Here is a 56,998-nt window from a genome sequence, read left to right on the forward strand (position 1 = left end):
CGACGTCGACGGCGACGGGCGGGAGGAGCTGTATGTCGTGAACTCCGACCGCGTGAGCGGCCCCAAGGACATGGCCGACCGGCTGTTCGCCTGCTTCGGCGACCGCTGGCTCGACCTGCTGGCCCAGTCGGAGAACATCGGGATCGCCAACCGGATGGCGGCGCGCTCGGTGGCGGCGCTCGACCGCTGGGGGCATGGCCGCTACGGATTCGTGGTGGCGACCGACGGCGCGCCGCTGCGCCTCTACGAGCTGAGCCGGCGCGGCCGGCTGGAGGATGCGGCGGAGGAGGCCGGGCTCGACGTCATCGCCGCCGCGCGCGGCCTGACCGCGCTGCCGATCGTGTCGGACCGCATGGATCTGGTGGCGATCAACGACTGCGGTCCCAACCAGCTTTTCCGCAACCTCGGCGACGGCAATTTCGAGGAAATCGCCGAGGAGCGCGGCATTGTCGATTCGCGGCCCTCGGGCCGGGCGGTGGCGGCCTTCGACCATGACGGCGATGGGCTGTTCGACCTGCTGGTCGGCACCTGGGACGGGGCGCAGCGGCTGTTCCAGCAGCGCTCCGGCGGCGGCTTCGTCGAGTCGGCCACCGCCGACCTGTCGATGCCCGGCCGGGTCTTTACCGTGGTCGTCGCCGATTTCGACAATGACGGCTACGAGGAATTGTTCTTCCACACCCAGGGCGAGCCCAACCGCCTGTTCGGCTGGCGCCACGACCAGTGGCAGGAGATCGATCTGGGCGACGCCGCCGAGCCGAAGGGCTCGGGCACCGGCGCGGTGGCGATGGACATCGACGGCGACGGCCGGCTGGAGCTGGTGCTGGCCCATGGCGACGGCGCGGCGCAGCCGCTGTCGGTCTACCGCACGGCGGCCAACCACAATGGCTGGCTGCGCGTCCTGCCGCTCACCCCCTTCGGCGCCCCGGCGCGCGGCGCGGTGGTGAGCTGCGTCGCCGGCGGGCGGCGGCAGCGCCGGGCGGTCTGCGCCGGCTCCGGCTATCTCTGCCAGGGCGAGCCGGTGGCGCATTTCGGGCTGGGCGCCGTGCAGACGGTTGATCAGGTCGAGGTGCGCTGGCCCGACGGCACCGTGGTGGTGGTGGAGTCGCCGCCGGCCGGCCGCCTGCTGACGGTTCCCTATCCGCCGGAATAAGCGTGGCGGTCCGAATGACGGACCGGACATCAGTCCGTTGCGGGGACATTTCAGCGCCGCAACACATTTTCCTTTTCTGAGTCTGCGGCTCTCTTTAGGTTGATGTTTCTTGCGCCGCCGGCTAAGCGGGGGGCGCGGGCGGGGGATGAGGGCGCGGCGCCTTCGGCTCCCGCCGTCCGACATCAGCAGACGGCCCCCGTCGGACCAGCGCCGACCGGCGCCCGCCGGGACCAGCAGGCAGCATGTCACGACGCGATGTTTCCCTGACAGGGGTGGAGCGGTTCTTCGAGCCGGACGAGGTCATCGTCTCCAAGACCGACCTGAAGGGGCGGATCACCTACGCCAACCGGGTCTTCCAGCGCGTCGCCGGCTACAGCGAGGTGGATCTGATGGGGGCGCCCCATTCGATCGTCCGCCATCCCGACATGCCGCGTTGCGTTTTCAAGCTGCTGTGGGACACGCTGGCCGCCCGCCAGGAAATCTTCGCCTATGTGGTGAACCGGGCGCGCAACGGTGACCATTATTGGGTCTTCGCCCATGTCACACCGAGCTACGACGCGAACGGCCGGGTGATCGGCTATCATTCGTCGCGTCGGGTGCCGGAACGGTCGGCGGTGGACAAGGTCGTGCCGCTCTACCGCCAACTCCTGGACATCGAGAACAGCCACGCCGACCGCAAGCAGGGCATGGAGGCGGGGTTCGCGACGGTCGTCGGCCTGCTGACCGCGAAGGGGATCGGGTATGACGAATTCGTCTTCTCTCTCTAGGGCGACGCTGCTGGCCGCCGCCGCCGCCGCGGCGACGCTCGCCCTGCTGGGAGCCGAGGCGGCCGGGCTTGCCGGCACCGTGCTGCGTCTGGGGCTCGGTGTCGCGACTCTCGCGGCGCTCGCCGGGGCGGGCGTCTGTCTGCGCCGGGCCACGGCGGCGGTCGAACAGCTCGCGGCGGTCAACCGCGCCGTCGCGCGCGGCGATTTCGAGGCCCGCGTCATCGGCATCCGCGAGGGCGGGGTGCTGGGCGAGGCGATGCACGCGGTCAACGACGCCATCGACCGCACCGACGCCTTCGTCCGAGAGGCCACCGCCTCGATGCACGTCGTCTCGGAGCACAAATATTTCCGTCGCATCATCCTGCGCGGCATGCAGGGTGGATTCCTGCACGCCAGCCGCACCATCAACGCGGCGACCGACAGCATCTCCCAGAAGGTCACCGGCTTCGCCGACGTGACCGTCCGCTTCGAAGGCCAGATCCGGCAGGTCTGCACCGAGGTCGCCGGCACCGCGCATCAGCTTGAGGTGTCCGCCCGCGCCATGGAGACCGACGCCGACCGTGCCACCGGCAAGGCGTCGTCGGTGGCGGCGTCGGCGGCGCAGACCGGCTCCAACGTCGGCAGCGTCGCGGCGGCGACCGAGGAGCTGTCGACCTCCATCGCCGAGATCGCCCGCCAGATCCGCCAGGTCGCCACGGTGGCCGAGGCGGCGGCCGGCGAGGCCGAGCGCTCCAACGCCCTGGTCGCCGAGCTGTCGGGCGCCGCCCGCACGGTGGGCGACGTCGTCACCCTGATCAACGACATCGCCAGCCAGACCAACCTGCTGGCGTTGAACGCGACCATCGAGGCGGCCCGTGCCGGGGAGGCTGGCAAGGGCTTCGCCGTGGTGGCGCAGGAGGTCAAGCGGCTGGCCGACCAGACGGCGAAGGCGACCGGCGACATCGCTGGCCAGATCGCCGGCATTCAATCCTCCACCGACGAGGCGGTCGGCGCCATCGTCGGCATCGGCCGCACCATCCAGGCGATCAACCAGATCGCCGGCGGCATCAGCAGCGGCATCGCCCAGCAGGGCGCCACCGTCCACGAGATCGTCGCCAACATGGAGCAGGCGGCGGCCGGTACCCGCGCCGTTTCCGACGACATCCGCGACGTGACCGACGCCGCCACCCGCACCAGTGGTGCCGCCCACGAGGTGTTCGCCGCTTCCGAGCGGATGGCCGCCGAGGCCGACCGGATGACCCGCGAGGTCCAGCAGTTTCTGGACGAGATGCACCGCGTGGCCTGATCCAGGGCAACTGCCCGGCGAATGGGCACGCGCGCGTTGCGTGTTTTTACGATCCCGTTATGATTGTGGCTTTGTTTCGTGGACTGACGTATTTTTCTTGCGATTTTGCCGGGCAATTGTGTTGCATGCCAGCAATGTGAACAGCCGTTCGCTGGCCATTGTCCGCCGGGATATCAGTTGCACTTTGTTTCAGCACGTTAACCGGCGGCGATCCAACAAGAACAATGCGTCACCAGGGTCTTCCGCGCCGGGACGCGGCGGAAGCCGTTGTGTTGAGGGCGGGTTGCCGACGGTCCGGCACGGTTGGCACGTCTTTTGATTGGCAGGGATGAAGAGACGGTCATGACGGGGGACACGAAGATGAGCATGGCGGGCACCGACCTGTTCGAGTTGTCGCGCGGCGTGCTGGATGTGGCGTCGAAGAAGGTGTCCCTGATCGAGGACATCACGCGCCGCACCAAGATGCTGGCGATGAACGCGCTGATCGAGGCGGCCCGCGCGGGCGACGCCGGGCGCGGCTTCGCCGTGGTGGCCAACGAGGTTTCGGAGATCTCGACCCAGGTCAACAGCATCACCAGGGAACTGCGCTCGGAGATCGTCGCCCGCGTCGATCACCTGACCACCACCGGCAGCGCCATGGTGCAGGAGATGCACGGCAAGCGGCTGGCCGACTTGTCCTTGAACATGATCGAGATCATCGACCGCAACCTGTACGAACGCTCCTGCGACGTGCGCTGGTGGGCGACCGACAGCGCCGTGGTTGATTGCGCGGCATCCCCGTCCGAGCAGGCGCGCCGCCACGCCGCGCACCGGCTGGGCGTCATCTTGGAATCCTACACCGTCTACCTCGACCTGTGGATCGCCGACCGCAACGGCACCGTCATCGCCAATGGCCGCCCCGACCGCTACCGCAACGCCGTCGGCGCCAACGTGTCGGACGAGCTTTGGTTCCGGCAGGCGCTGGCGACGCGCGACGGCGGCGAGTTCACGGTGGGCGACGTCGCCCGCAACCGGACGCTGGACGACCGGGTGGTGGCGACCTACGCGACGGCGATCCGCCGCGGCGGCGAGGCCAGCGGCGAGCCGGTCGGCGTGCTCGGCATCTTCTTCGACTGGGAGCCGCAGGCGGCGGCGGTGGTGCAGGGGGTGCGGCTGGAGGAGAACGAGCGGGAGCGCTCGCGCTGCCTGCTGCTCGACGCCCGCCACCGGGTGATCGCCTCGTCGGACGGGCGCGGCATCCTGGCGGAGACGGTCCCGCTGAAGCGCGGTGCCGGCACCATGGGCCATTACATCGACGCCCAGGGCAAGCTGGTCGGCTACGCCCTGACGCCGGGCTACGAGACCTACAAGGGTCTCGGCTGGTACGGGGTCATCGTCCAGGATCGCTGAACGCCGCGCGCGAAGCGGAGTCGATCGCCGAACGGGGCCGGGATACACTCCCGGCCCTTGCCATGTCCGGCCTTTGCTTCCGGCTTCCGCTTTCCAGGGTCGCTCCACCATGCCCGCTCCCCGCCTGACCGTCCGCCGCGAGAACTTTCCGATTCGCGGCTCCTTCCGCATCTCGCGCGGTGCCAAGACCGAGGCCGCCGTCGTCGTCGCCGAGGTCGGCGACGGCAATCACCGCGGTTGGGGAGAATGCGTGCCCTACGCCCGCTATGGCGAGAGCGTCGAGGGCGTCGTCGCCGCGCTGGAGGCGATGGCCGGAGCGGTCGCCGGCGGTCTCGACCGGGCCGGGCTGGCGGCGGCGATGCCAGCCGGCGCGGCGCGCAACGCGCTCGATTGCGCCCTGTGGGATCTGGAGGCGAAGCGGTCCGGTATTCCGGTGTGGCGCGCGGCCGGTCTGGCCTCGCCTCCCGGTCCGTTGACCACTTGCTACACGCTGAGCGTCGACGAGCCGGCGGCGATGGGCGATGCCGCGCGCGAACGGGCGGCGCGCCACCCCCTGCTGAAGATGAAGCTGACCGGGGAGGGCGACCTCGACCGCGTTCGCGCCGTGCGGGCGGCGGCTCCGGCGGCGCGGCTGGTGGTGGACGCCAACGAGGGCTGGACGCTGGAACAGCTCGACCGCTTCGCTCCGGTTCTCGCCGGGCTCGGTGTCGAGATGATCGAGCAGCCGCTTCCCGCCGGGCAGGACGAGGCGTTGCGCGGCGTGCGCAGCCCGGTGCCGCTCGGCGCCGACGAATCCTGTCATGGGCCCGAGTCGCTGGAGCGGCTGCGCGGGCTCTACGCGGTGGTGAACGTCAAGCTGGACAAGACCGGCGGTCTGACCGGCGCGCTGGCGATGAAGCGCGCCGCCGAGGCGATGGGCTTCGAGGTGATGGTCGGCTGCATGGTCGCCACGTCGCTCGCCATGGCGCCGGCGATGCTGGTGGGGCAGGGCGCGCGCTACGTCGACCTGGACGGGCCGCTGTTGCTGGCGCGCGACCGTGAACCGGGGCTGGTCTATGACGGGGCGACCGTCCGGCCGCCCCGGCCGGAGCTGTGGGGATGAGGGGAGCGGCTACGCCTTGGCCGGATAGCCGTCGCCATGCACGTAGGGCGGCGGTTCCGTCCCGACCTCGGGATCGACATAGGGCGCGTCGGCGATGCCGTCGACCTTGGCGGCCATGATGAAGTCGTTCTCGTGCAGCCCCCGGATCTTGTGGGTCCAGAAGGTGACCGAACAATGGCCCCAGCCGTAATGAATCTCCGCGTGGTGGCCTTCGGCCTCGCACAGATTGCCGACCCGCACCGCGAAGGCCTGGGCCTGGGCGAAGTCGGGAAATCGGAAATCGCGCTCGATCCGCTCCGGATTCTCCTTCAGCGACCAGCCGGGGACCTGCACCAGCTGCTCCTCGGCCATCGCCCGGTCCATCGGCGGGACGCCGCCCCGGCAGGGCACGCAATGCCGGCCGGCGAGATCCTGTGATGCCATCCGCTGTTCTCCCATGTTGGTCGACTCGATCGGACTGCGCTAGAACGTCCGGAGCAGAACTCTGGGGTTGCGGCGCCGGTTCGGCAAGTCCGCCGCCCGCTTTCCCCATCCTACCCGCACCGGACGCCCCGATGACCGACACCCCGCCCGCCCCCTCTCCCGACGCTATGCCCTTTGCCGACTACACCTTTCCGACCAAGCCGGTGGACGGCCCCCGCATGGCGATCGTCGGCGAGGCCCCCGGTGCGGAGGAGGCGCGTCTCGGCCGGCCCTTCGTCGGGCGCAGCGGCAAGCTGCTCGACGAATCGCTGGCGGCGGTCGGGATCGAGCGGGCGGAATGCCTGGTCGCCAATGTCTTCCGCTACCAGCCGCCGGGCAACAAGGTCGGTCATTTCTTCGCTTCGCGCGCCCGCGCCAAGAAGGAGGGGCGGGCGATCGATGAACGCTGGGGCGCCTTCGGCACCTCCGACCGGCTGCTGGCCGACTACACCGGCGAGATCGAGCATCTGCGCGCGACGCTCGCCGCCTACGCGCCGACCGTCATCGTCGCGCTCGGCCGCACGCCGACCTGGGCGCTGACCGGCGAGAACGGCATCCTCTCCCTGCGCGGCACGCTGCTGCCCTGCCGGCTGGTCGAGGGGGTGGAGGTGGTGCCGACCTTCCACCCCAGCTACCTGTTGCGCGGCCAGCTCGTGGATCTGCCGACCTTCCAGGCCGACCTGCGTCTTGCCGCCTCGCGCCTGGGCGCCCGATGAGCGGAGCCGGTTCGGCACCGGCGCGGCTGGCGCCGCTTGATTCGATGGCGCGGCTGGCGCCGCTCGACGCGTTGCGCGGGCTGGCGATCGCCATGGTCGTCCTGTCGCACGTCGCCGGGCCGCATCTGGTGTCCATCGGGATCGACCTCGGCAACAACGGGCTGGGGACGGCGGGCGTGCTGCTGTTCTTCCTGCTCAGCGGCTATCTGATCCAGGGCAACCTGGAACGCCAGCCGCTGCCGGTCTTCCTGTCGCGCCGGCTGTTCAAGATCCTGCCCGCCTATTGGCTGAACATCGCGGCGATCCTGGCGCTCGACACGCTGGGCGTCGGGGTCGGGGCGGGAGAGGCTGGCTTTCCCGCGATCTCCTACGCCGCCAGCGCCTTGATGGTCACCGACCTGCTGGGGGTGGAGGCGGTCAGCGGGGTGTTCTGGACCCTGCTGATCGAGGTGCGTTTCTATGTCTTCATCGCGCTCTACCACCGGCTGCTCGGCGGGCGCGGTCTGCCGTTGGTGGTGTTCGGGCTGATCGCCTTGAACGGGCTGTCCTGGGGATTGCGCGGCCATGGCAGCGCGCTGATCGTGTTCTTCCCCGCCTTCTACGTCGGCGTCGCCATCCACCGGGCCGAGCGGTCGGGATGGGCGGGGCGGCCGATGGCGTTGGCGGCCGGCGTGATCGCCGCCCTGGCCGCCAGCCTGACGCTGTTCGCCGATCCGCATTTCGCCGGATCCGGGCTGCTGCTGATCCTCGACGTCGCTCTGTTCGTCGGCGCTTTGCGGCTGGGGCTGCGGGGACGGGTCCTGGAGTTCCTCGGGCGGACCTCCTACAGCACCTACCTGTTCCATCCGCTGGTCGGGGTGGCGTTCGACCACCTGTTCGGGCGCAGCGAGGGTTTCGTCGCCGACTTGCCCTGGATGGCGGTGGCGCTGCTGCTGTCCATCGCTCTGGGAGCTCTGCTGCACCGGTTCGTGGAGGAACCGATGGTGCGGCTGGGGAAGGGTTTGGAAGGGTGGGGTGCCGCGTTGCGGCGACCGCCATCTCCGCCCGTCCCTGGTGAGAGCGCCGGCTGACGGAAGGCTGGCGTCAGGCTGGAAAAAAATCTGCGGCCACGCGAACCGTCATACCCGTGTCAAGCACGGGCATGACGTTGACGAGGCGGGGGAAGCGTCCGTCGGCGTGAGACCGACGGACACATCGTTATCCCTCGATCTTCGAGAAGTCGGCAACCGCGTTCAGCGTCGTGCGGATCTGCGTCAGCAGGCGCAGGCGGTTGGCGCGCAGGTCCTTGTCCTCGGCGTTCACCGTCACCTTGTCGAAGAAGGCGTCCACCGGACCGCGCAAGGCGGCGAGCGCCGCCATGGTGCCGGTGAAGTCCTCGGCGTCGAGCAGCGGCTTGGCGGTCGCCGACGCCTCGTTGAGCGCGGCGGCGAGCGCCTGCTCCTCGGGCTGGGCGAGGCGGGCGGCCTCGACCGGCTGGTCGAAGCTGGCGCCGTCCTTCTTCTCCTCGATGCGGACGATGTTGGAGGCGCGCTTGTAGGCGGCCAGCAGGTTCGCCCCTTCCTCGGAACCGACGAAGGCCTGCAACGCCTTGACCCGCGCCAGCAGCCGCACGAGGTCGTCGCCGCCGCCGAGCGCGAACACCGAATCGACCAGATCGTGCCGCACGCCCTGCTCGCGCAGCACCACCTTCAGGCGGTCGGCGATGAAGGCGGTGAGGTCAGCCGACACCGTGTCGGCCGGGGCGAAGCCGCCGACCGTGTAGGCGCCGTGCGCGGCGGCGAAGACCGCCGACAGCGGCAGCCGCAAGCCATTCTCCAGCACCAGACGGATCACGCCCAGCGCGGCGCGGCGCAGTGCGTAGGGATCCTTGGAGCCCGTCGGCTTCTCGTCGATGGCGAAGAAGCCGACCAGCGTGTCGATCTTGTCGGCCAGCGCCACCGCGACCGAGACCGGCGCGTTCGGGCAGGAATCGGACGGCCCCAGCGGCTTGTAATGCGCGGCGATGGCGTCGGCCACCTCGGCGCTCTCGCCCTGGCCCAGCGCGTAGTAGCGGCCCATGATCCCCTGAACCTCGGGGAACTCGCCGACCACCTCCGACACCAGATCGGCCTTCGACAGCAGCGCCGCGCGGCCGGCGGCGTCGGCGTCGGCGTCGGTCCGCCGCGCGATCCCGGCGGACAGCGCCTGCACGCGCGCCACCTTCTCGGCGACGGTGCCGAGCCTGGCGTGGAAGGTGATCTTCTCCAGCGCCGGGAGGCGGGCCTCCAGCTTGGTCTTGCGGTCCTGGTCCCAGAAGAACTTGGCGTCGGACAGGCGGGCGCGCAGCACGCGCTCGTTGCCGGCGACCACCGCCTTGCCGCCGTCCACCGTCTCGGTGTTGGCGACGACGATGAAGCGCGGGGCCATCTTCCCCGCCGCGTCCAGCGCCGCGAAGTATTTCTGGTGGGTGCGCATCGAGGTGATCAGCACCTCCGACGGCACGTCCATGAAGCTCTCGTCGATCGCGCCCATCAGCACGACCGGCCATTCGACCAGACCGGCGACCTCCTCCAGCAGCGCGTCGTCGGGGGAGAGCGTCAGCCCTTGCCTGCCGGCGACGGCCTCGGCGTCAGCCTTGATCTTGGCCTTGCGTTCCTCGCGGTCGAGCACGACCTTGGCGGCGCGCAGCTTCTCCTTGTAGTCGGCGAAGCTCTCGACCGTGAAGGAGTCCGGCGCCAGGAAGCGGTGGCCGCGCGTGCTGTTGCCGAAGGCGATCCGGCCCAGGCTGCCGCCCAGATCGAAGCCGCCGTCGAGCACCCGGCCGCCGAACAGGGCGATGATCGAGTGCAGCGGGCGCACCCAGCGCACCGTGCCGGTGCCCCAGCGCATCGATTTCGGCCAAGGCAACTCGGCCATCACGGCCGGGATGATCTCGGCCAGCACCTCGGCGGTGGCGCGGCCCTTCTTCTCGGCGACGGCGAAGTAGAAGACGCCTTTTCCGGTGTCGCGCTGCTCGCACTGGTCGAGGCTGGTCAGGCCGGCGGACTTCAGGAAGCCGGCGACCGCCTGTTCGGGCGAGCCGACGCGCGGGCCTTTCTTCTCCTCGCGCACGTCGGCGGTGCGCTCCGGCAGCCCGTCGACCACCAGCGCCAGCCGGCGCGGGGTGGAGTGGGCGGCAGCGGTCTTGAAGCTCAGGCCGTTGGCGGCCAGCTTCTCGGTGACCAGCCGCTTCAGGTCGTCGGCGGCCCGCGCCTGCATGCGGGCGGGGATCTCTTCCGAGAAGAACTCAACGAGAAATTCGGTCATGGCTTCACTTGGCCCCCGTCCAGGCTTCGCAGCAGGCCTTGGCCAGCGCGCGGACGCGGCCGATGTAGGCGGCGCGCTCGACGACGCTGATCACGCCGCGCGCGTCCAGCAGGTTGAACAGATGGGACGCCTTGATGCACTGGTCGTAGGCGGGCAGGGCGAGCCCCTGGCCGACCAGCGCCTGGCACTCGGCCTCGGCGTCCTTGAAATGCTGGAGCAGCATGTCGGTGTTGGCGAACTCGAAATTGTGCTTCGAGTATTCGACCTCGGCGCGCTTGAAGACGTCGCCGTACTTCACGCCCTGGCCGTTGAAGTCGAGGTCGTAGACGTTCTCGACCCCCTGGACATACATGGCCAGACGCTCCAGCCCGTAGGTCAGCTCGACCGCGACGGGGTCGCACTCGATGCCGCCGACCTGCTGGAAATAGGTGTACTGCGTGACCTCCATGCCGTCGCACCAGACCTCCCAGCCCAGCCCCCAGGCGCCCAGCGTCGGGCTCTCCCAGTCGTCTTCGACGAAGCGGATGTCGTGCAGCGACGGGTCGATGCCGATCGCCCGCAGGCTGTCCAGGTACAGCTCCTGCGGGTTGGCCGGCGAGGGCTTCATGATGACCTGGTACTGGTAGTAGTGCTGGAGCCGGTTCGGGTTCTCGCCGTAGCGGCCGTCCTTGGGGCGGCGCGAGGGCTGGACGTAGGCTGCCTTCCAGGGATCGGGGCCGAGCGCGCGCAGCGTCGTCGCCGGGTGGAAGGTGCCGGCCCCCACCTCCATGTCGTAGGGCTGCAGGATGACGCAGCCCTGCTCCGACCAGAACTGGTGGAGCTTGAGGATCAGGGCCTGGAACGACAGGCCGCGGCTGTCGGCGGAGTTCCCGCTCTGGGAGGCCATGGACGGTCCACAATAAAGGATGTTGAAACGCGCCGCACGATAGGCGGGCGTGCCTGCGGAATCAAGCCGTCAGCGTCCGTAGGGGCAGGCCGGACGGCCACAGGACACGGCCGAGCGCGGGGCGACGTAGGCCCCGCATTCCGGACATTTCTCCATGTCCTCGGCGTCGCTGGTGTGCGGGTCGGCCTGCGGCGCGGCGCGGGAGGCCGAGGCGCGCCGTGTTGCCGCATCCGAATCGCGGCGCTTGGCGGCGACGCGGTCGCGGCCGATGGCGTTGACGCGGCTTACCCAGCGCCAGCCGAACCAGACGGCGCCGACGATCAGTGCCAGAAGGAGAAGCTTGGAAAAGGAGAGCATTGTGCCGGCCGCTGGTGGAAACCGGCGCCGTGCTCCCGACGGAAGGCTCCTTGTCGGGAAACCATCGGAGAACGGCGCCGGTGTTCAGGCATTCAGCCCGCGCCCGGCCCGATGTCAAGGCCGGAGTGCCGGCCGGGCGGCTTACTTCGCCGCGACGGCGGGCTGCCAGCTGTAGGTCGGCGTCGCGCCGAAGCTGCGGGCGGGGTCGGCCTGATGCAGCGTGCGCACGAGGGTTTCGGCCCCGGTGGCGACCCGGATGTTCTGGCCGATCGGGCCGCAGTCGGTCGGCACGATGTTGACGCATTCGGTCGCGTCGACCCGGGTCAGCACCACGTCGAAGGGGAAGCCGTTGCGGACATAGACACCCAGCGCGCCGGGCGCGGTGGCGGCGGTGCGGACGGTCAGCGTGCCGGCCGGCAGGGCTTCGTCGCCGCGCTTGGTCGGACGCTGGTTGTGGCCTTCGGACCATTCCGGCTGCTGGCCCTGGGGCTTCGTGCTCTGCGCCGCCGCCGGTGCGGCCTGCGTCAGCCAACCGCCGGCCAGGGCGGCGGCGAGGGCCAGCGATGCGATCCCAAAACGAGCCATCATGTTTCCTCAATCCTGCTGTCGTCGATGCCGGGGATGGCCAAGACACGAAGGTCCCGCTCTGCCCCGAACCCGGGCAATCTAGCAGCGCCGGCGAAGCCCGACAAAAGAGAATATTGGACGATGAAGGGTGGCTCGATTGGCATCGGGTGGATGTCGATTTGCCGATGCCGTGTCCAACGGGCTGGAGTTGTTCGTAGGACCGTCATAGACGATCGGCGCATGGCGTGTCACGGGATGTGTGCTTTTCAACGGCATGCGGTGCCGTGTCGGCGGCAGCGGCACGCTGTCGGTCGCGAAATTGGAGAAATTTTATAAAGGAAAATATCTTTGTTGGCGTATTGAAGGAATTGATGGCGAATAATATGCGTAATAATATCCATGACGATCCCGTTGAGTGGGATTTTTCGAACACGAACAGACAGGGGCCGGTTATGAGCAAGGAGCGTGCGTTCGATCTCATCAGGCGTCTTGCCACCGATGGTGAGTTCCGCAGCCGTTTGAAGCAGACGGAAGCCGCCGGGAAGCGCGAGCTTCTCGACCGCAGCGGTTTCGGCGAGGTTGGAGTCGACGACCTGCGGGCTGCCGGTGCCGCCCTGCGGAATGTCCCGAGGAGCGCCGGAGCGGCCAAGGGCAACAAGACGTGGGCGACCGATGAGGCGGTGTGCGGCACCGCCGCGTTCGGATCCGTCACTTCCGCCGCCGCCGCCTTCGGCGCATCGGCCTTCGGTGCATCGGCTTTTGGCGCGTCGGCCTTCGGGGCTTCCGCTTTCGGCGGTTCGGCGTTCGCTTCCTCGGCCTTTGGCTCGTCGGCTTTCGGTGCCAGCGCGGCCGGTGGCACGACGGTCGCCTGATCGCCAACGCCGCCACGCTGGCACAAGGGGCATTATGTCTCGAGTCGCGGCCTCTTTCCGGTCGGTGCAGCCGGTTGGAGGCCGCGCCCTGGTCGAACCTTCCAGCGGGAGTGCGTTATCGGTCGGGCGGTGCGCGGGTGGGAATCGGATTTCGATCAGCCAGGGCGGGTACTACGTTTTTTGAGTGGTATTTTTCAAAAGTGCCTATGCTATTGGTTTAGGCATCACGTCTGATTGCGGCAATCCATCCGGCGAAGCCTGACCTAGGGGGGGCACCATGGCCAACGAACGCGCACTCGATCTCATCAAGCGTCTCGCCACCGACGGCGAGTTCCGGGACCAGCTCAACGCGCTGGATGCCGCCGGAAAGCAGGCGCTGCTTGAGCAGAATGGATTTGGCGGGGTGTCCGCCGACGATGTGCGTGGGGCAGCCGCCGAGGCGTTCGGAAGCCTGTCCGGCAAGAAGGACGGCGTCGATGCCGGCGTGACCGCCGCCTCGGTTGCCGCCGTCGCGACACCGGCTGCTGCGATGCCTGCGACGGCGAACCCGGCTGCCGCGATGCCGGCTGCTGCGATGCCTGCGACGGCGAACCCGGCTGCCGCGATGCCGGCTGCTGCGATGCCTGCGACGGCGAACCCGGCTGCCGCGATGCCGGCTGCTGCGATGCCTGCGACGGCGAACCCGGCTGCCGCGATGCCGGCTGCTGCGATGCCTGCGACGGCGAACCCGGCTGCCGCGATGCCGGCTGCTGCGATGCCTGCGACGGCGAACCCGGCTGCCGCGATGCCGGCTGCTGCGATGCCTGCGACGGCGAACCCGGCTGCCGCGATGCCGGCTGCTGCGATGCCTGCGACGGCGAACCCGGCTGCCGCGATGCCGGCTGCTGCGATGCCTGCGACGGCGAACCCGGCTGCCGCGATGCCGGCTGCTGCGATGCCTGCGACGGCGAACCCGGCTGCCGCGATGCCGGCTGCTGCGATGCCTGCGACGGCGAACCCGGCTGCCGCGATGCCGGCTGCTGCGATGCCTGCGACGGCGAACCCGGCTGCCGCGATGCCGGCTGCCGCGATGCCCGCGACGGCGAACCCGGCTGCCGCGATGCCGGCTGCCGCGATGCCCGCGACGGCGAACCCGGCTGCCGCGATGCCGGCTGCCGCGATGCCTGCGACGGCGAACCCGGCTGCCGCGATGCCGGCTGCTGCGATGCCCGCGACGGCGAACCCGGCGGCGGCCACCCCGGCAACGGGCAACACCACGACCGGCCCCTCGCAGTCCTGAGCGGGCGGAACGCGGATGGCTTGGTCCTGTCCATGACCGACAGCGCATCCTCGCTGCACGCCGAGCCGGGAATCCGGCTCGGCGATGCTGTCCACCGCGCCGCCAAGCGCTTCTTCATCGGCACGCACCGCACCGCGACGCCCGAGGAGACGCTGGCGCGCATCACCCCGCATCTCGGCCGCTGCGGCATCACGCGACTGGCCGACGTGACCGGCCTCGACCGGCTCGGCATCCACACGGTGCTCGGCCACCGGCCGAACAGCCCGACCCTGTCGGGGAGCGCCGGCAAGGGGTTCAGCCTCGCCGCCGCGACCGTCTCGGCGGCGATGGAGGCGATCGAGTTCCATCACGCCGAGACGCTCCGGCTGCCCTACACCGAGGCGAGCTGGAACGAGCTTCCCGCCGACGCCCGCATCCCGGTGGACCGGCTGCCCGGCACCAAGAACGGCTCCTTCCGCCCGGACCGGCCGGAGTTCTGGGCCTGGGGCTGGGATCTGATGAGCCGGCGCAGCGTCGCCGCCCCCTGGACCTCGGTGGCCCTGCTGGGCAACCCGGTGGCGCGGCCGGGGCTGCGCAGCTTCTACGCCATGGGCACCAACGGGCTGGCCAGCGGCAACCACATCCTGGAGGCGGTCGCCGCCGGTCTCTACGAGGTGATCGAGCGCGATTCGGTCGCCTGCTGGCGCTACGCCGCCGAGGCGCTGCGCTGGGCCACCCCGCGCGTCGCGCTGGAGACCATCGACAGTCCGGTGATCCGGGATCTGCTGGGCCGCTTCGACGAGGCGGGCATCCGGCCGCTGCTGTTCGACGTGACCTCCGACATGGGGGTGCCGACCTACATGGCGATGGTCTACGACCGCGACCTGCGCAAGACCGGCATGCACCGCGGCTACGGCACCCATCTGGAGCCGGCGGTCGCCATGGCGCGCGCCCTGACCGAGGCGGTGCAGTCACGTCTGGTGCTGATCGCCGGGTCGCGCGACGACTTCTTCCGCCGCGACCTGATCCGCAACCAGAACGCCGACGGCGCCGCGGAGGTTGCCGCGCTGGAGAGCCAGCCGGCGACGGTGGACGGGCGGCGCTTCGTCAACCGCGCGACGCCGACCTTCGAGGGCGACATCGCCCTGCTGCTCGGCATTCTGCGCCAGACCGGCGTCGAGCAGGCGCTGGTCTTCGACCTGACCCAGCCGGAGATGGATATCCCGGTGGTGCGGGTCGTGGTGCCCGGCCTGGAGGGCTACAACTTCGACTTCTACGCGCCGGGCGCCCGGCCGGTGGCTTTCGCCAACGCGCTGCGGAGCCAGATGGCGGGCGTGATGGCGGGAGCGGCGTCATGAGGATCTGCGTCTTTCTCGGGCCGACCATGCCGGTGGCCGACGCCCGCGCCCTGCTGCCCGACGCAGTCTATCTGCCGCCCGCCGCCCAGGCCGACATCCTCAGCGCCATGACCATCCACCGGCCGGACGTGATCGCCCTGATCGACGGGGTGTTCGGCCAGTCGCTGTCGGTCTGGCACAAGGAGATCCTGTTCGCCCTGCACAGCGGCGTCGCCGTCTACGGCGCCTCCAGCATGGGGGCGTTGCGCGCCGCCGAATGCCACCCCTTCGGCATGGTGCCGGTCGGCGAGGTGGCGCGTCGGTACATCGACGGCCGCCTGAGCGGCGACGACGAGGTGGCGCTGGCCCATGCCGGGCCGGAGGACGGCTATTTCCCGTTGTCGGAGCCGCTGGTCAACCTGCGCGCCAGCCTCGCCGCCGCAGTGGCCGCCGGGGCGATCGACGGGGAGAGCCACGACCGGCTGATCGCCGCCGCCAAGGCGCTCTACTTCACCGAGCGCACCCGCGACCGCGTGTGGGCCGGGGCCGGGCTGGGCGAATCGGAGACAGCGAGGCTCGACGCCTTCCTGGCGACCGGAGCGGTCGATCAGAAGCGGCTCGACGCCGAGGCGCTGCTGGTCCATCTGCGCAGCCTGATCACCCCGCCGCGACCGGCGCCCTTCACCTTCAACGCCTCGCATTATTTCGAGGCGCTGTACGAGCGCGACCGCCGCGTCGCCCATGGCGGGCACAGCGTCCCGCTGTCGGAGATCGCCAGCCACGCGGCGCTGCACCGGCGCGACTTCGCCGAGATCAACGCGGCGGCGCTCGGCCGGCTGCTGGTGGTGCAGCTTGCCGACACGGTCGGAGTCACGGTGGACCAGGAGACGGTCGCCGCCGAGATCCGCCGCTTCTGCGCGGCGCGCGGCATTCCCGACGCTGCCGGGCTGGCCGACTGGTGCCGGCGCAACGACCTGACCGACGCCGAATTCACCGCGCTGGCGACCGAACTGGCGATTGAGCGGGCGATGCGGCAGTGGCTGATCCCGCGCCGCTTCCTGACCCGCACCACCAAGCCGGTGCTGAACGAGCTGCGCCTGCGCGGTCTCTACGAGAAGACCGCCGAGGAGGCGGCGCTGATCGAGCGGGTGATGGAGCTGCATTTCGGCGATGCCGGCCAGCAGCCCAAGGACACGCTGGAGGAGCTGATCGCCGACCACCTCGCCAACAGCGAGGCGCTGATGGACGCGCCGGCCGATGTCTGGTCGTTTGAAGCCGGCTTCAAGGACGTGCATGATCTGCGCATCGATCTGATGCGCGCCAAGCAGGTGCGCGACCTGTTCCGTCAGTTGGCCGGGGAGGCCGAGGCGGCGCTTGGCCCCGCGGAGCAGGCCGAGGAGGAGACGATTTGAGCGAGACGACGATCCGCATCCCCACGCCGCTGCGCGGCTTCGTCGGCGGGCGCGATCAGGTGGCGGTGCCCGGCGCCACGGTGCGGGAGGCGCTGGCCGCGCTGACCGCCGGGCAGGAGAGCTTTCATGACCGGCTGTTCACCGCCGAGGGCGAACTGCGTCGTTTCGTGAATGTCTATCTCGGCCGCGACGACGTGCGCCGGCTGGGCGGTCTGGACGCGGCGCTGCCGGCCGGCGCCACCCTGACCCTGATGGTCGCCCTGGCGGGCGGTTGAGGCCCTGCGGTTGAGGAGAGCGTCATGAGCCTGAAGGACCGCCGTCTGGCCGAGCTGCGCGCCCGCATCGCGGAGGTCGGCCCCGCTGACGCCCTGGCCCTCCAGCGCGGCGGCGCCCTGCTGGTCGACGTCCGTGAGGACGAGGAAACCGCCCCCGGCAGTCCGGCAGGGGCGCTGCGACTGCCGCGCGGCTTCCTGGAACTGCGCATCGAGGACAAGGCGCCCGATCCGGCGCGGACCATCCTGCTGCTGTGCGCCGGCGGCACCCGCTCGCTGTTCGCGGCGGAGGATCTGGCCCGGCTTGGCTACGCCGACGTCCGGTCGGTCGCCGGCGGCTTCTCGGCCTGGAAGGCGGCGGGCCTGCCGGTGGAGGTGCCGCCGCAGTTCGACGCCGCCCAGCGCGAGCGCTACCGCCGTCACCTGACCATGCCGGAGGTGGGAGAGGCTGGGCAGCATCGCCTGATGCGCAGCCGCGTCGCCCTGATCGGCGCGGGCGGGCTCGGCTCGCCGATCGCGCTCTATCTCGCCGCCGCCGGGGTGGGGCGGCTGACCCTGATCGACGACGACCGGGTCGAGCGCAGCAACCTACAGCGCCAGATCCTGCACGCCGAAAGCCGGATCGGCCAGCGCAAGGTCGAGAGCGGTCGGACGGCCCTGCTCGATCTCAACCCGACCATCGAGGTGGTGGCCCACGACACCCGGCTGGAGGCCGGCAACGTGCTGGAACTGCTCGGCGGCCACGACGTGGTGGTCGACGGCTCGGACAACCTGCCGACGCGCTATCTGGTGAACGACGCCTGCCTGCGGCTTGGCGTGCCGAACGTCTACGGCGCGATCTTCCGCTTCGAGGGGCAGGTCGCGGTGTTCGGTGGGGCGGCACCCGGCCTGCGGCCCTGCTACCGTTGCCTGTTTCCGGAGCCGCCGCCGGCGGAATACGCGCCGTCCTGCGCCGAGGCCGGCGTGCTGGGCGTGCTGCCCGGCGTGATCGGCACGATCATGGCGGCGGAAACCATCAAGCTGCTGCTTGGGCTGGGCGAGCCGTTGGCCGGCCGGCTGATGCTCTATGACGGCCTGCGCGGGGAGTTCAACGAGATCGCGGTGCCCGCCGACCCGGACTGCCCGTCCTGCTCGACCGGGGTGACGGCGGTGCTGTCCGACATCGCGGCGGTGTGCGGCGGATGAGCGTGCGGTGGGTGGGCGTGTGGCCGGTGACCGAGCGCTACGCCGCCGTCTTCTCGGCGAGGACCGAGTTGACCAGCTTCTTCAGCGCGGCGAAATCCACCGGCTTGGTCACCAGATCGGTGGCGCCGCTGTCGAGCGCGCGCTGCCGGTTCTCGTCGTCGCCGTAGGCCGTCACCATCACCACCGGCACGGTGGGCAATTCCGCCCGCAGGCGCTCCAGCAGGGCCAGGCCGCTCATGCCCGGCATGTTGATGTCGCTGAGCACAAGCACCGCTTCCGGTTGAAGGCCGGCGGCCAGCGACGCCAGGGCCTGCTCCGCCGAGGCGGCGAAATGCAGCGCCAACTGCCCGGTGCGCAGTTCGGCGCGGAAGCGCTGCCGGAACAGATCCGCGACGTCCGGCTCGTCATCAACGACAAGGATACCCAGGGTCATGGTTTGCGGCGCTCCCCTAGCGACACCGCCGGTACGGCGCGTGGCAGCGTGATCGTGAATTCGGTGTGGTCGTTTTCGGCGCTGGTCACGTCGAATCGCCCTCTGTGCTGATGTACCACGATGTCGTAGCTAAGCGAAAGCCCCAAGCCGGTGCCTTCGCCCGTCGGCTTGGTTGTAAAGAAAGGGGTGAAGAGTTTTGCAATCACCGCTTGGGGCATGCCGGTGCCATTGTCCCGGATCTTGACCTCGACTTTCCATCCGCAATCGACGGTCGAAACGATCAGCCTTGGATGGTAGTCGGGTCTGGTTTCCGCCTGCTGCCGTTTGCGCAGCGCGTAGAAGGCGTTGGTGAACAGATTCACCAGGACTCGCGAGATGTCCTGGGGAACGAGGTTCAGCGACGCCACGGCCGGATCGAACCGGCGCTCCAGCTCGGTGTTGAAGTCGCGGTCCTGGGCGCGGACGGCGTGGTAGGAGAGCGACAGCGCCTCGTCCACCAGCGCATTCAGGTCGGTGGATTGCCATTCCCCGCCGCCGCCGCGCGAATGGGCCAGCATGCTCTTGACGATGTTGTCGGCGCGCCGGCCATGGTCGGCGATCTTGTGCAGGTTGCTGGTCAGGCTGGCAACGAGGTCGTCGGCGTCGGCGCGCGCGTCGGCGTCCAGATGGCCGTTCAGGGGGGCGAGCAGCGCCAGCAGCTCGGCCAGCAGCTCGCTGGACAGCTCGGCGAAGTTGTTGACGAAGTTCAGGGGATTCTTCAGCTCGTGGGCGATGCCGGCGGTGAGCTGGCCGAGCGACGCCATCTTCTCCTGCACGATGAGCTGCTGTTGGGTGTCGCGCAGCTCCTTCAGGATGGCTTCGGCGCGCTCCTTGGCCTCGCGCAGTTCGCTTTCGATCCGCTTGCGGTCGGTAATGTCGACGTGGGTGACGACAAAGCCGCCATCGGCGCGCGGCGCCGTCCGGATGTCGAGGATTCGTCCGCTCGGCACCTGGCGCTCGGCGTTGATGACGCAGCGGACCAGGAAGCGGCTGGCCAGCTCGGCGATGACCGGTTCGGCGGGGACATCGCCGTAATCGCCGCGCTCGTGGTTGTAGCGCAGCATCACGTCCATCGGCGTGCCGGGCGGGAACAGGCCGGGCGGATAGTCCCACAGCCGCAGGAACTCGCTGTTGGCCCCCTCCATCCGACGGTCGCGGTCGAGCATCAGCACGCCGTTCGGCATCGCGTCGATGGCGGCCTGGAGCAGTTGCCACTGGTGCGGCATCTGGGCGTAGCTGGTGTGCGGCCGGACTTGGGCCAGCGTTTCCAGCACCGCCGGTGCGCCGCCCCAGTCCACCGGCTCCAGAAGCTGGTCGAACCATTGCACGCTGCCGTCGGCGTGTCGGCGCTTGATGCGGCGGACATCGGCGCGCACGACGCCGGCCAGGCACTGCTCGTAGGCGTGGCGGTCGGCGAAGGCGGTGTCCTCGGGGATCAGCGCCAGGATGCCGGGCAGGGTCAGCACGTCGCCGGCCGACCCGTAGCCGAGAAGGAGCGCCGCCGGTTCGGTGCAATGCAGGATCTTTCCGCCCTGCTGCCCGCCCTGGTGGATGATCACCCCGGGCATGACCGACAGCACCTGCTCGCGGTAGCGGCGGGCCCGGTCGATGGTGCCCTGCACCGACGCCGGGGCCGCCAGCTCGTCGACGGCCACGCCGTCGCCGCTGTGGGTGCCGCTGTTGATGCCGGTGTCGTCCGGGCCGCTCATGACCGTTGCGCATCCACCTGTCGTTGGCGTCGCGGCATTGTCGTGCAGGGAAACCGCCGATGCAATCGATACGATAGGAAACGAAGGGTTTTCCTGGAGGGTGGCCCTCAGGGAACGTCGAGCGGCAGCCGCAGGATGAATCCGGTTCCGCAGCCGGGCACGCTCTCGACGTCAATCTCCCCCGCCAGCTTGCCGGTGACCAGATTGAAGACGGCGTAGAGGCCGAGTCCCATGCTGCCGGCGCCGCGCCGGGTGGTGGCGAAGGGCTGGAACAGGCGGGGCAGGATCTCCGGCGGAATGCCGCGCCCGTCGTCGGCGACCCGGAGCTCCACCCGCTCCTCGTCCAGCAGGCGGGCCGTGACCGTCACCCGGCCCCCGCGCCCGGCGTCGAAAGCGTGGGCGAAGGCGTTGGTCAGCAGGGCGATCAACACCTCGGTCAGGGCGCCCGGATAGGTGTCGAGCAGCAGCCCCTCCGGGCAATCGAGCCGTAGTTCGTGCCCGGCGGCGGCGGGCTGGACCCGCACGGCCAGGATGATGTCGGCGAGATACTCGCGCAGGTCGAATCGGCTGCGCGGGGAGGACGCCTTGCCCTCCGTCACCAGCTTCAGGCTCTGGATCAGGGCGGCGGCGCGCTCGATGTTGGTGACCAGCAGGGACGACACCTCGCTGGCGGTGCCGACGTATTCCTGGAAGTCGCTCTTGCGCAGCAGGCCGCCCTGGAAGGTCAGGATGATGGATTCCGAGGCGTTCTGGAGGTGGGTGGCGGCGGTCAGCGCGATGCCGACCGGGGTGTTGATCTCGTGCGCGACGGCGGCGATGAGCTGGCCGATCACCGCCATCTTCTCCGCCCGGATCAGGTCGCCCTGCATCCGTTCCAGATCGCTCAGGGCCTTTTCCGCCGAATCCTTGGCCCGCCGCAGCGCCTCCGCCTGGACCTTGCGCTCGGTGATGTCGTGGAGCCAGACGATGTAGACGGCGCGTCCCTCATAGACCGTGTGGTCGAAGGAGACGATCATCCAGACGGCCCGGCCATCGTCGCGGACGAACTGGATCTCGTCGTTGCGGACCGTCTCGATGTCGCCCCGCTCCTTCTCCAGAACCATGTGCGACCCGGCTGGATCGAGCCCGCGCGCCTCGACATGGCGGTGCAGGGCCACCGCGCCATGCTCGCGCATGGCGTCGGGGGTCGTGCCGAACAGGTCGAGGCAGCGCTGGTTGCAGTAGAGAAGTTCGCCCTCCTCGGTGAGGATCGACACGCCGATCGGGCTGGTGTCGAGCACCCGGCGCAGGCGCTCGGCCTGGGCGCGGGACGCGGCCTCGGCCGTGCGGGTCTCCTGGAGGGCGGCGCGCAGCTTGCGCACCGTCCGGCAGGCCTCCAGCGTCTTGTGGATGGTGGCTTCCAGGTCGGCGAAGTCGATGGGCTTGACGATGAAGTCGAAGGCACCCCGGTTCATCGCCGCGCGGATGTTGCCGAGATCGCCGTAGGCCGAGACCATCACCGCCCGGATGTCGGTGTTGACCTGCGGCAGATGGTCGAGCAGCGTCAGGCCGTCCATGCCGGGCATGTTGATGTCGCTCAGCACCATGTCGATGTCGGGCTCGGCACGCAGGGTCGCCAGCGCCTCCTGCCCGTCATGGGCGAACAGGAACTCCAGCTCGCCCGAGCGGACGGCACGGCGGAAGCGCTGCGTGATCAGCGTTTCGACGTCCCGCTCGTCGTCGACCACCAGAATCTTGCCCATCCCGCCTTCCTAACGCCGTTCCACGCGACCCGCGGCCCGATCCCGGCTCCGGACCGCGCGAATGGAGAAAGTCGTAGCACACCCATCCGCCGGAGTTGCAGACATCAAAGGTCGGGAAGCGTCGGGAAACCGCAAAATCCTTCCTTTCAGACCGTCCCTTGCGACACAAGCCCACCATGATAGCACGGGATCGCGCCGGAGGAAGACGGCCATGCCACCGAAACGCGCTCAGACGAGGCTGGCCGAACGCGGTGCGGAGCGGACCAGGGGCACGGTGAACCAGAAGGTGGCGCCGGCGCCGGCCGCGCTGACCACGCCGATGCGGCCGCCCAGATGCTCGACGATGCGTTTGCAGATGGCAAGCCCCAAGCCGGTGCCGGCCGGCTTGTCGGTCATCGGGTCGCCGACCTGCCGGAAGCGGTCGAACACCGCCTCGTGATGCTCGGGGGCGATGCCGGGTCCGTCGTCGGCGACGCTGACCCGCAGTTCGCCGTCGGCGGCCGCCGCCGAAAGGGTGACCCGGCCGCCGGCGGGCGTGAATTTGGCGGCGTTAGACAGCAGGTTGACGGCGACCTGCACCAGCCGGTCGCGGTCGCCCAGCACCGGCGGCAGCGGATTGTCCAGCGCCACCTCCAGCGCGATGCCGCGGTCGTGGAACAGCGCCGAGGTGGCGGCGGCGGCCTGTTCCAGCGCGGCCACCGGATCCATCGCGGCGATGTCCCACTGCACCTCGCCGGCCTCGATCTTCGCCATGTCGAGGACCTGGTTGATCAGGCGGGTGAGCCGCTCGCTCTCGGCGATGATGACGCCGAGGAACTCGTGGCGCTGCTCGGCGTCGATGCCGGGGTCGTCGTGCAGGATCTCGGTCAAGGCGCGGATCGAGGTCAGCGGGGTCCGCAGTTCGTGCGTCACGGTGGACAGGAATTCGTCCTTCAGCCGGTCGAGTTCGGTCAGCCGCAGGTTGGCGGCGCGCAGGGCGTCGCCGGCGCGCTCCAACTCGCCGGTCTTCAGCTCCAGTTGCCGGCTGTGGGCGATGACGTGGCTGGTCTCGTCCAGCATGCGCAGAAGTTCCGCCGTTTCGACCGCGCCGCCCGGCACCGAGGAGGCGAGCGCAACGCGGGCCGAGGCGCCGCCGATGGCTCCGGCGAGCAGCCGCTCGGCGATCCGCAGCCGCTCCGGCCCGGCCGGTTCGGACGGATCGGCCCCGGCGAAGGCCCGCTCGGCGCGCTGTGGCCCGAGGAAACGGGCGACGGTGCGGGTCAGGTCGCCGACGCTGGCGGCGCCGCGCCAGTCGGCCGAGGGTGCGGGCGAGGGTGCGGGCGCCGCGGAATCCCCGACCACGTCGACGAAGGCGGCGGCCTGCGACCGCTCGGCCGAATCGGGGCGGTCGGCCAGAGACAGGGCGATGTAGAGGCCGATGTTGGCGAGCGCGCTCCAGAACAACGCGTGGGTCAGCGGGTCGAACCCCTCGAGCCCGAACAGCGCGTAAGGGCGCAGCGCGGCGATTCCCAAGGGGCCGGACTCGATGAAGGAGAGCGGCAGCCAGCCCGAGCGGGCGAAGCTGGGGAGCAGCAGGGTGTAGGCCCACACCAGCGTGCCGCCGGCGATCCCGGCCAGAGCGCCGGAGCGGGTGGCGCCCCGCCAGTAGAGCCCGCCGATCAGCGCCGGGGCGAACTGCGCGACCGCCGCGAAGGAGATCAGCCCGATCGACACCAGCGCGTAGGCCGAGCCGGCGATGCGGAAATACAGGTAGCCGAGCAGCAGGATCGCCGCGATGGCGATCCGGCGGATCGCCAGCAGCAGCGGCGCCAGATCGGTCGAGCGCCGCAGCATCGCCGGGTGCAGCCGCAGCAGCGCCGGCATCACCAGATCGTTGCAGAGCATGGTGGAGAGCGCCACCGACTCGACGACGATCATCCCGGCCGCCGCCGACAGTCCGCCGAGGAAGGCGAGCAGCGCCAGCGCCTCCATCCCGCCGGCCAGCGGCAGGGCGACCACGAACAGGTCGGGGTCGGTGGAGTCGCCGAAGCGCAGCAGCCCGGACAGCGCCACCGGCAGCACGAACAGGTTGATCAGCAGCAGATAGAGCGGGAACAGCCAGAGCGCCCGGTTCAGGTGCCGCTCCTCGACATTCTCGATCACCATGACCTGGAACTGGCGGGGCAGGCACAGCATCGCCGCCGCCGCCAGCAGGGTCGAGGCCAGCCAGCCGCCCTGGTCGAGCGCCGGGCCGGCGGTGAACAGGCGTTGCAGGTCGGGGCGAAGGGCGGATTCGGCGAACAGAGCGGCGAGCCCGTCGTGCAGGTCCCAGACGACGAAGATCCCGACGGCCAGGAAGGCGACCAGCTTGACCACCGATTCGAAGGCGACGGCGGCGACCATGCCGGGGTGATGCTCGGCGGTGTCGATCCGGCGGGTGCCGAAGAGGATGGCGAACAGCGCCATGATCGCGGCGGTCAGCAGGCCCTTGTCGAGCAGCGCGGCGTTGCCCCGCGCGCCGCCGGTCAGCGCGTCGAAGCTGACGGCGACCGCCTTCAGTTGCAGGGCGATGTAGGGGGTGACGCCGATCGCGGCGGTCAGCGCCACCAGCCCACCCAGCAGCGGGCTGCGCCCGTAGCGGCTGGCGATGAAGTCGGCGATGGAGGTGATGCCCTGGGTTCTGGCGATGCGCAGGATCTTGGCGAGCGGCAGCGGGGCCAGCAGCATCAGCAGGGTGGGGCCGAGATAGATCGGCAGGAAGCCGATGCCGAGCGAGGCCGCCCGCCCGACCGAGCCGTAGAAGGTCCAGGTCGTGCAGTAGACCGCCAGCGACAGGGCGTAGACCGTGGGCGACGCGATCACGCTGCGTCCCGCCGCCGCCCGCCGGTCGGCCCAATGGGCGATGGCGAACAGCGCCGACAGGTAGACGAGCGAGGCCAGGAGGACGGTGGTCCAGGGCATGGCGCTCACCGGCGCTCCGCCGCGACCGCCGCCAGCGCGATCACCACCGCCCAGGCGCCCATGATGTAGGCGTAGAGCAGCGGCACGCCGAACAGCGCCCCCTCCACCCCGAACAGGCGAAGCAGCGGCGGGTTGAACAGCAGCAGCCCGAGCAGGAACAGCGCGACCATGCGGTCGCGGCGCGGAGGGCGACCGTCCTCTCCACGCCGCGGCATCAGAAGGCGCGCTCCCGCGCCGCCAGCTCGACCAGGATGTTGGCGCTGCGGATCGCGTCGTCGAGCGTCGTCACCCCGCGCTCGCGCAGCATCTCCACCATGCGCAGGAAGATCGCCGCGGTGACGAGGCTGTCGCCCAGCGCGGTGTGGCGGTCGACCACGGCGATGCCCAGCCGCTCGGCGATGCCGTCCAGCGTGTGGTCGCCGTCGTTGCCCAGCAGCATCCGCGACAGCAGCATGGTGTCGAGCACCGGCCCGTCGAAGGCGGTGCCCGACGCCCGCTCCTTCATCTTGAGGAATTTCAGGTCGAAGGCCGCGTTGTGCGCCACCATCACCGCGCCCGACACGAAGGCGCGGAACTGCGGCAGCACCGTCTCAGCCGTCGGCTTGCCGGCGACCATGGCGTCGGTGATGCCGTGGAAGGGGATCGATTCGGGCGGGATCGTCCGTTTCGGATCGACCAGCGCGTTGAAGGTCTCCCCGGTCAGGATGCGGCCGCCGACGACGCGCACCGCGGCGATCTGGATGATCTCGTCGCCGGTGCTGGGCGACAGGCCGGTGGTCTCGGTGTCGAACACCACGTAATGCAGCCGGTCGAGCGGCGTCCGCCCCAGCTCGCTGGTGGCGAGCGGCTGGTGCAGCAGGTCGAAGTCAAAGAACTCCGGCCGGGCGCCGGCCCTGGCGTGGCTGTGGGCTGCGTGGGTGTGGGCCGAGGGGGGCGACAGGGCCGGCGGCACCGGCACGCGCAGCCGGGCGAAGCCCGGACGGCCGGGGACCGGCTCGCTCCAGGCGGTGCTGCGGTGGTGTTGCAGCACGTCGCCGACGGTCAGGCCGCCCGGCGCGTCGGGCAGCGGGCGGTCGAGCCAGCCGTCCAGTGTGGCGCTGGGCACCGCCGTTCCCAGCCAGACGAGATCGAGATAGATCCAGCGGTCGCCACTCTCGGCTCCGAGATCGAAGCTGGAGGTTCCGGTCAGGGCCCGCACCGAATCGATCAGGTGGCCGAGCAGCAGGACGAGGCTGTGGCTGTCGCCATGCACCCATTGCGGCAGGCCGGTCAGTGTCACCGTGATGCCGGATTCGGCGGCTCCGCCCGCGGTCTCGCTTTCCACCCGGTGGCGGACCAGATTGATGAGGTTGTTGGAGTGGATGTCGCTCATCGGCCAACTGCCGGTGACCACGTCGCGGTAGGCGACGGCGACCCGTTCCAGCCGCTGCGACAGGGCGTCGGTCGATTCCAGCATGGCGCTCTCGAACGCGGCGCGCTCGCCGGGGCCGAGGTCGGGGTTGTCGTACAGCGTCTCCACCGCCGCGCGCAGGTTGGCGATCGGCGCGCGGAACCCCTCGGTCGCCTCGCGCAGCAGGGCGTCGCGCTGGCCGAGCGCCGCCAGTTCCCCCGTCGCGTCCGACAGGGTGACGACGTAGCCGGTGATGACCGGCGGCCCATCCGCGCCGTCCTCGGGATCCTGGAGGATGGCGCTCATGCGGCCTTGCAGCAGGATGCGTCCGTCCGTCGTGGAGCCGATGAACTGGGCGGTGGTGCCGTGCTCATGGTTGCGGTGCCGGCCCTCGCGCACGCGCAGCGTCAGCCGTTCCAGCGTGTGGACGACCGGCTCGGCCACCACGACGTGCAGCAGCGAGCGGCCGAGCCCCAGCTCGCCGGTCAGGTGCAGGATGTCGAGGGCGGTCTGGTTGTAGAGCAGGATCTGGTGCCGGGTGTTGCAGACCAGCACGCCCTCGTGGAGGTCGCGCAGCACCGCGGCGAGCCGGGTCTTCTGCTCCTCCGCCCTGGCGGTCGACTCGGCGACGGTGCGGGCGATGTCGCGGCGGACCAGGGCCAGCTTGTCGGAAAGGTCGTTGACCGCGCGGGCGATCGGCACGAGGTCGCCGTAGCGGGCCAGCGGCACCCGCCCGCCGACGGTGCCCTCGGCGTTGCCGTGGGCGATCAGCCCGGCCTCGCGGCTCAGCGTCTCGGCGGCGCGCAGCAGCCAGCGGTCGACCGCCAGCCACAGCAGCCAGACCCCGGCGGCGATGGAGCCGGTCATGACCACGGCGTAGGTCAGCAGCGGGTCGGCGGCGCTAGAGGAGCGGACGGCGACCGCCAGTCCGACCGCCAGGGCGACCAGACCGCCGCCGACCACGCGGAAGGCGAAGGGAATCATCCGCCGGGGCGGGGCCGCCGCCGGCGCGGCGCCGTTTCCGCCCGGCAGGGCTCCCCTGGAGCCGGGGCAGTCGGACAGTCCGACGCCGGCGGTGGGCGAGGTCATCGGCCGCCTCCGGCCGCGGCGGGTTCGGCCGTGATGCCGAGATGGCGGCGGACGGAGCTCACCAGATCACGGGTCGAGAAGGGCTTGGTGATGTAGTCGGTGGCGCCGAGCGCGATGCCCTTCTGCCGTTCGACGTCGCGGCTCTTCGCCGTCAGCATGATGATCGGCAGGTCGCGCCAGGCCGGGTTGGCCCGCAGGGTCTGGCAGACGTCGAAGCCGTCGCGCTTCGGCATCATGGCGTCGAGCAGGATCAGGTCGGGGGTGTAGGCCTCGACCGAGCGGAGCGCGTCCTCGCCGTCGCGGGCGATCCGCACCTCGAATCCGGCGCGTTGCAGGAGAACCTGGAGCGACAGGACGATGCTGGGCTCGTCGTCGGCGACCAGGATGGTCGGCTTCATGGTGGAGCGTCCTCCGGCTTGCCGGTCTGGCGCCGGCTTGCTTGTTGCTTGCCCCCTGGAATGTCCAGGGTACGAGCAAGTATAAGGCCGGATCAAGCCGCCGCCCAGCCACCCCCGACCAAAGAGAGGGGGTGGCGCGACCAAGACAAAGCGGGGATTTCCCGTGAAGGCGGGCGGGGGAGGACAGTATGCCGCAGGGACGGGAGGCGGCGAACCGCATCCCGGAGCCGCCGGGATGCCGGCGACGGATCAGCGGATGGTGACGACGACCGAGTTGACGCCCATCTTCGCCTTCAACTGACCGGCGGCGCGCTTGGCCGCCTCGGCGTCGGCGTAGCCGCCGACACGCACCGCGCGCCAGGATTGGTTGGCCTGGTCGGTCCATTCCAGCGTGTAGGCCGGAAAGCCGCCGCCTTGAAGGCGGCGGGTCAGGCTCTCGGCGTTCTCCGCGACCTTGAAGGTGCCGATCTGCACCGCGTAGCGCCCGCCGGGGGTCGCGGGCGTCGGGGACGCGCCGGCCGGCCGGGGGGGAGCGGCGGCGGCCGGCTTCGATCCGGCGGTCCTGGCTTCCGCCGGCTTGGCCTCGGCGGGCTTGGCTGGAGCCCGCTTCGCCTCGCGCGGCTCCTTCGGCGGGGCCAGCATGGCCTGGAGTTCGCCGGGGTCGGCGGCCTTCGGTGCCACGGGCGGAGGCGGGGCGGCGGGCTCGGCCACGGAGGCCGCGGCTTGCGGAGCGGGGGCGGGCGGCGACGTTTCGGGGGCTCTGGCGACCGCAGCCGGACGCGACGTCGACGCGGTCGGCGGAAGGGCCGGCGGTTCCGGAACCCGCAGCGCCGGCGGCGGGGTGAGCGGAGCGGCGACCGCCGGTGGCGGCGGAGGCGCGTTGGACGGCAGCGCGGCGGCGGGAGCCGGGGCGCGGGCGATCATGGATTCGGGTGCCGGCTGGGCCGGGCTGGCCGGTGGCGGGGCGCGGGTGATGGCCGGGGCCGGCGGCACCAGCGCGGCGGTCGCCGTGTCGGCGGGCGGAGCATCGCCGCCCGGATCCAGCATCACCACGGCGACGCCGATGCCGGCGGCGGCGAGCAGGGCGGCGGCGATCTTGCCCAGCGGCAGGCCGCGGGACGGCTGCGCGTCCTCGTCATCCTCGTCGAGTTCGGCGACGTCGATGGGGTCGGCCTTCAAATCCTCGTTCAACGCGCGCAGGAGCTTGGCGATATCCTCGCTCTCCGGATTCGGCGCGTTTCCGGGCTTGTCGGCGGCCTTCATTTGATCCTTGAACGTCACGGCGAGCGGAACATCCCGAAAGAGGCAGGGGGAACCCCGCCGACCGCGCGGACGCGGGCTGCCGGATTACCCCTCCTTTTTATCGTATTTCCCGGCGCGATCAAACCATTGCGCGAACGCAACCGGTGAGAAAGAAGGGACCTCAGCCCTGGTGCGGCTTGGTCGGGTCCGTCGCCGGGGCCTGGGCGGGCTTGACGTGGGCCGGGTCGAGCGCCGCCGGCTGCTGCGGGGCGGTGGCGGATGCCGCCGGAGACACCGTCGGGGGCGGCTGGGTAGCGGCGACCGGAGGGGGCGGGGCGGGCGTCTCGTCCTCGTCCTTCATGCCGGCCTTGAAGGCCTTCACGCCCTTGGCGATGTCGCCCATCACCGAAGGCAGCTTGCCGGCGCCGAACAGGAGCAGGACGATCACCAGGACGATGATCCAATGCCAGATGCTGAAACTGCCCATGAGCGTGAGAACCTCTGTGGTCGGGTCGGATGGAACGATGGAGGTAGGGCGACGCCCCTATGTGAGGGTGTCGGCCGGAGCGGACAAGGGGGCGGGCGGCAGGATGGGCGAAGACGGGGCGGTCACGCGGCCGGGCCGCTTTCCGCCGGCCCTTCCGGAACCTGGTGACGCATGATGAGCGGCGCCTGGAAGGCGCTGAACAGCAGCGTCAGCGGCATGATGCCGAAGACCTTGAAGTTCACCCAGGCGTCGGTGCTCATGCTGCGCCAGACGATTTCGTTGATCACCGCCAGCAGCAGGAAGAACCACGCCCAGCGGATGCCCAGCGTCCGCCAACCCTCGTCCGTCATCGCCAGCACGGTGCCGAGCAGCCGCTTCAGCACGTTGCGGCGCATCAGGTGGGCGACGAACAGCACGGTGGCGAACAGCAGGTTGACCAGGGTCGGCTTGATCTTGATGAACAGGTCGTCCTGGAGCCACAGGGTCAGCCCGCCGAACAGCAGCACGAAGCCGGCGCCGACCACCGGCATGATCGGCACCCTGCGCTCCAGGTGCCACGACACCGCCACGGCGATGGAGATGGCGACCATGAACACCGCGGTGCCGGTCATGATGCCGGCCTGCGAGTTTGCGATGAAGAAGGCGGCGAGCGGGCCGGCCTCGATGGCGAGACGGGTGAACTGGTTCATTCCACTGACATAGCCCGAACCGCGCCGTCGTGAAAGGGGCGAAAGCGGGCGGGCCGTGGACTTCGTGTGGTCGCGTATCCGGGGCCTTTTCTTCCACCCGTTGCTCGTCTACCCCTTTCGGGCTCGTCCGGACGGGCGAGGTGGACCGGCAGGGGAGGCGGCGATGGAAGCGACCGAGGTCAAGGATCTGATCGACGAATCACACGAGCGGGAACGCCGGCGGCATGGTGGCGGCCAGGATGGCGACCAACATGGCGGCCATGAGGGCGGCAGCGGGGTGAAGACCTCGACGGCCATCTACATCGCGGTGCTGGCGGCGGCGCTCGCCATCGTCAGCGTCGCCGGTTCCAACGCCGGCAAGGAGCTGATGGCCAACGCCATCGAGGCCTCGGACGGCTACGCCTATTATCAGGCCAAGACGCAGCGCCAGATCAGCCTGCGGCTGGCCGCCGACCAGCTGGATCTGCTCGGCGCCGGGATGCCGGCCGAGGCGAAGGAACAGGCGCTGAAGCGCGCCGCCGAATACCGCCTGTCCGCCGACCGGATGGAGACCGACGACGGCAAGAACAGCCGCAAGGATCTGCTGGCGAAGGCCAAGGCGGCGGAGGATCGGCGCGACCACGCCGCCGCCCAGGATCCCTACTTCGACTTCGCCGAAGGGCTCTTGCAGCTGGCGATCGTGCTGGCCTCGGTCTTCGCCATCACGAACATGGGCCTGATCCTGTGGGCCAGCCGGGGACTGGCGCTGGTCGGGATGGTGCTGGCGGTGGATGGCATGACCTTGGCTGTGCCGCTGCCCTTTATGTGAAATCCATTTCAATCCAATGACGATAGCATCTGGAGATACGCCGTGTGGACCGCTTCCGGAGCGATGAAAATCCTAGGTTTTTTGGTAATTGTAGCCTTCTCGATCGATCAATCCTTGGATTCGGTTTCTGCAATTGGCGTGTATTTGCAGGCTGTTGGTGCCTATCTGCTCTTTGCCGAATCCAACAATGACCATGTTCTTCTGATTGAGAACTTCCGAAATTTGACGGATCGGGAAGGTTTGACGGTGACGGAGCGTTGGGCCTTTCTGGGGCTTCTTGCCTTTGTTCTGATCGTGGCGGTTGTCAGTTCCATGACGTACAGAACGCCTGCTTCGGACTCCGCCGTGAAAATCTGGGTGTTTCGCGTGATTGCGATTTCCTCTGTCGTCATGTGCTACGTGATTTATCTTTGTGCATATAAGAAATTAAAGAAATTCATGTATGATGTTCAGATGAGGATAAGTAGAGATCAAAATGATATATTGGAATCTGGGGGCGCGGTCAACGGCAATAGAACCCGTGCTGAATTTCGCCGGGTGGGGTTTGCATTTATTTTGTGCGGCGCTTGTTTTCAGATTTTCTCATCGATCATCATGAGTTTTTCAAAACCAATTGCTTTTGTTGTTGAGCGCGCTGTGGAGAGAATTGCTTCCCTCATTTCGTAAAGAGGGATATCCCCCCGCCGGTCCCGAGTGGCCATTCTCCGGGACACGCGCGGGGGCGATTTTGACCGTGTGATAGAAGCGGAGGGATGAAGGAAGAGCGGAGCGGCATGCCGGCGTTACTGGAACGCCGCCTCCGCCAGGCTGCGCAGCTTGCGGGAATGCAGGGTTTCCATGCCGTGCTCGCGCAGCAGTTCCATGGCCAGCACGCCGATCTTGAGATGCTGGTCGACCCGCTCGCGGTAGAAGCGGTCGGCCATGCCGGGCAGCTTCAACTGGCCATGCATCGGCTTGTCCGACACGCAGAGCAGCGTGCCGTAGGGAACGCGGAAGCGGAACCCGTTGGCGGCGATGGTGGCGCTCTCCATGTCCAGCGCGATGGCGCGGCTCTGGCTGAAGCGCATCAGCGGTTCGCGGTGGTCGCGCAGTTCCCAGTTGCGGTTGTCGATGGTCGCCACGGTGCCGGTGCGCATGATGCTCTTCAGGTCGTAGCCGGACAGGCCGGTGACCCGCTCGACGGCCGTCTCAAGGGCGCGCTGCACCTCGGCCAGCGCCGGGACCGGCACCCACAGCGGCAGATCGGCGTCGAGCACATGGTCCTCGCGGACATAGCCATGGGCCAGCACGTAGTCGCCCAGCCGCTGGGTGTGGCGCAGCCCGGCGCAATGGCCCAGCATCAGCCAGGCGTGCGGGCGCAGCACGGCGATGTGGTCGGTGATGGTCTTGGCGTTGGACGGGCCGACACCGATGTTGACCAGCGTGATGCCGTTGCCGTCCGCCCGCGTCAGGTGGTAGGCCGGCATCTGCGGCATGCGCGCCAGCTTCACGCCGCCGCCGTCCTCGATCGAATAATCGAGGTTGCGGTTCCATGTGACGAGGTCGCCGGGTTCGACGAAGCTGTCATACTGGCGCCGGTAGGCGGCGAGATCGGGATCATCGGTCGGCTCCATGATCTCGCGCGACAGGCGGACGAACTCGTCGACGTAGAACTGGTAGTTGGTGAACAGGACGAAGTTCTGGAAGCTCTCCGGCGCCGTCGCCGTGTAGTGGCGCAGCCGGTGCAGCGAGAAATCGACGCGCGGCCCGGTGAACAGTGCCAGCGGCTTCACCGCGTCGGGGCCGGAATCGCCGGTGCCGTTGACGATGGTGTCGTCCATCCGGGCGAGGTCGGGCAGGTCGAACAGGTCGGGCAGCCGGGTCAGCCGGTCGGGCGGCAGGTCGCCTTCCACATACATGCCCTGGGGAAAGGCGAAATGGATGGGGATCGCCTCCTCGCTGACGCCGACCTCCAGCGGGACGCCGTGGTTGCGCAGCAGCAGCGAGAACTGCTCCAGCAGGTAGCGCTCGAACAGGTCCGGCCGCGTCACCGTGGTGGCGTGGGTGCCGGTGCCCTCGACGAAGCCGTAGGCCAGCCGAGTGTCGACCACCGCGCCCGAATGGGTGGTCAGCCGGACATAGGGATAATAAGCCCGGTTGCGGCCGCCGCTCTCGTCGCCCTGGGTGTAGGCGGCGAAGCGCTGCCGCAGATAGGCGGTGTTGCGCTCGTAGATGTCGCGCACACAGGCCAGGGCGGCTTTGGCATCGGTGAAGCGCCCGGCCGAACCGGGCTGGAGCGGGGCTGTATCGGTCATGGAATCACACATGGCATGCGAACGACCCGGTTGAAAGGGCCATTTTGCATCCAGGCATGACGAGGGGCGCGGAAGAGGGCGGGAACGCCGCCCTCAGTTCGTTTCCAGCCCCATCAACGACTTGGCGAAGGCGTCGGCGTCGAAGGGCCGAAGGTCGTAGACTCCCTCGCCGACGCCGATGGCGTGGACCGGCAGCTTGAACTTCTCGGCCAGCGAGACCAGCACGCCGCCGCGCGCCGAGCCGTCCAGCTTGGTCAGGATCAGCCCGTTGACGCTGACCATGTCGCGGAAGATCTCGACCTGCGAATGGGCGTTCTGGCCGGTGGTGGCGTCGAGCGTCAGCAGGGTGGTGTGGGGGGCGGTCTCGTCCACCTTCTTGATGACGCGGACGATCTTGCGCAGCTCGTCCATCAGCCCGGACTTGTTCTGGAGCCGGCCGGCGGTGTCGATCAGCAGCACGTCGACGCCCTCGGCCCGCGCGCGCTCCACCGCGTCGTAGGCCAGCCCGGCGGCGTCGGCCCCGGTCTCGCGGGCGACGACCGGGCAGCCGGTGCGCTCGCCCCAGATCTTGAGCTGGCTGACGGCGGCCGCGCGGAAGGTGTCGCCGGCGGCCAGCATGACGCTCTTGCCCTCGGCGCGGAACTGGCGGGCCAGCTTGCCGATGGTGGTGGTCTTGCCGGTGCCGTTGACTCCGACGACCAGGATGACGTGCGGTTTCAGCGCCGGGTCGAGGACCAGCGGCTTGGCGACCGGGCCGACGATCTTCGCCACCTCGGCGGCGAGCGTGGTCCTGACCTCCTCCGACGTGACCTCCTTGCCGAAGCGGGTGCGGGCCAGCTCCGCCGTGACCTTGGCGGCGGTGACCGGGCCGAGGTCGGCGGTGATCAGCAGCTCCTCCAGCTCCTCCAGCGCCTCGTCGTCGAGCTTGCGCTTGGTGAAGATGCCGGTGATGCCGTCGGTTAGCTTGGAGGAGGACTTGGCCAGGCCTTCCTTCAGGCGGGAGAACCAGCCCTTCCTGGTCGGCGGCGCCTCCTCCAGCGAGGGAAGCGGTTCCGGAACGAACCGGGGCTCCGCCGGCTGAGGCTCGGGCGGCGCCTCGAACGCGGCGACCGGTTCGGCAACGGGCTCGGGAGCCGGTTCAGGGGGCGGCGGGGCAACCGGCTCGGCGGCCGGCTGCGGCTCTGGCGCGACCGGAGGCTCCGGCTCCGGCTCCGGCTCCGGCGCGGGCGGCGGCGGGGCGGTCTCCTCGGCCTTCGGCGCGGTACCGGTCAGGCGGGCGAACCAGCCCGGCTTGGCCTGAGGCGCCTCCTCCCGCGCCGGAGCGGGTGCCGGCTCCACCGCCTGCGGGGCAGGGGGCTCGATGGCCGGTGCTTCCGGTTCCGATTCCGGCGCGGGGGGCGCCGTTTCCAATTCTGGGGAGGCGGGAGGCGGAACCGGCGCCTCGTCCTGGCGGGCTTCCTCTTCGGGCTTCTTGCGGCCGAACCAACGCAGGATCATGGGATGTCCGATGTCTTAAAGGGGGGTGCCGACGGGCGTGCCGACAAGCTTGCCATCGGCCACGCCGGTGATCGCGGCGCGGACCAGCGAACCGGGGGGAAGAACCGTGCCCAGACGGATTTCGGCGAAATGCTCGGTGCGGCCGAGATCGTCCTTCTCGACCAGCACCGACGCGGTGCCGCCGACCAGCGAGGCCAGCTTGCGGGCCTCGGCCGCGGCGCCGACGGCGCGCAGGCGGGCGGCGCGCTCCTTGCGGACGGCGCCGTCGACCTGCGGCATGCGGGCGGCCGGGGTGCCGGGGCGCGGGCTGTAGGGGAAGACGTGCAGCCAGGTCAGGCCGCACTCCTCGACCAGCCGCAGGGTGTTCTCGAACATCTCCTCGGTCTCGGTCGGGAAACCGGCGATGAAGTCGGCGCCGAACACGACGTCGGGGCGGACCGAGCGCACGCGCTCGCAGAAGGCGACGGCGTCGGCGCGGCCGTGGCGGCGCTTCATCCGCTTCAGGATCATGTCGTCGCCGGCCTGGAGCGACAGATGCAGGTGCGGCATCAGGCGCGGCTCGGTCTCGATCAGGCGCCAGAGATCCTCGTCCATCTCGATGCAGTCGAGCGACGACAGGCGCAGGCGCGGCAGGTCGGGCACCAGCGCCAGCAGGCGGCGCACCATCTGGCCCAGCGTCGGCGAGCCCGGCAGATCGGGGCCGAAGCTGGTGATGTCGACGCCCGACAGCACGACCTCGTTGTAGCCGGCCTTGACCAGTGCCTGGACCTGCTCGACGATTCCCCCGATCGGCACGGAGCGCGAAGGCCCGCGCCCGTAGGGGATGATGCAGAAGGTGCAGCGATGGTCGCAGCCCTGCTGGACCTGAACGAAGGCGCGGGCGCGGTCCTCGAAGCCGCCGATCAGGTGGCCGGCGGTCTCCTTGACCGACATGATGTCGTTGACCAGCACCTTCTCGGCCGGGGCGAGGCCCCAGCTTTCCGGTTGCAGCTTCTCCTGGTTGCCGAGCACTTGGTCGACCTCGGGCATCGCGGCGAAGCGCTGCGGGTCGATCTGGGCGGCGCAGCCGGTGACGACGATGCGCGCGCCGGGCCGTTCGCGCCGCAGCTTGCGGATGGTCTGGCGGGCCTGCCGCTCGGCCTCGGAGGTGACGGCGCAGGTGTTGACGATGACGACGTCGTCCAGCCCGGCGTTGCGGGCGTGGTTGCGCATCACCTCGGATTCGTAGGTGTTGAGCCGGCAGCCGAAGGTGACGATCTCGGGTCCGGCGGCCCCCCCGTCCATCATGGCCGTGTCCGCTGCGTCGGTCATTCCGCGACCAGTTCGGGCGACAGCCGCCCGCTGAAGGCGACGGCCACCGGGCCGGTCATCAGGACGCGGTCGTCGTCCGTCCATTCGATGGTCAGGGTGCCGCCGTCGAGGATGATGTCGGCCTTGCGCCCGGTCAGGCCGCGCCGCGCCGCCGCGACCAGCGTCGCGCAGGAGCCGGTGCCGCAGGCCTGGGTGATGCCGGCGCCGCGCTCCCACACCCGCATGCGGATGGATGTGGGCGACAGCACTTGGGCGAACTCGATGTTGGCGCGCTCGGGGAAGGCTGGGTGGTGCTCCAGCGCCGGGCCGACCTCGGCCAGCGGCACCGCCTCGGCGTCGTCGACGAAGAAGACGGCGTGCGGGTTGCCCATGTTGACGGCGACGGGGGCCGCGAAGCCGCCATGCTCCACCGCCTCGACCCGCAGGGTGTCGGTCGGCCCGGCCAGCGGGATCGCCGCCCAGTCGAGCCGGGGCGGGCCCATGTCGACGGTGATGCGGCCGTTGTCGGCGCGCGACGCGTGCAGCAGGCCTGCGGCGGTCTCGAAGGAGGCGCGGTCGCTACCGGCTTCCTCCATCAGCAGCCAGCCGATGCAGCGCGAGGCGTTGCCGCAGGCGCCCGACTCCGTCCCGTCGGCGTTGTGGATGCGCATGAACCCGGCGGCGCCTGGAAGCCGCGACGGTTCCAGCACGATGAACTGGTCGCAGCCCACGCCGGTCTTGCGGTCGGAAATGGCGCGCACCTCGGCCGCGGCCGGGCGGTACGGCGTGGAGCGGGCGTCGATCACGACGAAGTCGTTGCCGAGCCCGTGCATCTTCAGGAATTCGCGGGTCATGGTCGCCGTTATATGGCGAGAGGACCACGCAAGTCCATAAGGCGGGCGCGCAGACCAGATGCGATCGCGCGCGCTTCGCTGGTCTCCCGGCTCGTCCCCTCGGGCGTCCCCTCAGGCGTCCTTGAACACCAGATGCTTGGAGGCCGCGAAGTTGAACAGCATGCCAGCCAGCGAGCCGGCGGCGACGGCCAGCACGGGATGCGCCTCGACCATCGCGACGTTGGCCTCCAGCCCGACCGAGACGGCGTAGTTCACCGCCCCGCCGACGGCGTTGGCGGCGATGAATTTGGCCCATTGCCGGTGCAGCGGCTCGTCGGCCGCGCCACGGAAGGTGAAGGCGCGGTTCAGCGCCCAGGTCGTCGTCGCGGCGGCGAGGAAGGAGGGGACGCGGGCGGCGAAGAACTCCAGCCCGAGCGCCAGCCCGCCGTAGAGCACGGCGGTGTCGACGAGCAGCCCGACCACCCCGACCGCGCCGAACTTGCCGAACTGCACCGCCAGCCGCCCGAGCGGGCCGTCCAGAAGAGCCTTCACCGGCTTGCTCCCCGGCGCGCTCACGGGCGACCGCCGGCCAGCGGCGGGTGGTTGCCCGGCGCCGGGATGGCGAGGTAGCGCAACCGCTTCATCTCCCGCCGCCCGTGGGTGACGGTGTCGAGGATCAGCCCGCAGGTCAGGCTGAGGAAGCCCAGCAGCATCAGCCCGGTGGACAGCAGGGCGGTGGGGAAGCGCGGCACCAGCCCGGTCTGCATGTAGGTCGCCAGCACCGGCCAGGCGAGGATCAGGGCCGCCGCCGCCAGCGCCGTGAAGATGGCGAAGAAGAAGGGCAGGGGGCGCTCCTCCTTCACCAGGATCAGGATGGTCTTCAGGATGCGGACGCCGTCGCGGATGGTGTTGAGCTTGCTGTGCGAGCCGGGCGGCCGGTCCTTGTAGGGAGTCTTGATCTCGGCGATCGGCATGCGCAGCTCCAGCGCGTGGACGGTCAGCTCGGTCTCGGTCTCGAAGCCGCTGGCCAGCGCCGGGAAGGACTTCACGAAGCGCCGCGAGAACACCCGGTAGCCCGACAGCATGTCGCCGATGCGGTTGCCGAAGATGTTGGCGACCATGCCGGTCAGCAGCAGGTTGCCGAACCGGTGGCCGGGCCGGTAGGCGGCGACGATGTCGGTCACCCGCGCGCCGTTGACCATGTCGAGCTGGTCCTCCCACAGCCGCTTGACCAGCAGCGGGGCGGAGGGGGCGTGGTAGGTGTCGTCGCCGTCGACCAGCACATAGACGTCGGCCTCGATGTCCGAGAACATCCGGCGCATGACGTTGCCCTTGCCCTGAAGCGGCTCGTGGCGGACGACGGCGCCGGCGGCGCGCGCCACCTCGACCGTGCGGTCCGACGAGTTGTTGTCGTAGACATAGACCGTCGCGTCCGGCAGCGCCGCGCGGAAGTCGCGCACCACCGAGGCGATGGCCGCCTCCTCGTTGTAGCAGGGGATCAGCACGGCCACCGCCGGCGTGGCCGCGGTGCTGGCGGCCGTGTCGGTGACGGGGCGGTCCAAGGTCGTGACGGTCATGGGCGTGTGCTTTGCGCGTGTGGCGATGTGTGGATAAACAGCACAAAGCCGAGGCTTATTCCATCGCCGCGCGTTCGACCGCGCACAGGTTCAGGGTTTCCCCCAGATTGTTGGGAACCGGCCGGCAGGAGGCGGTGTCCAGCCGCAGCCCGAGCAGCGCCGCCGCCTTCGCCGCACCCGGCGTGTCGGGAATGGTGCTGAGCATCAGATACGGGCCGCGATGGGCGGCGACCTTGTCCTTGAGGATGGCGAGATAGCCGTTGCCGACGGAATCCGGCTGAAGGAAGTTCGACTGGATGCGGACGAAGGGCATGCGCGGCGGAAAGGACGGGATGACGTGGGCGATCGCCCAGTAGCCGGCCATCAGCACCATCGTGTCGTCGGGATCGGCGATCGGCGGCACCTCGGCCGTCACCCAGCGGTCGGCCCAGGCGACCCGGCCCCAGTCGGCCGGCTGGACGGTCAGTTGCAATGCGGCCAGCAGCGCGGCGGCCAGCCCGACGCGCAGCCGCCGGGCCAGCGGCAGCAGCCCGACCGCCATGACCAGCGCCAGCGGGGCCAGCATCTCCACCGGCACGAGGTAGCGGTAGATGCAGAACATGACCACCCACAGCGCGTAGGTGACCGTCAGCGCGACCAGCAGGAAGCACGTCGCCGGGGCTTGGGTCAGCCAGTCCCGCGGGCGGGAGCGCGTCGCCAGGGCGGCGACGGCCCCGAGCGGCACCAGCACGAACAGCGCCAGCACCCGTGCGTCGAACCACGGCACCTCGCCCACCGTCAGCGGCTGGAACGTGAAGACGAAGGGGAAGAGGATCCGCGCGATCCTCGACGGCGGGAAGAAGCTGACGTTCACATAGTCGGAGATGGCGGCGAAGGGCGACTTGAAGACATGGTTCATGTGCGGGAAGACCGGGTTCCCATACTCGATCCACAGATGCGCCATCCAGAAGCCGCCGGCCAGCGCCAGCCCGCCCAGCACGCCGATGCCGAAGAAGAAGGCCAGCCACAGCCGCCGCCACGGCCGCGCCGGCAGCGCCAGGAAGGCGAGGCAGAGCCCGACCGCGTAGATCACCGTCGGGTTCTTGGCTCCCATCGCCGTCCCGGCCATCAGCCCGGCGAGCGCCACCCGCCCGAAGGAGGACAGCGCCGGCCCGTCGAGCAGATTTCCTCCGGTGCCGGCTGGCGCCGCCGGCAATCCCCGCGCGATCACGACCAGCGCGCCCAGCACGCCGAGGCTGACGAGGTTGTCGTGGAAGGTCGTGCCGATCAGGCCCAGCGTGCCGCCGCCCAGCCCCCCCATCACGGCCAGCGCCATGGCGGCGAGGATCCGCTGCCGCTCCGACCCGCCCCGCAGGCAGGCCGCCGCCAGCAGGAACAGCAGCGACAGGTTGACGCCCTGGATGCCGCCCCACACGAATCCCGCCACCCGCGCCGGCAGCCGGTCGGCCAGCAGGACGAAGGGCAGGTCGAGCAGCGGATTGTAGAAGGTCGGCATCTGCGCCGGCAGCAGGTCGAAGCCGATCCGCCCGGTCAGCAGCGCGTGGCCGTTGTACCAATGGTAGTTCCGCAGGTCCCAGTTGGCGTCCATGCCGAACGCCAGCGTCAGCGCGCCGTAGGCCGGCGGGGCGAGGAGCAGGAACAGCCACCCCAGGCGGCGGGCGCGGTCATCGGAAGCGGGGGGCGTCGACATGAAGGGCGGCCATGGCTGCGGCGGGATGGCCCCTTGGTAGGGGAGCCGGCCCGCCGCGGCAAGCGCCCAGCGGCCCGCCCGGATCCGGCTTGCGCAAACCCCTGTGTCCGCGCAACAATCCTGCGTTTTGGCGTGTTTCCGCTTGCCGTTTCGCTCTTTCCGCGTGGCGGGAAAGGCAAGCTTCCTCTGGCAAAGGCCGGTGGGGTCTGCTATTCACCGACACTCCGCATGCGCAACGCTTGCGCCTTCTTGCGCGACAGGATTTCTGGCGATGGAAAAGTTTACGGTTCTCTCCGGCGTCGCGGCGCCACTGCCGATGATCAACATCGACACCGACATGATCATCCCCAAGCAGTTCCTGAAGACCATCAAGCGGACGGGGCTCGGCAAGCACCTGTTCGACGAGATGCGCTACACCCCCGATGGTGGTGAGATCGCCGATTTCGTCCTGAACAAGCCGGCCTACCGCGGCGCCAAGATTCTGGTCGCGGGCGAGAATTTCGGCTGCGGCTCCTCGCGCGAGCACGCGCCGTGGGCGCTGGCCGATTTCGGCATCCGCTGCATCATCGCGCCCAGCTTCGCCGACATCTTCTACAACAACTGTTTCAAGAACGGCATCCTGCCGATCAAGCTGCCGAAGGAGCAGGTCGACCTGCTGCTCGACGACGCGTCGCGCGGGTCCAACGCCGTGGTCACGGTCGATCTGGAGAACCAGACCATCACCGGCCCCGACGGCGGCAGCATCACCTTCGAACTCGACCCGTTCCGCAAGCATTGCCTGCTGAACGGCCTGGACGACATCGGCCTGACCCTCCAGCAGGTTGGCACCATCGACTCGTTCGAGGCCAAGCGCCGCGTCGAGCAGCCCTGGCTGGCGGCCTGATCCGTTCCGCCCGGTCCGTTTCCGTCTGTTTTCCGCCTGTCTTTTCGACGTCTGTATTTGGGAGTGCGTGCGCCATGCCCGCCAACAAGAAGCTTCTGTTCCTCCCCGGTGACGGCATCGGTCCGGAGGTCATGCGCCAGGTCCGCCGTGTCATCGACTGGCTGGACCGCAAGCGCGGGATCACCTTCGACGTCTCGGAAGGTCTGGTCGGCGGCGCCGCCATCGACGCCTACGGCGTCCCCCTCAACGACGCGACGCTGGCCGAGGCGCTGGCGTCCGACGCGGTGCTGCTGGGCGCCGTCGGCGGCCCGAAGTGGGACAACCCGACCGACTACACCAAGCGTCCGGAAGCCGGACTGCTGGCGCTCCGCAAGGAGCTGGGGCTGTTCGCCAACCTGCGCCCGGCCGTCGTGTTCGACGCGCTGGTCGACGCCTCGACCCTGAAGGCCGACGTCATCCGCGGGCTCGACATCCTGATCGTGCGCGAGCTGACCGGCGGCGTCTATTTCGGTGAGCCGCGCGGCATCACCGACATCGGCGACGGCGAGCGCCGCGGCGTCAACACCCAGGTCTACACGACCTCGGAGATCCGCCGCGTCGCCCGCGTGGCGTTCGAGCTGGCGCGCAAGCGCTCCAACAAGCTCCACTCGATGGAGAAGGCGAACGTCATGGAATCCGGGCTGCTGTGGCGCCAGGAAGTGACCAAGCTGCACCAGGAGGAGTTCTCCGACGTCGAGCTGCACCACATGTACGCCGACAACGGCGCCATGCAGCTGCTGAAGAACCCCAAGCAGTTCGACGTGATCGTCACCGACAACCTGTTCGGCGACATCCTGTCGGACGAGGCGGCGATGATGACCGGCTCGCTCGGCATGCTGCCGTCGGCCTCGCTGGGCGCGCCCGACGCCAACGGCAACCGCAAGGCGCTGTACGAGCCGGTGCACGGCTCCGCGCCGGACATCGCCGGCCGCGACCTCGCCAACCCCTGCGCGACCCTGCTGTCCTTCGCAATGTGCCTGCGCTACTCGTTCGGCCTGGACACCGAGGCCGGCCTGATCGAGAAGGCCATCCAGAACGTGCTGGGCGGCGGCATGCGCACCGCCGACATCATGGCGCCGGGCATGGCCCGCTGCTCCACGACCGTCATGGGCGACTCGATCCTGCGCGAGCTGGACAAGGCCGCCGCCGTCTGATCGGCAGGACCGACCTCTTCCGCGAGGCGTGAGGAAGCCCCCGCCCCCAATTGGGGGCGGGGGCTTCTTCGTGGCCGCTTCTCAGGATCGCGGGAACGCCGACTCAATCGGCGCCGTCCGGGCGGTCCGCCGTGCGTCCGCCGTGGCTTGCCTGCCCGCCCTTGCGGCCGGCTTCCGCCGCCAGCGAGGGGTTGCGCGAAAAGCTGCGCGAGGAAGCGGGGACGCTGCGCCCGCCCTTGCGCCCGGCTTCCGCCGCCAGTTCCGGATTCTTGGAAAAGCTGCGCTTGCCCGCCGGAACGCTTTCACCGCCCTTGCTGGCGATCTGGCGTTGCCGATCCGGATCCATCGACGCGAAACCGCGACCCGATGTGCGACCATTCTCTTTCGAGGCCATTGTCCAACCTCCACCTTTGCCTTGATGCGACAACCGGGCGGAGAGGAGGTTGGTTCCAGTCCAGACGCAGAATCTCGAATCGCGCGTGAAAAAGCCGCGCCCGGCGTCAACCGTCAGCCCGCGCCCTCCAGCGCGGCGATGGCCTCGCCCAGCGCGACCAGCCGGCGGGCGTTCTCGACATGCAGATTCTCCACCAGCTTGCCGTCGAGCAGGATGACGCCCTTGCCCTGGGCCGCCGCCTCGGCGTGGGCGGCGATCATGCGCCGGGCCTGGGCGATCTCGTCGGCGTCGGGGGCGAAGGCGGCGTTGCAGGCGGCGATCGTCTTCGGATGGATCAGCGTCTTGCCGTCGAAGCCAAGCTCGCGGCCCTGCCGGCAGGAGAAGGCGAAGCCCTCGTCGTCGTTGAGGTCGAGATGCACGCCGTCCAGCACGGCCAGCCCGTGGGCCCGCGCCGCCAGCAGGCACAGCCCCAGGCTGGTGATCATGGGCAGCCGGTCGCGCGTGTGGGCGGCGTGCAGATCCTTGGCGAGGTCCGACGTGCCGAGCACCAGCCCGCCCAGCGCGGGCGACGCCCCGGCGATCTCCCGCGCGTTCAGCATGCCGAGCGGTGTCTCCATCATGCACCAGATCAGCAGGCTTTCCGGAGCCCCGGCGGCGCGCAGCACCGCCTCGGCCTGCCGGACGCCGTCGGCGCTCTCGACCTTGGGCAGCAGGACGGCGTCGGCGCCGCAGGTCGCGGCCATGCGCAGATCCTCGAAGCCCCAGGGGGTGTTCAGCCCGTTGGTGCGGACGATCAACTCGCGCCCGCCATAGCCGCCGGCGGCGATGGCCTGCCGGATGGTGTCGCGCGCCGTGGCCTTGGCGTCCGGGGCGACGGCGTCCTCCAGGTCGAGGATCAGGCCGTCGGCCGGCAGGCCGCGCCCCTTTTCCAGGGCGCGGGCGTTCGAGCCCGGCATGTAGAGCACGCTGCGGCGCGGGCGGACGGTCATGGCCATGGCGGTTTCCAAAACAGATGGTGGGCGGGACGCGGGCGCGCGCCGGGATTAGGTCTTGTCGCCGATGAAATGGCAATGTGGGAAATCGAGGAAGTCGTAGCGATGGACGCGCAGGGCCTCGCGCCGCCGCATCCAGTCGAAGACGGCGTAATGGGCCGTCTGGTCCAGCATCCAGTAAGCCTCGCTCCGGTCCAGGAAATGCGCGATGTAGGCGGCAACGAGCGCGAGGTAGCGGGCGCTGCCGGCGGTGTTGTTGTAGTAGTTGAAGCAGACGGTGACCTCGCGGGCGGGCCCCCGCCGGCGCGGGTCGAACAGCAGGCCGAGATCCTGGCCGACCAGATCGCTCTTCAGGCGCCGCAGGTCCGCCGTGACGGTGGCGTCCACGTCGATCACGATCATCGGGCGGTCCAGGCGCCGCTGCCACTGCATGGTGCGGATGAAGCGGGCGGCGGCGTAATAGCTGAACCGCTTGATGTCGGGCCAGCCCGCCGTGTCCGGCCGCTCGCAGGAGCTGCCGAAGACCAGGCGCGGGTCGTTGCGCCACTCCTCCAGGCTCCGCAAGGTGTCGGCCGACGGCGACATCACATGGGCGACGACGGTCGCTCCCGGCATCCGTTGCGCCAGGGATTCCAGAAGCGTCGGGGCGAAGCGCCGGTAATAGACGTCGTCGCAGGAGAACATCACGAAGGGTTCCGGCGTGCCCGCCTCCGGCGCCCAAATGACCTCCTGCGGCGCCATGCGCGCGAGCGCCTTCTCGATCGGCGGCAGCGCCGCGAAGAAGGCGTCGTCCGCCCGCAGCATGGCCCACAGGCCCAGCTCATGCTCGCGGGCGATCTCCTGCGGCGTGAAGCGGCGCTGGAAGCGGCGGTTGAGCCAGCAGGCGAGATCCAGACGCTCGCGGCGGTAGACGTGGAACCCGATCACCGAGGCGGCGGCGACATCCTTTGGGTGGCGGCGCAGACGGTTCCAGGCGGTCCGCGCTCCGGCGGCCAGCACCGCGTCGGTGGCCTGCCCGACCTGAACCAGGGTCGCCACGGCGGCGACCAGCAACCATTCGGATTCCTCGTCGCCGGGATGGACGGCGAGCGCCCGGCCGAACGCCGCGATGGCCTCCTCGACCAGCGCGCGGTCGATCGCGAAGGGCTTGCCGGGGCGCATCTCCATGGCGCCGCTGCGGTCGAGCAGCGCGCGCGCCAGCAGCCTGTTGGCGACCGGGTCGGTCCGGTCCAGCGCCAGGGCGTTGCGCGCGGCGGCCTCCGTGGCCGCCACCTCGCCGACCGCGGACAGGGCCAGGGCGGCGGCGCTGTGCAGGCGGGCGTCCGTTTCCGCGGCCTTCGCCATCGCGGCCAGCCGGACGGCCTTGTCGAGACGCTCCCCCCATTGGTCGCGCAGCAGCGCCAGATTGGTGGCGGCATCGGCGCGTTGCGGATCGATGACCAGGGCGTGGCCGTAGCCGCGGGCGGCGGCGGCGGCCCGGCCGCGCTGCTTCTCGGCGTTTGCCAGATTGAACCAGGATCCGAGGTGCAGCGGGTCCAGCGCCAGTGCCCGGTGCAGGTAGAGGATGGCGTCCGCGCCCCGGCTGGCGGTGCGCAGGGCGGCGGCGAGGTTGCTGTAGGCGGCCACCGCCGTCGGATCGAGGCGGATCAGGTGCCGGAACAGATCGACGGCCTCGCCATGACGCCCGGTCTGCGAGAGCAGCATGCCGAGAAGCTGAAGCAGCTTGCGGTTGTCCGGCGTCCGGTCGAGAAGCGTCCGGTAGACCGGTTCGGCGTCGGCGTAGCGGCCGGCTTGGTGGTGGCGGATGGCCGTGTCGAGGGTGGGGTCCATGGGGCGATCATACCCCCAAAGCGTTGCGTCACCAACCGGAGCCGCGCGTGGTGGCGGTGCGCGTGCGGGAGCGCGTCCCGTCCCGGAGCATGGCAGCCATGCGGCCTCCTACCCGCGAGTCGCGCGAAACGTCGGCTTTACCGCCCGCCGACGCTCGCATAGGCTTTTCGGATGAAGACCGTCCTGACCATCCAATCGCACGTCGCCTACGGCTATGTCGGCAACCGTGCCGCCGTGTTTCCGTTGCAGCGGCTGGGAATCGACGCCGTCGCGGTGAACACCGTCCAGTTCTCCAACCACACCGGCTACGGCGCCTGGACCGGGCAGGTCTTCACGGCGGAGCACATCGCCGACGTGATCGACGGCATCGCCGCGCGCGACGCCCTGCCGCGCTGCGACGCGGTGCTGTCCGGCTACATGGGCGACGTCGGGCTCGGTCAGGTGATCGTCGAGACGGCGGCGCGGGTCAAGGCGGCCAACCCCAGGGCGGTCTATTGTTGCGACCCGGTGATGGGGGACGTCGGGCGCGGCTTCTTCGTGCGTCCCGGCCTGCCGGAATTCATCAAGGCCCACGCGGTCCCCGCCGCCGACCTGATGACGCCGAACCAGTTCGAGCTGGAGTATCTGACCGACCGCGGCGTCGCGACGCTGGAGGACGCGCTGGCCGCCACGGCGGCGCTGCGGGCCCGCGGCCCGCGCCTGGTCCTGGTCACCAGCCTGACCCGGAGCGAGGCGCCCGCCGGCAGCATCGAGATGCTGGTGGACGGCGCCGACGGCGCCTGGCTGGTGGCGACGCCGCGTCTGGCGCTCGACCCCGCGCCCAACGGCTCGGGCGACGCGGTGGCGGCCCTGTTCCTCGCCCACTACCTGAAGGGCTTCGACCCGGCCGAGGCGCTGGAGCAGGCGGCGGCGGCCATCTACGCGATCTTCGAGACGACCGGCCGGCTGGGCACGCGCGAGTTGCAACTGATCGCCGCCCAGGATGATTTCGTGAGCCCGCCCCGGCGATTCACGGCAACCCGCCTGCGCTGAGGCACGGCGCGCGGCCGGGATCGGTGGCGGTGGTGCCTAGGGGGCCCGACTAGGGGGCCCGACTAGGGGGCCGACGCCGCTCGCGGCAGGGATGTCACGTCGCCCAGCACGCGGCTGGCGGGCAGCCGGACCGTCATGCTGGTGCCGATGCCGACGAGGCTGCGGCAGGTCAGCGACCCGCCATGCAGGTCGATCAGGCTCTTGGAGATCGACAGTCCCAGCCCGGTTCCCTCGAAGCGGCGGTTCGCCGCGTTCTCGGCCTGCCGGAAGGGCTGGAACAGCTCCGGCATGAAATCCTCCGGGATGCCGATGCCGGTGTCGGTCACCGTCAACTGGAACCCGCCGCCCTCGTCGGGGCCGGTGGCGATGGTGACGCTACCGCCGCGCGGCGTGAATTTCACTGCGTTCGACAGCAGGTTCAGGATCACCTGCTTGAAGGCCCGGCGGTCGACCCACAGGGTGGCGACGGCCGCCGCCGCCTGGTTGCGCAACTCCACCCCGCCGCCGGCGGCGCGGTCGCGCACCATCATCAGGCACTGGGCCAGCGCCTCGTGGCTTTCGACCGGCTCCTCGCTGAGCTCGAGCTGGCCGGCCTCGACCTTCGACATGTCGAGCACGGCGTTGACGATCTCCAGCAGATGCTCGCCGCTGTCGTGGATGTCCTTCACGCAGGCCTGCTGCCGGTCGCCGAGCGTGCCGAAGAAGCCGCTGGCCAGGATCTCCGCGAAGCCGATGATGGCGTTCAGCGGCGTGCGCAGCTCGTGGCTCATGTTCGCCAGGAACTCGCTCTTGGCGCGGTTGGCCAGTTCGGCCTGGGTCTTGGAGGCCATCAGTTCGGCCTCCTGCTGCTTGCGGCGGGCCATGTCGCGGATCACGCCGACGAAGACCCGCGGGGCCTCGGCGGCCTGGGCGGGGCCGCCCAGCCGCAGCTCGCTGACGGTGAAGCCGACCGGGAAGGCGTGGCCGTCGCGGCGCAACGCCGTCAGGTCGCGGTCGTTGGCGCCGTCGCGGCCGCCGGGGATCAGCGCTTCGATCGGCTGGCCGATCATGGCGCGCTCGGGCACGCCGAACATGGTTTCGGCGGCGCGGTTGAAGGTGGCGATGCGGCCGTCCTCGTCGAAGGTCACCACCGCGTCCAGCATCGAATCGAGGATGCCGCGGATGCGGCGCGAGGCGGCGGCCAGACGGGCCTGGTCCTGCTCGCGCCGGGCGTGCTGGCTGACGACGAAGGCGGTCAGCAGGGCGATGGCCAGGGTCATGGCGGCGCCGATGGCGGTCCAGGCCGCCGTGTCGCGCCGCCACTCGGCGAGCACGTCGTCGCGTGGCAAGGCCGCCGCGACGAGGAAGGGATAACCCTGCATCCGCCGCACGCTGATCAGGCTGTCCCGCCCGTCGGGGGCGGCGGCGCGCAGCGTCGCCTCGTCGCGCCCATCCAGCGCATGGGCGACGGCAGGCCAGTCGGACAGCCGGGCCAGCGGGGCATGACGATCCGGCCGGGGGCGCTCCAGCAGCACCGGCCCGTCGGCCAGCGCCAGGAGAACGCTGCCCTTGCGGTCGATGCGCATGGATTCCAGCGTCGCCGCCAGCCGCGACGGATCGACCAGAGCGGCGATGACACCGCCGAAAGGGTCTCCGCCGCCGGTGGAGCCGGCCGGCGCGGTCCAGCGGCGGCTGAACGGGATGACCTGGGTGCCCGGCTTCACCCGGCTCTTGATCGGCGGACCGGCGTACAGCCCGCCCTCCGGTCCGCCGGGTCGCCCCATGGCGTCCGGTCGGTCGCGCTGGACCGTGAAATAGGCGCGGTCGTCCAGCGGAAAGGCTGGAAGCGGCACGTCAGCGGAATGGTGCAGGGCGATTCCGTCGGGTCCGATCACCACCAGATCGGCGACCTGGGAAAAGGCGTCGCGGCGCTGGCGCAGATGCTCGTGGATCGCCGGGCTGGCGCGGGTCCGCCCCTCCGGATGGGTGTCGAGCGCGAAGGACAGGTCGGCGAGAAGCTGGTCCACGGCGAAGACGGTGCGCAGGGCCTGCGCCTCCAGCATGCGGGCGAGATCGCGGGTGGCGCGCTCCCCGGCGTCGAGCGCCTCGGCGCGGCCCTGGAGGATGCCGTAGCCGATCAGCCCGTTGACCACCAGGATGAAGGACAGCCCCGACGCCATCATCAGGTAGCGGACCGATCCGAGCACACCGCCTGCGGCACCCGGCGGGGCGGCGGGCGTGCGATCTCGGCTGTCGTCGGGACCGGAGGCGTCCATGGGGGGAGGCTTCCTCGGGGTTGCGGACTGGCGGGTGGAGGGCGGGGCTCTCATTAACGGAGCAGGAACCGTAAGGAAAGCTTAACCGTATCCGGGAAAGAGCGCGGCCCCGCGGCATCCTCCGGTCCTGCCGGACGCGGCTGCATTCCTGCCGGTCGTCCGCCGGACGTTGCCCCGCGTTCCGGCATCCGTTAGGTAGGGACGTCCTTTCAGCCGAGACCCACGCGATTTTCCCATGACCGATGGACCGCTCCCGCTCTACCGCGCCCGTCGCGGCACGGGCACGCTTCGCCCCGATCCCGATCAGGAACTGGCCGCCGAGAAGTTCCAGAGCCTGTATCAGGCGCTGAAGGGCTACCAGCCGCAGCCGGCGGGAGAGGCCAGGGCGTCGTCAGGCGGCTGGCTGGAGCGGTTCGGCCTCGGCCGCCGCCGCGCCGCGCCGTCACCCGAGATCGCGACCACGGCGCCGCAGGGGCTCTACCTGTATGGCGGGGTTGGGCGCGGCAAATCCATGCTGATGGATCTGTTCTTCGACACCGCCCCGGTGGCGCAGAAGCGGCGCGTCCATTTCCATGAGTTCATGCTGGAGGTCCACCAGCGCATCCACGACCACCGCCAGTCCGGCAAGGTCAAGGCCGGCGGGGCCGACGACAGCCTGCCGGAACTGGCCCGCGCGCTGGCCGGCGAGGCGTGGCTGCTGTGCTTCGACGAGTTCCACGTCACCAACGTCGTCGACGCGATGATCCTCGGCCGGCTGTTCACCCACCTGTTCGAACTGGGCGTGGTGGTGGTGGCGACCTCGAACTGGCCGCCGGACATGCTCTACAAGGACGGCCTTCAGCGCGACCTGTTCCTGCCCTTCATCGCGCTGCTGAAGGAGAAGCTGGACGTGCTGTCGCTGGACGGCCCGACCGACTACCGGCTCGATCGGCTGAAGGGCATGCCGATCTACCACCACCCGCTGGGGCCGGACTCCGACCGCGTGATGAAGGAGACCTTCGCGACCCTGACCGGCGGCGCGCCCGGCGAGGCCACGCATCTGCTGGTGCAGGGGCGCCGGGTCGACATCGAGCGCGCGGCGAAGGGGGTTGCCTGGGTCTGCTTCTGGGACCTCTGCGGCAAGCCGTTCGGCGCCGCCGACTATCTGGCGATCGCGACGCACTTCCACACGCTGCTGATCGACGACGTTCCGACGATGAAGGATGATCTGCGCAACGAGGCCAAGCGCTTCATGACGCTGATCGATGCGCTCTACGAGCACAAGGTCAACATCGTGGTCGCCGCCGAGGGGCCGCCCGAGCGTCTCTATCCGGAAGGGACTCACGCCTTCGAATTCGAGCGGACCGTCAGCCGTCTGATGGAGATGCAGAGCGAGGACTACCTGAAAAGCCAGCATCTTCCGTAGAAATACAACTTTATGTAATGGTAACTTGGGCGCGCGCCCCTCATTGCGGGCGATCGATTCCGCTCTGGCGCGCGCAACATTCTTGACGCATTAACGACATTTGCACACCCCGGCGTCATGCTCCATAAACGGGGCGTTGCCGCTGGGAGCATCGGCTTTGCGCATTCTGATCGTTGACGATTCGCCGCATCACCAGAACATGATGGTGTACGAGCTGAACAAGCTCGGCTACAGCACCAGCGTGGCCCTCAATGGCGCCGAGGCCATCGAGGCGGTGGCGCGCGAGCGGTTCGACGTCGTCATGGCCGACATCCGCCTGAAGGACATGACCGGGCTGGAGCTGTGCTGGCATCTGCGCACCGCCCAGGGGCTGCGGCATCTCTATCTCATCCTGATGATCCCCGGCAGCATGACCGACCAGTTCCACGAGCTGGTCGAGGCCGGGGCCGACGAGTTCCTGCGCAAGCCGCTGGACTGGAAATGGACGGCGGCCCGCCTGCTCGCCGCCTCGCGCGTCGTCGCGATGCAGCGCGACCTGGAGCGTCTGGCGACCACCGACGCGCTGACCGGGGCGCTGAACCGCCGCCGTTTCCTGGAGCGCGGCGGCGAGGAGTTCCTGCGCTCGCGGCGCTACGAGCGGCCGCTGTCGGTGGTGATGCTCGACATCGACCATTTCAAGAAGGTCAACGACACCCATGGCCACGCCACCGGCGACGAGGCGATCCGCCTGACGGTGCGCTGCTGCAAGGTGGCCCTGCGCGACTGCGACCTGATCGGCCGGTTGGGTGGCGAGGAGTTCGCGGTGGTCATGCCGGAAACCCTGCCGGTCAACGCCTTCGCCGCCGCCCAGCGGGTGCGCGAGCGCATCGCCGCCGCCGCCCTGCCGCTGGAGGCCGGCGGCGAGCTGCGGATGACGGTCAGCATCGGGCTGGCCTGGATGATGCCGGCCGACCGCGACGTCGAGCAGCTTCTCGCCCGCGCCGACGCGGCGCTCTACCGCGCCAAGCATGGCGGCCGCAACCGGGTGGAGATGGAACCGCCGGTCCCGTTGAAATCGCGGGTCGGGTAGGGAAGGCTCGCAGCCTCGCCCTTACAGCCCCGCCGGAACCCGCCGCGTGTCCGCCGTGCGCGTCGTGCCCTGGTCGATGAGGGGTTGCAGCGCCGGGGCGATGCTCTTCAGCAATTGCGCGGGCAGGGCGCTGGTGAAGCGGTACTGGTCGGCCTCCGGGCCGTGGACGAAGGCGGTCATGGTGCCGAAGAAGCGGTCGCCGATGTAGAAGACGAAGGTCGCCGTCCGGTTCACCGCCTTGGATTCGATCAGCACCCCGCCCGGCCCGTAGCGGTCGAGCCGGTGGTCGCCGGTGCCGGTCTTGCCGCCCATTGGAATCGCGGCGCCGCTGGCGTCCTTGAACACCCCCCACACCCGCTTGGCGGTGCCGTTCTGCGCCACGTCCATCAGGGCGCGGCGCAGGACAGCGCAGACCTCCGGCCGCAGCACCCGCTTGTTCTCCAGGGGGCCGAGCCCGAGCTTGGCCTCGTAGGGCGTGCCTGCGGCGAAATGCAGCGACCGAACCCGCAACATCGGCTGGCGCACCCCGTCGTTCAGGATCAGCCCGACCAGTTCCGCCAGCGCCGCCGGGCGGTCGGCCGAGCTGCCGATCGCCGTCGCCAGCGACGGCACCAGCGTCTCGAACGGGTAGCCGACGCTGCGCCACTGCTCGGTGATGCGCTGGAAGGCCTCCTCCTCCAGCCCGATGCGGATGCGGGTGTTCTGCGCCGCCTGCCCCTTCTTGAACAGCCAGCGGTAGCTGTCCTGGCGCACCTGGGCGCTGGCCTCCAGCACCTCGGCGCGCTTGGCGTCGGGGTTCTTCTGGAGGTAGGACACCAGCCACAGCTCCAGCGGATGGACGCGGGCGAGGTAGCCGAGGTCGTTCAGCGGGAACTTGTCCGGCCCGTACTTGGTGTAGAGGCTGCCGATGGTCTGGTCGTCGAGCTTGGCGTTCGGCAGCCGCGCCCGCAGGAAGGCGGCGAACTCGGCCAGCCCGGCGTTGGGCCGCGTGTTGCGGAAGACCACCGCCAGCCGCAGCGGCACTGGGCGCGACCGGCTGGCCAGCCGGGCCAGCGCGTCGTCGGGTCCGCGCTTGCGGTAGTCGTTGTAGAAGCGGTTGAGGAAGTCGCTTCCCTCCTTGTCGGCGAAGCGGGCGAGATATTCCTGGCGGGCCGGATGGGACGGGTCGTGCAGGATGTCGATGCCGTCGTCGGCGCCTTCGGCCATGTGGAACTGGACGATGTCGCGCATCAGCCGGATGAAGGGCAGGTTGACGCTGTTCCGCAGCGCCTCCTGGAGGTTCATGATCCGGCCGTTGTCGTCCTTGTTGAAGTTCACGAAGCTGTGCTGGCCGCCGCCGGTGAAGAAAGTCTCGCCGGGGCTGGCGGAGTAGCGCCGTTCCATCGCCGCGTTCAGCATCGCCGGCAGGCCGCGGTCGGGCGTGGTCATCAGCCAGCCCACCGACCAGCGGGTCAAATTGTCCGACGCCTCCTCGCCGACGTCGGCGAGATACTCGCGCGGCAGATGGGCGTAGCGGCTGTGCAGCTCGGCGACGGTCTCCAGATAGGTGGTCAGCGTGCGCAGCTTGGCGGTGGAGCCGAGGTCGAGCTTCGCCCCCTCGTTGATGTCGAGCGGCTGGTCGAGGTTGTCGGCCTGGACGCGGAGATAGTTCGCCTCCGGACCGCGCTCGTAGAGGGTGACGGAATAGATCAGCTTCGACAGGTCGTTGTTGCGGGCGTCGAGCAGCCGCTCGCCGGTCAGCCCGAGCGACTGGGCGTAGGCCGGATCGTTCAGCTTGCCCAGCACCTCGACGACTCGCTGCTGGGTCGGGGCGTCGAGCGTGGTCTGCGCCGTCAGGTCGATGCGGTCGAGCTGGTAGAGGCTGGGCACGTTCAGCATCGACAGCAGCCGGGCGCGGATGGCGTTGGTCGCCTTCTGCTCGACGAAGGAGGTCGCCGGGGGCGGCGGCAGCTCGTCGGCGAAGCTGAGGGGCAGGGCGAGGGCGGCGTCGCGCAGCGGCTCGTCGATCACGCCGGCCTGGGCCAGCACCCGCAGGTGGCTGTCGGCCAGCCGGTCGAGCGCGGCGCGGTCCTGGATCAGATAGTGGGACGGCCGCCGCTGGGCCAGCAGCAGGGCCAGAACCTGCTTGTAGGCCAACGCCTTGAGCTGGAGGGAGCGGGCGTCGGTCGCGGGTTCGCTCAATACGCGCTCGGCGATCGACAGGTCGGTGCCGAACCACGCCCACAGCCCGTCGCCAAGCCCGTTCACCTCGCCGAAGCCCGGCCGTGCGGTCAGCGGCGTCGAGTTCAGGTAATCGACCAGGATGCGCTGGCGGGTCAGGGTGGTGTCCTCGCCGTCGCGGTAGGCGCGGACGCTGGCGGACGCCATCTGGCGCAGCTTCTCCAGCCCGCTGCTGGTCTGGCCGTCGGGGGAATGGCGGTACTTCTCGATCTGCGTCGCCAGCGTCGAGCCGCCGGGCGAGCGCGACCCCGGCCGCAGCAGCTGCACCGGCAGCATGGCGACGGCGCCGGCGAAGCGGTCCCACTCCACCGCCGGGTTGCGGCGCGGCTCGTCCTCGTTCAGAAGCTCGCGGTTCTCGATGAACAGCAGGGTGTCGGCAACCAGCTTCGGGACATCCTCGAAACGGGCGAAGACCCGCTCCGGGTAGCGCGCCGAATGCATGATATGGCCGTTGCGGTCGAGCAGGGTCAGCCCGGCCTGGGTCTTCTCCCGGTAGATCGGGAAGCCGCCGCCGGCCATGAAGCGGTCGAGCGCCGGGGACAGGACCGCCTGGAATTCGATGCTGTAGAGGTCGCCGGTCAGCGCCTTGAGCTGGTCGGGCAGGGCGGTGTAGCCGAACCGCTCGTTGTAGGGGCCCTGGGTCGGGTAGCGGGCGGCCGGGTTGGGGCCCTCCTTGACGGCGACGTCCATCGACTGGGCGAAGGGGGCGAGCAGCCGTGCCTGGAGTCGCGAGCTGCGCATCTCCTCGCGCGCCGCGATTCCGACTCCGGCGGCGGTCGCCAGCAAGGCCGCCGCCAGCGCCGTCCGCCGCACCCAGGTCCGCGCGCCTGCCTGCGCCATGCCGTTTCCGCACCCTCCGCTGTCCGGGGCGGGCCGCCACGGGCCCGGCCGAGATGTGGGGGGACGCTAGTCGAATGTTGGTAAAAACAGGTTAACGGCCGACCGTTGCCGGGGACGGGTACCGTGAAAATCGGCACCCGTTGCCCGGAGGTCACGCCGCTGCCAAACGGCCGTCAGCCCGCCAGCAGCGCCTTCGCCCGCTCGGCCAGCTCGGTCAGCGGGACCTCGACCTGCTCGCCGCGGATCAGGTGCTTCAGCGTCGCGGTGCCGCGCGCCTTCTCGTCCGAGCCCATCAGCAGCACGACCGGGATGCCTGCGCGGTCGGCGTATTTCATCTGCTTGGCGAGCTTGCCGCCGTCGAGCTGGATTTCCGTGTTGATGCCGGCGGCCCGCAGCTCCGAGGCGAGGCGGAAGTAATCGGCCGACAGCGCCGGGTCCATCTGCGTCACCAGCACCTGGGCGGTCGGCGCACCGTCCTTGATCAGGCCGGCCTCCATCAGCTGGTAGAACAGCCGGGTGGCGCCGATCGAGATGCCGACGCCCGGCAGCTTCGACTTGGTGTAATGGCTCGCCAGATTGTCGTAGCGCCCGCCCGAGCAGACCGAGCCGATGCCGGGATGGTCGTTCAGGAAGGTCTCGTAGACGGTGCCGGTGTAGTAGTCGAGCCCGCGCGCGATGGCGAGGTTGATGCGAACCGCGTCGTCCGGCACCTGGAAGGCGCGCAGCCCCTCGATGACCGTGGTCAGTTCGGCCACGCCCTGGCGGAAGGTCTCGTTCTCGATGTCGAGGGCGCCCAGCGCCGCCAGCGTCTCGGCGTTGGTGCCCTTGGCGTCGATCAGCGACAGAATGGTGTCGGCGGCCCCCCCGGTCATGCCGAGGCCGAGCAGGCTCTCGCGCACCTTGTCGCGGCCGATCTTGTCGAGCTTGTCGATCTCGCGCAGCACCAGCACGCGCTTTTCCGCATCCTCGACGCCCAGCCCGTCGAGCAGCCCCAACAGGACCTTGCGGTTGTTCACGTTGATGGTGAAGCCGCCGAAGGCCAGCTCGGTGAAGACATGGTGGATGACGGCGGGGATCTCGGCGTCGTACTGGGCGGACAGGCTGTCCTTGCCGATCACGTCGATGTCGCACTGGTAGAATTCGCGGAAGCGCCCGCGCTGCGCCCGCTCGCCGCGGTAGACCCGCTGGATCTGGTAGCGCCGGAACGGGAAGGCGAGGTCGCGCTCATGCTCCGCCACATAGCGGGCGAGCGGCACCGTCAGGTCGAAGCGCAGCGCCATCTCGGGCTTGTGGCCCTGCTGGATGGCGCCGGTCGACTGCACGAAATAGACCTGCTTCTCGGTCTCGCCGCCGGACTTGGTGAGCAGCGTGTCCACCGTCTCGAACACCGGGGTCTCGACGGGCACGAAGCCGAACCGCTCATAGCCGTGGCGGATGGTGTCGAGCATGCGCTGGAAGGCCACCTGATGGCGCGGCAGCAGTTCCATCGTTCCGGGCGGGGTGCGGGGCGTGATCAGGCTCATCGGAAGGGGTCCGGACTGGATGGGAAAAGCCCGCGTTTTCTAGCCCCTTTCCCCGTCCCCGTCACCTGCGGGCGGAAATTTTTCGGGCCGGCCGAATTTTTTCGGAAGAGGCGTGGAATGGAACGCGGGGGCGCCGCGTTCATCTTAGCACGACGCCGCGCTGCGGGTCGTTCATCAAACGGGAGAAATCGAATGTCCGGCACCGTCTTTGGGTCGCGTATCCGTTCGTCCGTCTCGACTTTCGCGGTTGCCGCCCTGCTGGCGGCCGCCCCGGCGCTGGTCGCCGGTTCCGCCTCGGCGGCGACGGTGGACCTGAGCACCCCGTCGGCCACCGGCACGGCTCCGTCGGCGACGCCCGCCCCGAAGGCCGAGCAGAAGGCCGCCGCTCCGGTCGCGACCCAGACCACGCCCCAGGCTCCGACGGCGACTACGACCCAGGCCGCCCCGCAGGCCGCCGCACCGGCCAAGCCGGGCCATGTGCAGGTCGCGACCACGCCGAAGGCCGAGGTAACCAAGGCCCAGGCCGACGCGGTCGCCAAGGAGCTGGGCGCCAAGCCGACCGACGCGCTGAGCGTCCAGCTCGGCAAGTACCACGAGCAGATCGAGGCCGCCCACGCGCTGAAGGACAAGGCCGCCCGTGACAAGGCCGTGACCGAGGCCCGCCAGCAGCTCACCGCCATCGGCGGCAAGCCGGTGACGCCCGAGCAGGCCGCGAAGGTCGACGGCATCCTCGGCGTGAAGGCCCCGTCCACCATCCAGTGAGCGTGATCCGCCCGTGACCGGCCGCCCCGCCTCCCCCACGCCGGCAGGGGAGTGGGCGGCCACCCACGGCCTCCGGGCAGGATTCGAGTTCCGGGCGTTGAGCCGGGGCGAGGATGGCGATAGAACGTCCCGAGACGTTCCGTCCCGTTCC

The 56,998-nt window shown here is 69.9% G+C and carries 49 protein-coding genes (1 of these 49 running past the window's edge); 21 read left to right on the top strand and 28 right to left on the bottom strand.

Annotated features, from left to right (window positions below; all coding sequences use genetic code 11):
* The 5 genes from JN22_RS24740 to dgcA form a co-directional block, all read left to right on the top strand.
* Positions 1–1,150 carry the 3' portion of a CRTAC1 family protein gene (locus tag JN22_RS24740; protein ID WP_085556422.1) on the top strand. 218 nt of this gene lie to the left of the window's left edge, so only the last 1,150 of its 1,368 coding nucleotides appear in the window; its start codon lies beyond the left edge, outside the window; the stop codon is at positions 1,148–1,150.
* A 242-nt stretch (positions 1,151–1,392) separates the two neighbouring features.
* Entirely contained in the window at positions 1,393–1,917 is a 525-nt protein-coding gene (locus JN22_RS24745) for a PAS domain-containing protein (protein ID WP_085556423.1), read from the top strand.
* Entirely contained in the window at positions 1,892–3,202 is a 1,311-nt protein-coding gene (locus JN22_RS35265; RefSeq protein ID WP_085556424.1) for a methyl-accepting chemotaxis protein, read from the top strand. The genes JN22_RS24745 and JN22_RS35265 overlap by 26 nt, the downstream gene beginning before the upstream one ends.
* Positions 3,203–3,544: 342 nt before the next feature.
* Positions 3,545–4,591: a methyl-accepting chemotaxis protein gene (locus JN22_RS24755; protein ID WP_223677873.1), complete on the top strand. Its 1,047-nt coding sequence runs from the start codon at positions 3,545–3,547 to the stop codon at positions 4,589–4,591.
* 109 nt (positions 4,592–4,700) lie between these two features.
* Positions 4,701–5,693, top strand: a complete 993-nt coding sequence (dgcA, locus tag JN22_RS24760; protein ID WP_085556425.1) for an N-acetyl-D-Glu racemase DgcA — start codon at positions 4,701–4,703, stop codon at positions 5,691–5,693.
* A 9-nt stretch (positions 5,694–5,702) separates the two neighbouring features.
* Here dgcA and JN22_RS24765 read toward each other — a convergent pair whose 3' ends face one another.
* Positions 5,703–6,116, bottom strand: coding sequence for a 4a-hydroxytetrahydrobiopterin dehydratase (locus JN22_RS24765; RefSeq protein ID WP_143268402.1), 414 nt, complete (start codon positions 6,114–6,116; stop codon positions 5,703–5,705).
* A gap of 131 nt (positions 6,117–6,247) precedes the next feature.
* Between JN22_RS24765 and JN22_RS24770 the strand changes: the two genes are divergently transcribed.
* Positions 6,248–6,871, top strand: coding sequence for a uracil-DNA glycosylase (locus tag JN22_RS24770; RefSeq protein WP_085556427.1), 624 nt, complete (start codon positions 6,248–6,250; stop codon positions 6,869–6,871).
* Positions 6,868–7,941 (top strand): acyltransferase family protein, encoded by a 1,074-nt coding sequence (locus JN22_RS24775; protein ID WP_085556428.1) that lies wholly within the window; start codon positions 6,868–6,870, stop codon positions 7,939–7,941. The genes JN22_RS24770 and JN22_RS24775 overlap by 4 nt, the downstream gene beginning before the upstream one ends.
* 127 nt (positions 7,942–8,068) lie before the next feature.
* Here the strand turns inward: JN22_RS24775 and glyS are convergent, their stop codons facing one another.
* The 4 genes from glyS to JN22_RS24795 form a co-directional block, all read right to left on the bottom strand.
* A complete protein-coding gene (gene glyS, locus JN22_RS24780) occupies positions 8,069–10,156 on the bottom strand; it encodes a glycine--tRNA ligase subunit beta (RefSeq protein WP_085556429.1) in 2,088 nt (695 codons plus the stop codon).
* Between the two features lie 4 nt (positions 10,157–10,160).
* Positions 10,161–11,042, bottom strand: coding sequence for a glycine--tRNA ligase subunit alpha (locus JN22_RS24785; protein ID WP_085556430.1), 882 nt, complete (start codon positions 11,040–11,042; stop codon positions 10,161–10,163).
* A gap of 69 nt (positions 11,043–11,111) precedes the next feature.
* Positions 11,112–11,399, bottom strand: a complete 288-nt coding sequence (locus tag JN22_RS24790) for a hypothetical protein (RefSeq protein ID WP_085556431.1) — start codon at positions 11,397–11,399, stop codon at positions 11,112–11,114.
* A 141-nt stretch (positions 11,400–11,540) separates the two neighbouring features.
* Positions 11,541–11,987 (bottom strand): hypothetical protein, encoded by a 447-nt coding sequence (locus JN22_RS24795; protein ID WP_223677874.1) that lies wholly within the window; start codon positions 11,985–11,987, stop codon positions 11,541–11,543.
* A 350-nt stretch (positions 11,988–12,337) separates the two neighbouring features.
* Here JN22_RS24795 and JN22_RS24800 point away from each other — a divergent pair, with 350 nt between their 5' ends.
* The 6 genes from JN22_RS24800 to moeB all read left to right on the top strand — a co-directional run bounded on the left by JN22_RS24800 (position 12,338) and on the right by moeB (position 18,302).
* On the top strand, positions 12,338–12,838 hold the full coding sequence (locus tag JN22_RS24800) for a hypothetical protein (RefSeq protein WP_179166219.1): 501 nt from the start codon (positions 12,338–12,340) through the stop codon (positions 12,836–12,838).
* A gap of 277 nt (positions 12,839–13,115) precedes the next feature.
* On the top strand, positions 13,116–14,117 hold the full coding sequence (locus JN22_RS24805) for a hypothetical protein (RefSeq protein WP_085556432.1): 1,002 nt from the start codon (positions 13,116–13,118) through the stop codon (positions 14,115–14,117).
* Between the two features lie 32 nt (positions 14,118–14,149).
* Entirely contained in the window at positions 14,150–15,454 is a 1,305-nt protein-coding gene (locus JN22_RS24810) for a YcaO-like family protein (RefSeq protein WP_085557337.1), read from the top strand.
* Positions 15,451–16,845, top strand: coding sequence for a TfuA-like protein (locus JN22_RS24815; RefSeq protein WP_085556433.1), 1,395 nt, complete (start codon positions 15,451–15,453; stop codon positions 16,843–16,845). Before JN22_RS24810 ends, JN22_RS24815 begins: the two co-directional genes overlap by 4 nt.
* Positions 16,842–17,120: a MoaD/ThiS family protein gene (locus JN22_RS24820; protein WP_085556434.1), complete on the top strand. Its 279-nt coding sequence runs from the start codon at positions 16,842–16,844 to the stop codon at positions 17,118–17,120. The genes JN22_RS24815 and JN22_RS24820 overlap by 4 nt, the downstream gene beginning before the upstream one ends.
* Before the next feature lie 24 nt (positions 17,121–17,144).
* Positions 17,145–18,302, top strand: coding sequence for a molybdopterin-synthase adenylyltransferase MoeB (gene moeB / locus JN22_RS24825; protein ID WP_085556435.1), 1,158 nt, complete (start codon positions 17,145–17,147; stop codon positions 18,300–18,302).
* Between the two features lie 37 nt (positions 18,303–18,339).
* Here the strand turns inward: moeB and JN22_RS24830 are convergent, their stop codons facing one another.
* From JN22_RS24830 to JN22_RS24875, 10 genes are all read right to left on the bottom strand, one after another.
* The gene (locus JN22_RS24830) at positions 18,340–18,735 is read right to left on the bottom strand and encodes a response regulator (RefSeq protein WP_085556436.1); all 396 of its coding nucleotides are present in this window, start codon (positions 18,733–18,735) and stop codon (positions 18,340–18,342) included.
* Positions 18,732–20,483, bottom strand: a complete 1,752-nt coding sequence (locus JN22_RS24835) for a PAS domain-containing sensor histidine kinase (RefSeq protein ID WP_085556437.1) — start codon at positions 20,481–20,483, stop codon at positions 18,732–18,734. Before JN22_RS24835 ends, JN22_RS24830 begins: the two co-directional genes overlap by 4 nt.
* Before the next feature lie 107 nt (positions 20,484–20,590).
* Positions 20,591–22,225 (bottom strand): hybrid sensor histidine kinase/response regulator, encoded by a 1,635-nt coding sequence (locus JN22_RS24840; RefSeq protein ID WP_085556438.1) that lies wholly within the window; start codon positions 22,223–22,225, stop codon positions 20,591–20,593.
* Between the two features lie 228 nt (positions 22,226–22,453).
* Entirely contained in the window at positions 22,454–25,165 is a 2,712-nt protein-coding gene (locus JN22_RS24845; protein ID WP_085556439.1) for an ATP-binding protein, read from the bottom strand.
* A gap of 5 nt (positions 25,166–25,170) precedes the next feature.
* A complete protein-coding gene (locus JN22_RS24850; RefSeq protein WP_085556440.1) occupies positions 25,171–25,380 on the bottom strand; it encodes a hypothetical protein in 210 nt (69 codons plus the stop codon).
* Positions 25,380–27,644 carry a 3'-5' exonuclease gene (locus tag JN22_RS24855; RefSeq protein WP_223677875.1) on the bottom strand — a complete coding sequence of 755 codons (2,265 nt, stop codon included), beginning with the start codon at positions 27,642–27,644 and terminating at the stop codon, positions 25,380–25,382. The genes JN22_RS24850 and JN22_RS24855 overlap by 1 nt, the downstream gene beginning before the upstream one ends.
* Positions 27,641–28,042: a response regulator transcription factor gene (locus JN22_RS24860; RefSeq protein WP_085556441.1), complete on the bottom strand. Its 402-nt coding sequence runs from the start codon at positions 28,040–28,042 to the stop codon at positions 27,641–27,643. The genes JN22_RS24855 and JN22_RS24860 overlap by 4 nt, the downstream gene beginning before the upstream one ends.
* A 249-nt stretch (positions 28,043–28,291) precedes the next feature.
* Entirely contained in the window at positions 28,292–29,323 is a 1,032-nt protein-coding gene (locus tag JN22_RS24865; RefSeq protein ID WP_223677876.1) for an SPOR domain-containing protein, read from the bottom strand.
* A gap of 142 nt (positions 29,324–29,465) precedes the next feature.
* Complete coding sequence (locus JN22_RS24870) at positions 29,466–29,771, bottom strand: twin-arginine translocase TatA/TatE family subunit (protein WP_085556443.1); 306 nt, start codon at positions 29,769–29,771, stop codon at positions 29,466–29,468.
* Positions 29,772–29,893: 122 nt separating this feature from the next.
* Entirely contained in the window at positions 29,894–30,460 is a 567-nt protein-coding gene (locus JN22_RS24875) for a septation protein A (RefSeq protein ID WP_085556444.1), read from the bottom strand.
* Positions 30,461–30,623: 163 nt separating this feature from the next.
* Here JN22_RS24875 and JN22_RS24880 point away from each other — a divergent pair, with 163 nt between their 5' ends.
* Both JN22_RS24880 and JN22_RS24885 read left to right on the top strand, forming a co-directional pair.
* Positions 30,624–31,268, top strand: a complete 645-nt coding sequence (locus JN22_RS24880; protein ID WP_085556445.1) for a DUF4337 domain-containing protein — start codon at positions 30,624–30,626, stop codon at positions 31,266–31,268.
* Positions 31,269–31,310: 42 nt separating this feature from the next.
* Positions 31,311–31,934 carry a hypothetical protein gene (locus tag JN22_RS24885; RefSeq protein ID WP_143268403.1) on the top strand — a complete coding sequence of 208 codons (624 nt, stop codon included), beginning with the start codon at positions 31,311–31,313 and terminating at the stop codon, positions 31,932–31,934.
* A 116-nt stretch (positions 31,935–32,050) separates the two neighbouring features.
* Here the strand turns inward: JN22_RS24885 and JN22_RS24890 are convergent, their stop codons facing one another.
* From JN22_RS24890 to JN22_RS24920, 7 genes are all read right to left on the bottom strand, one after another.
* Positions 32,051–33,562 carry an AMP nucleosidase gene (locus tag JN22_RS24890; RefSeq protein ID WP_085556446.1) on the bottom strand — a complete coding sequence of 504 codons (1,512 nt, stop codon included), beginning with the start codon at positions 33,560–33,562 and terminating at the stop codon, positions 32,051–32,053.
* Positions 33,563–33,655: 93 nt separating this feature from the next.
* Complete coding sequence (gene ftsY, locus JN22_RS24895; protein ID WP_085556447.1) at positions 33,656–35,059, bottom strand: signal recognition particle-docking protein FtsY; 1,404 nt, start codon at positions 35,057–35,059, stop codon at positions 33,656–33,658.
* A 15-nt stretch (positions 35,060–35,074) separates the two neighbouring features.
* Complete coding sequence (gene mtaB / locus JN22_RS24900) at positions 35,075–36,370, bottom strand: tRNA (N(6)-L-threonylcarbamoyladenosine(37)-C(2))-methylthiotransferase MtaB (protein WP_085556448.1); 1,296 nt, start codon at positions 36,368–36,370, stop codon at positions 35,075–35,077.
* Positions 36,367–37,203 carry a diaminopimelate epimerase gene (gene dapF / locus JN22_RS24905; RefSeq protein WP_085556449.1) on the bottom strand — a complete coding sequence of 279 codons (837 nt, stop codon included), beginning with the start codon at positions 37,201–37,203 and terminating at the stop codon, positions 36,367–36,369. The genes mtaB and dapF overlap by 4 nt, the downstream gene beginning before the upstream one ends.
* A 111-nt stretch (positions 37,204–37,314) precedes the next feature.
* Positions 37,315–37,734 carry a GtrA family protein gene (locus JN22_RS24910; protein WP_143268404.1) on the bottom strand — a complete coding sequence of 140 codons (420 nt, stop codon included), beginning with the start codon at positions 37,732–37,734 and terminating at the stop codon, positions 37,315–37,317.
* Between the two features lie 20 nt (positions 37,735–37,754).
* Positions 37,755–38,759: a glycosyltransferase family 2 protein gene (locus JN22_RS24915; RefSeq protein ID WP_085556451.1), complete on the bottom strand. Its 1,005-nt coding sequence runs from the start codon at positions 38,757–38,759 to the stop codon at positions 37,755–37,757.
* Positions 38,760–38,814: 55 nt separating this feature from the next.
* Entirely contained in the window at positions 38,815–40,449 is a 1,635-nt protein-coding gene (locus JN22_RS24920; protein WP_085556452.1) for a hypothetical protein, read from the bottom strand.
* 271 nt (positions 40,450–40,720) lie between these two features.
* Here JN22_RS24920 and leuD point away from each other — a divergent pair, with 271 nt between their 5' ends.
* Together leuD and leuB are read left to right on the top strand one after the other, a co-directional pair.
* Positions 40,721–41,332, top strand: coding sequence for a 3-isopropylmalate dehydratase small subunit (leuD, locus tag JN22_RS24925; protein WP_085556453.1), 612 nt, complete (start codon positions 40,721–40,723; stop codon positions 41,330–41,332).
* A gap of 74 nt (positions 41,333–41,406) precedes the next feature.
* Entirely contained in the window at positions 41,407–42,525 is a 1,119-nt protein-coding gene (leuB, locus tag JN22_RS24930) for a 3-isopropylmalate dehydrogenase (RefSeq protein WP_085556454.1), read from the top strand.
* A 103-nt stretch (positions 42,526–42,628) separates the two neighbouring features.
* On the opposite strand, the gene JN22_RS24935 is transcribed toward leuB, so the two are convergent.
* From JN22_RS24935 to JN22_RS24945, 3 genes are all read right to left on the bottom strand, one after another.
* Positions 42,629–42,919: a con-10 family general stress protein gene (locus tag JN22_RS24935; protein WP_085556455.1), complete on the bottom strand. Its 291-nt coding sequence runs from the start codon at positions 42,917–42,919 to the stop codon at positions 42,629–42,631.
* A 113-nt stretch (positions 42,920–43,032) separates the two neighbouring features.
* Positions 43,033–43,914 (bottom strand): HpcH/HpaI aldolase/citrate lyase family protein, encoded by an 882-nt coding sequence (locus JN22_RS24940; RefSeq protein ID WP_085556456.1) that lies wholly within the window; start codon positions 43,912–43,914, stop codon positions 43,033–43,035.
* Positions 43,915–43,962: 48 nt separating this feature from the next.
* A complete protein-coding gene (locus tag JN22_RS24945; protein WP_085556457.1) occupies positions 43,963–45,741 on the bottom strand; it encodes a tetratricopeptide repeat protein in 1,779 nt (592 codons plus the stop codon).
* Positions 45,742–45,912: 171 nt separating this feature from the next.
* Between JN22_RS24945 and pdxY the strand changes: the two genes are divergently transcribed.
* Positions 45,913–46,773, top strand: a complete 861-nt coding sequence (gene pdxY, locus JN22_RS24950; RefSeq protein WP_085556458.1) for a pyridoxal kinase PdxY — start codon at positions 45,913–45,915, stop codon at positions 46,771–46,773.
* Between the two features lie 62 nt (positions 46,774–46,835).
* Here pdxY and JN22_RS24955 read toward each other — a convergent pair whose 3' ends face one another.
* The gene (locus JN22_RS24955) at positions 46,836–49,028 is read right to left on the bottom strand and encodes a sensor histidine kinase (protein ID WP_085556459.1); all 2,193 of its coding nucleotides are present in this window, start codon (positions 49,026–49,028) and stop codon (positions 46,836–46,838) included.
* A gap of 235 nt (positions 49,029–49,263) precedes the next feature.
* On the opposite strand from JN22_RS24955, the gene zapE reads away from it, so the two are divergent.
* Entirely contained in the window at positions 49,264–50,433 is a 1,170-nt protein-coding gene (zapE, locus tag JN22_RS24960; protein ID WP_085556460.1) for a cell division protein ZapE, read from the top strand.
* A gap of 157 nt (positions 50,434–50,590) precedes the next feature.
* Complete coding sequence (locus JN22_RS24965; protein ID WP_085556461.1) at positions 50,591–51,502, top strand: GGDEF domain-containing protein; 912 nt, start codon at positions 50,591–50,593, stop codon at positions 51,500–51,502.
* 21 nt (positions 51,503–51,523) lie between these two features.
* On the opposite strand, the gene JN22_RS24970 is transcribed toward JN22_RS24965, so the two are convergent.
* Both JN22_RS24970 and hisS read right to left on the bottom strand, forming a co-directional pair.
* Positions 51,524–54,562 (bottom strand): transglycosylase domain-containing protein, encoded by a 3,039-nt coding sequence (locus JN22_RS24970; RefSeq protein WP_085556462.1) that lies wholly within the window; start codon positions 54,560–54,562, stop codon positions 51,524–51,526.
* Between the two features lie 173 nt (positions 54,563–54,735).
* Positions 54,736–56,085 (bottom strand): histidine--tRNA ligase, encoded by a 1,350-nt coding sequence (gene hisS, locus JN22_RS24975; RefSeq protein WP_085556463.1) that lies wholly within the window; start codon positions 56,083–56,085, stop codon positions 54,736–54,738.
* Between the two features lie 192 nt (positions 56,086–56,277).
* Here hisS and JN22_RS24980 point away from each other — a divergent pair, with 192 nt between their 5' ends.
* The gene (locus JN22_RS24980; RefSeq protein WP_085556464.1) at positions 56,278–56,847 is read left to right on the top strand and encodes a hypothetical protein; all 570 of its coding nucleotides are present in this window, start codon (positions 56,278–56,280) and stop codon (positions 56,845–56,847) included.
* Positions 56,848–56,998 lie beyond the last annotated feature (151 nt).

Origin of the sequence: Azospirillum agricola (genome assembly GCF_020005195.1) — a bacterium.
GTDB classification, from domain to species: domain Bacteria; phylum Pseudomonadota; class Alphaproteobacteria; order Azospirillales; family Azospirillaceae; genus Azospirillum; species Azospirillum agricola.

Coding starts and splice junctions, on each gene's coding strand:
- JN22_RS24745 (WP_085556423.1), top strand. CDS start 1,393: ATGTCACGACGCGATGTTTCCCTGACAGGGGTGGAGCGGTTCTTCGAG.
- JN22_RS35265 (WP_085556424.1), top strand. CDS start 1,892: ATGACGAATTCGTCTTCTCTCTCTAGGGCGACGCTGCTGGCCGCCGCC.
- JN22_RS24755 (WP_223677873.1), top strand. CDS start 3,545: ATGACGGGGGACACGAAGATGAGCATGGCGGGCACCGACCTGTTCGAG.
- dgcA (WP_085556425.1), top strand. CDS start 4,701: ATGCCCGCTCCCCGCCTGACCGTCCGCCGCGAGAACTTTCCGATTCGC.
- JN22_RS24765 (WP_143268402.1), bottom strand. CDS start 6,116: ATGGCATCACAGGATCTCGCCGGCCGGCATTGCGTGCCCTGCCGGGGC.
- JN22_RS24770 (WP_085556427.1), top strand. CDS start 6,248: ATGACCGACACCCCGCCCGCCCCCTCTCCCGACGCTATGCCCTTTGCC.
- JN22_RS24775 (WP_085556428.1), top strand. CDS start 6,868: ATGAGCGGAGCCGGTTCGGCACCGGCGCGGCTGGCGCCGCTTGATTCG.
- glyS (WP_085556429.1), bottom strand. CDS start 10,156: ATGACCGAATTTCTCGTTGAGTTCTTCTCGGAAGAGATCCCCGCCCGC.
- JN22_RS24785 (WP_085556430.1), bottom strand. CDS start 11,042: ATGGCCTCCCAGAGCGGGAACTCCGCCGACAGCCGCGGCCTGTCGTTC.
- JN22_RS24790 (WP_085556431.1), bottom strand. CDS start 11,399: ATGCTCTCCTTTTCCAAGCTTCTCCTTCTGGCACTGATCGTCGGCGCC.
- JN22_RS24795 (WP_223677874.1), bottom strand. CDS start 11,987: ATGATGGCTCGTTTTGGGATCGCATCGCTGGCCCTCGCCGCCGCCCTG.
- JN22_RS24800 (WP_179166219.1), top strand. CDS start 12,338: ATGGCGAATAATATGCGTAATAATATCCATGACGATCCCGTTGAGTGG.
- JN22_RS24805 (WP_085556432.1), top strand. CDS start 13,116: ATGGCCAACGAACGCGCACTCGATCTCATCAAGCGTCTCGCCACCGAC.
- JN22_RS24810 (WP_085557337.1), top strand. CDS start 14,150: ATGACCGACAGCGCATCCTCGCTGCACGCCGAGCCGGGAATCCGGCTC.
- JN22_RS24815 (WP_085556433.1), top strand. CDS start 15,451: ATGAGGATCTGCGTCTTTCTCGGGCCGACCATGCCGGTGGCCGACGCC.
- moeB (WP_085556435.1), top strand. CDS start 17,145: ATGAGCCTGAAGGACCGCCGTCTGGCCGAGCTGCGCGCCCGCATCGCG.
- JN22_RS24830 (WP_085556436.1), bottom strand. CDS start 18,735: ATGACCCTGGGTATCCTTGTCGTTGATGACGAGCCGGACGTCGCGGAT.
- JN22_RS24835 (WP_085556437.1), bottom strand. CDS start 20,483: ATGAGCGGCCCGGACGACACCGGCATCAACAGCGGCACCCACAGCGGC.
- JN22_RS24840 (WP_085556438.1), bottom strand. CDS start 22,225: ATGGGCAAGATTCTGGTGGTCGACGACGAGCGGGACGTCGAAACGCTG.
- JN22_RS24845 (WP_085556439.1), bottom strand. CDS start 25,165: ATGCCCTGGACCACCGTCCTCCTGGCCTCGCTCGTCTACCTGTCGGCG.
- JN22_RS24850 (WP_085556440.1), bottom strand. CDS start 25,380: ATGCCGCGGCGTGGAGAGGACGGTCGCCCTCCGCGCCGCGACCGCATG.
- JN22_RS24855 (WP_223677875.1), bottom strand. CDS start 27,644: ATGACCTCGCCCACCGCCGGCGTCGGACTGTCCGACTGCCCCGGCTCC.
- JN22_RS24860 (WP_085556441.1), bottom strand. CDS start 28,042: ATGAAGCCGACCATCCTGGTCGCCGACGACGAGCCCAGCATCGTCCTG.
- JN22_RS24870 (WP_085556443.1), bottom strand. CDS start 29,771: ATGGGCAGTTTCAGCATCTGGCATTGGATCATCGTCCTGGTGATCGTC.
- JN22_RS24875 (WP_085556444.1), bottom strand. CDS start 30,460: ATGAACCAGTTCACCCGTCTCGCCATCGAGGCCGGCCCGCTCGCCGCC.
- JN22_RS24880 (WP_085556445.1), top strand. CDS start 30,624: ATGGAAGCGACCGAGGTCAAGGATCTGATCGACGAATCACACGAGCGG.
- JN22_RS24890 (WP_085556446.1), bottom strand. CDS start 33,562: ATGACCGATACAGCCCCGCTCCAGCCCGGTTCGGCCGGGCGCTTCACC.
- ftsY (WP_085556447.1), bottom strand. CDS start 35,059: ATGATCCTGCGTTGGTTCGGCCGCAAGAAGCCCGAAGAGGAAGCCCGC.
- mtaB (WP_085556448.1), bottom strand. CDS start 36,370: ATGACCGACGCAGCGGACACGGCCATGATGGACGGGGGGGCCGCCGGA.
- dapF (WP_085556449.1), bottom strand. CDS start 37,203: ATGACCCGCGAATTCCTGAAGATGCACGGGCTCGGCAACGACTTCGTC.
- JN22_RS24915 (WP_085556451.1), bottom strand. CDS start 38,759: ATGACCGTCACGACCTTGGACCGCCCCGTCACCGACACGGCCGCCAGC.
- JN22_RS24920 (WP_085556452.1), bottom strand. CDS start 40,449: ATGTCGACGCCCCCCGCTTCCGATGACCGCGCCCGCCGCCTGGGGTGG.
- leuD (WP_085556453.1), top strand. CDS start 40,721: ATGGAAAAGTTTACGGTTCTCTCCGGCGTCGCGGCGCCACTGCCGATG.
- leuB (WP_085556454.1), top strand. CDS start 41,407: ATGCCCGCCAACAAGAAGCTTCTGTTCCTCCCCGGTGACGGCATCGGT.
- JN22_RS24935 (WP_085556455.1), bottom strand. CDS start 42,919: ATGGCCTCGAAAGAGAATGGTCGCACATCGGGTCGCGGTTTCGCGTCG.
- JN22_RS24940 (WP_085556456.1), bottom strand. CDS start 43,914: ATGGCCATGACCGTCCGCCCGCGCCGCAGCGTGCTCTACATGCCGGGC.
- JN22_RS24945 (WP_085556457.1), bottom strand. CDS start 45,741: ATGGACCCCACCCTCGACACGGCCATCCGCCACCACCAAGCCGGCCGC.
- pdxY (WP_085556458.1), top strand. CDS start 45,913: ATGAAGACCGTCCTGACCATCCAATCGCACGTCGCCTACGGCTATGTC.
- JN22_RS24955 (WP_085556459.1), bottom strand. CDS start 49,028: ATGGACGCCTCCGGTCCCGACGACAGCCGAGATCGCACGCCCGCCGCC.
- zapE (WP_085556460.1), top strand. CDS start 49,264: ATGACCGATGGACCGCTCCCGCTCTACCGCGCCCGTCGCGGCACGGGC.
- JN22_RS24970 (WP_085556462.1), bottom strand. CDS start 54,562: ATGGCGCAGGCAGGCGCGCGGACCTGGGTGCGGCGGACGGCGCTGGCG.
- hisS (WP_085556463.1), bottom strand. CDS start 56,085: ATGAGCCTGATCACGCCCCGCACCCCGCCCGGAACGATGGAACTGCTG.
- JN22_RS24980 (WP_085556464.1), top strand. CDS start 56,278: ATGTCCGGCACCGTCTTTGGGTCGCGTATCCGTTCGTCCGTCTCGACT.